Source organism: Streptomyces sioyaensis, assembly GCF_004122735.1.
Classification (GTDB): Bacteria; Actinomycetota; Actinomycetes; order Streptomycetales; family Streptomycetaceae; genus Streptomyces; species Streptomyces sioyaensis.
In genome coordinates, this window is sequence record NZ_SDIF01000026.1 from 1 (window position 1) to 55588 (window position 55588).

The 55588-nt window shown below is 68.9% G+C and carries 64 protein-coding genes (1 of these 64 cut by a window edge); 4 read left to right on the plus strand and 60 right to left on the minus strand.

From position 1 onward, the window contains the following. The first annotated feature begins 410 nt into the window (after positions 1–410). Positions 411–1685, plus strand: a complete 1275-nt coding sequence (locus tag EST54_RS12075; protein WP_129247620.1) for a class I SAM-dependent methyltransferase — start codon at positions 411–413, stop codon at positions 1683–1685. Here EST54_RS12075 and EST54_RS12080 read toward each other — a convergent pair. From EST54_RS12080 to tsaB, 4 genes are all read right to left on the minus strand, one after another. Further along, positions 1669–2034, minus strand: coding sequence for a hypothetical protein (locus tag EST54_RS12080; protein ID WP_129247621.1), 366 nt, complete (start codon positions 2032–2034; stop codon positions 1669–1671). The two genes, EST54_RS12075 and EST54_RS12080, sit on opposite strands and share 17 nt — an antisense overlap. Positions 2035–2159: 125 nt before the next feature. Then, entirely contained in the window at positions 2160–3290 is a 1131-nt protein-coding gene (tsaD, locus tag EST54_RS12085; protein WP_129247622.1) for a tRNA (adenosine(37)-N6)-threonylcarbamoyltransferase complex transferase subunit TsaD, read from the minus strand. Positions 3291–3295: 5 nt separating this feature from the next. Continuing rightward, on the minus strand, positions 3296–3910 hold the full coding sequence (locus EST54_RS12090; RefSeq protein ID WP_244942501.1) for a GNAT family N-acetyltransferase: 615 nt from the start codon (positions 3908–3910) through the stop codon (positions 3296–3298). Next, positions 3907–4581, minus strand: a complete 675-nt coding sequence (gene tsaB, locus EST54_RS12095) for a tRNA (adenosine(37)-N6)-threonylcarbamoyltransferase complex dimerization subunit type 1 TsaB (protein ID WP_129247623.1) — start codon at positions 4579–4581, stop codon at positions 3907–3909. The genes EST54_RS12090 and tsaB overlap by 4 nt, the downstream gene beginning before the upstream one ends. A gap of 136 nt (positions 4582–4717) precedes the next feature. Here tsaB and EST54_RS12100 point away from each other — a divergent pair, with 136 nt between their 5' ends. Continuing rightward, positions 4718–5284: a hypothetical protein gene (locus EST54_RS12100; RefSeq protein WP_129247624.1), complete on the plus strand. Its 567-nt coding sequence runs from the start codon at positions 4718–4720 to the stop codon at positions 5282–5284. A 70-nt stretch (positions 5285–5354) separates the two neighbouring features. Here EST54_RS12100 and EST54_RS12105 read toward each other — a convergent pair whose 3' ends face one another. The 9 genes from EST54_RS12105 to EST54_RS12145 all read right to left on the minus strand — a co-directional run bounded on the left by EST54_RS12105 (position 5355) and on the right by EST54_RS12145 (position 14213). Continuing rightward, positions 5355–5627, minus strand: a complete 273-nt coding sequence (locus EST54_RS12105) for a hypothetical protein (RefSeq protein WP_129247625.1) — start codon at positions 5625–5627, stop codon at positions 5355–5357. 216 nt (positions 5628–5843) lie between these two features. Further along, the gene (gene tsaE, locus EST54_RS12110) at positions 5844–6371 is read right to left on the minus strand and encodes a tRNA (adenosine(37)-N6)-threonylcarbamoyltransferase complex ATPase subunit type 1 TsaE (RefSeq protein ID WP_129247626.1); all 528 of its coding nucleotides are present in this window, start codon (positions 6369–6371) and stop codon (positions 5844–5846) included. A 224-nt stretch (positions 6372–6595) separates the two neighbouring features. Next, positions 6596–7933 (minus strand): alpha/beta fold hydrolase, encoded by a 1338-nt coding sequence (locus EST54_RS12115; protein WP_129247627.1) that lies wholly within the window; start codon positions 7931–7933, stop codon positions 6596–6598. Then, entirely contained in the window at positions 7930–9117 is a 1188-nt protein-coding gene (gene alr / locus EST54_RS12120; RefSeq protein ID WP_129247628.1) for an alanine racemase, read from the minus strand. The genes EST54_RS12115 and alr overlap by 4 nt, the downstream gene beginning before the upstream one ends. A gap of 59 nt (positions 9118–9176) precedes the next feature. After that, complete coding sequence (locus tag EST54_RS12125) at positions 9177–9992, minus strand: L,D-transpeptidase family protein (protein ID WP_239013215.1); 816 nt, start codon at positions 9990–9992, stop codon at positions 9177–9179. Positions 9993–10099: 107 nt separating this feature from the next. Next, positions 10100–11524: an NAD(P)H-hydrate dehydratase gene (locus EST54_RS12130; RefSeq protein WP_129247630.1), complete on the minus strand. Its 1425-nt coding sequence runs from the start codon at positions 11522–11524 to the stop codon at positions 10100–10102. Positions 11525–11640: 116 nt separating this feature from the next. Continuing rightward, positions 11641–12009 (minus strand): holo-ACP synthase, encoded by a 369-nt coding sequence (locus EST54_RS12135; RefSeq protein WP_129247631.1) that lies wholly within the window; start codon positions 12007–12009, stop codon positions 11641–11643. Further along, a complete protein-coding gene (gene glmS, locus EST54_RS12140; RefSeq protein ID WP_129247632.1) occupies positions 12006–13853 on the minus strand; it encodes a glutamine--fructose-6-phosphate transaminase (isomerizing) in 1848 nt (615 codons plus the stop codon). The genes EST54_RS12135 and glmS overlap by 4 nt, the downstream gene beginning before the upstream one ends. Before the next feature lie 81 nt (positions 13854–13934). Continuing rightward, the gene (locus EST54_RS12145) at positions 13935–14213 is read right to left on the minus strand and encodes a hypothetical protein (protein WP_244942502.1); all 279 of its coding nucleotides are present in this window, start codon (positions 14211–14213) and stop codon (positions 13935–13937) included. A 195-nt stretch (positions 14214–14408) separates the two neighbouring features. On the opposite strand from EST54_RS12145, the gene coaA reads away from it, so the two are divergent. Next, a complete protein-coding gene (coaA, locus tag EST54_RS12150) occupies positions 14409–15392 on the plus strand; it encodes a type I pantothenate kinase (protein ID WP_129247633.1) in 984 nt (327 codons plus the stop codon). A gap of 97 nt (positions 15393–15489) precedes the next feature. Here coaA and glmM read toward each other — a convergent pair whose 3' ends face one another. From glmM to EST54_RS12170, 4 genes are all read right to left on the minus strand, one after another. Then, positions 15490–16848: a phosphoglucosamine mutase gene (glmM, locus tag EST54_RS12155; protein WP_129247634.1), complete on the minus strand. Its 1359-nt coding sequence runs from the start codon at positions 16846–16848 to the stop codon at positions 15490–15492. Between the two features lie 138 nt (positions 16849–16986). Further along, a complete protein-coding gene (gene rpsI, locus EST54_RS12160; protein WP_129247635.1) occupies positions 16987–17490 on the minus strand; it encodes a 30S ribosomal protein S9 in 504 nt (167 codons plus the stop codon). Positions 17491–17534: 44 nt separating this feature from the next. Next, on the minus strand, positions 17535–17978 hold the full coding sequence (gene rplM / locus EST54_RS12165; protein ID WP_129247636.1) for a 50S ribosomal protein L13: 444 nt from the start codon (positions 17976–17978) through the stop codon (positions 17535–17537). 319 nt (positions 17979–18297) lie between these two features. After that, complete coding sequence (locus EST54_RS12170; RefSeq protein ID WP_129247637.1) at positions 18298–19932, minus strand: ABC-F family ATP-binding cassette domain-containing protein; 1635 nt, start codon at positions 19930–19932, stop codon at positions 18298–18300. A gap of 56 nt (positions 19933–19988) precedes the next feature. Between EST54_RS12170 and EST54_RS12175 the strand changes: the two genes are divergently transcribed. Further along, a complete protein-coding gene (locus tag EST54_RS12175) occupies positions 19989–20861 on the plus strand; it encodes a hypothetical protein (protein WP_129247638.1) in 873 nt (290 codons plus the stop codon). A 52-nt stretch (positions 20862–20913) separates the two neighbouring features. Here the strand turns inward: EST54_RS12175 and truA are convergent, their stop codons facing one another. From truA to rplA, 43 genes are all read right to left on the minus strand, one after another. Continuing rightward, entirely contained in the window at positions 20914–21768 is an 855-nt protein-coding gene (gene truA / locus EST54_RS12180; protein WP_129247639.1) for a tRNA pseudouridine(38-40) synthase TruA, read from the minus strand. 149 nt (positions 21769–21917) lie between these two features. Then, entirely contained in the window at positions 21918–22391 is a 474-nt protein-coding gene (rplQ, locus tag EST54_RS12185; protein ID WP_129247640.1) for a 50S ribosomal protein L17, read from the minus strand. A 190-nt stretch (positions 22392–22581) separates the two neighbouring features. Next, entirely contained in the window at positions 22582–23604 is a 1023-nt protein-coding gene (locus EST54_RS12190; protein ID WP_003956430.1) for a DNA-directed RNA polymerase subunit alpha, read from the minus strand. A 109-nt stretch (positions 23605–23713) separates the two neighbouring features. Beyond that, positions 23714–24340: a 30S ribosomal protein S4 gene (gene rpsD, locus EST54_RS12195; protein WP_006604895.1), complete on the minus strand. Its 627-nt coding sequence runs from the start codon at positions 24338–24340 to the stop codon at positions 23714–23716. 27 nt (positions 24341–24367) lie between these two features. After that, positions 24368–24772, minus strand: a complete 405-nt coding sequence (gene rpsK / locus EST54_RS12200; protein ID WP_004571845.1) for a 30S ribosomal protein S11 — start codon at positions 24770–24772, stop codon at positions 24368–24370. Between the two features lie 64 nt (positions 24773–24836). After that, complete coding sequence (gene rpsM / locus EST54_RS12205) at positions 24837–25217, minus strand: 30S ribosomal protein S13 (RefSeq protein ID WP_006604894.1); 381 nt, start codon at positions 25215–25217, stop codon at positions 24837–24839. Between the two features lie 195 nt (positions 25218–25412). Next, on the minus strand, positions 25413–25526 hold the full coding sequence (gene rpmJ / locus EST54_RS12210) for a 50S ribosomal protein L36 (protein WP_003956441.1): 114 nt from the start codon (positions 25524–25526) through the stop codon (positions 25413–25415). A 60-nt stretch (positions 25527–25586) separates the two neighbouring features. Further along, entirely contained in the window at positions 25587–25808 is a 222-nt protein-coding gene (gene infA, locus EST54_RS12215) for a translation initiation factor IF-1 (RefSeq protein ID WP_003956442.1), read from the minus strand. 215 nt (positions 25809–26023) lie between these two features. After that, entirely contained in the window at positions 26024–26866 is an 843-nt protein-coding gene (gene map / locus EST54_RS12220; protein WP_129247641.1) for a type I methionyl aminopeptidase, read from the minus strand. A gap of 175 nt (positions 26867–27041) precedes the next feature. After that, complete coding sequence (locus EST54_RS12225; protein ID WP_129247642.1) at positions 27042–27695, minus strand: adenylate kinase; 654 nt, start codon at positions 27693–27695, stop codon at positions 27042–27044. Continuing rightward, a complete protein-coding gene (gene secY, locus EST54_RS12230; protein WP_006604891.1) occupies positions 27695–29008 on the minus strand; it encodes a preprotein translocase subunit SecY in 1314 nt (437 codons plus the stop codon). The genes EST54_RS12225 and secY overlap by 1 nt, the downstream gene beginning before the upstream one ends. A 225-nt stretch (positions 29009–29233) precedes the next feature. Continuing rightward, positions 29234–29689 (minus strand): 50S ribosomal protein L15, encoded by a 456-nt coding sequence (gene rplO, locus EST54_RS12235; RefSeq protein WP_006604890.1) that lies wholly within the window; start codon positions 29687–29689, stop codon positions 29234–29236. 1 nt (position 29690) lies between these two features. Then, entirely contained in the window at positions 29691–29873 is a 183-nt protein-coding gene (gene rpmD, locus EST54_RS12240; protein WP_006604889.1) for a 50S ribosomal protein L30, read from the minus strand. Beyond that, positions 29873–30475, minus strand: coding sequence for a 30S ribosomal protein S5 (rpsE, locus tag EST54_RS12245; protein WP_006604888.1), 603 nt, complete (start codon positions 30473–30475; stop codon positions 29873–29875). The genes rpmD and rpsE overlap by 1 nt, the downstream gene beginning before the upstream one ends. A 46-nt stretch (positions 30476–30521) precedes the next feature. Then, positions 30522–30905, minus strand: a complete 384-nt coding sequence (gene rplR, locus EST54_RS12250) for a 50S ribosomal protein L18 (RefSeq protein WP_129247643.1) — start codon at positions 30903–30905, stop codon at positions 30522–30524. A 3-nt stretch (positions 30906–30908) separates the two neighbouring features. Continuing rightward, positions 30909–31448 (minus strand): 50S ribosomal protein L6, encoded by a 540-nt coding sequence (gene rplF, locus EST54_RS12255; protein ID WP_129247644.1) that lies wholly within the window; start codon positions 31446–31448, stop codon positions 30909–30911. A gap of 22 nt (positions 31449–31470) precedes the next feature. Next, a complete protein-coding gene (gene rpsH / locus EST54_RS12260) occupies positions 31471–31869 on the minus strand; it encodes a 30S ribosomal protein S8 (RefSeq protein ID WP_006604885.1) in 399 nt (132 codons plus the stop codon). Positions 31870–32109: 240 nt separating this feature from the next. Then, positions 32110–32295 (minus strand): type Z 30S ribosomal protein S14, encoded by a 186-nt coding sequence (locus tag EST54_RS12270; protein WP_003956452.1) that lies wholly within the window; start codon positions 32293–32295, stop codon positions 32110–32112. A gap of 5 nt (positions 32296–32300) precedes the next feature. Continuing rightward, positions 32301–32861 (minus strand): 50S ribosomal protein L5, encoded by a 561-nt coding sequence (rplE, locus tag EST54_RS12275; protein ID WP_006604884.1) that lies wholly within the window; start codon positions 32859–32861, stop codon positions 32301–32303. Next, complete coding sequence (gene rplX / locus EST54_RS12280; protein WP_006604883.1) at positions 32861–33184, minus strand: 50S ribosomal protein L24; 324 nt, start codon at positions 33182–33184, stop codon at positions 32861–32863. The genes rplE and rplX overlap by 1 nt, the downstream gene beginning before the upstream one ends. Positions 33185–33187: 3 nt before the next feature. After that, on the minus strand, positions 33188–33556 hold the full coding sequence (gene rplN / locus EST54_RS12285; RefSeq protein WP_003998823.1) for a 50S ribosomal protein L14: 369 nt from the start codon (positions 33554–33556) through the stop codon (positions 33188–33190). A 104-nt stretch (positions 33557–33660) separates the two neighbouring features. Next, the gene (gene rpsQ, locus EST54_RS12290) at positions 33661–33942 is read right to left on the minus strand and encodes a 30S ribosomal protein S17 (protein ID WP_006604882.1); all 282 of its coding nucleotides are present in this window, start codon (positions 33940–33942) and stop codon (positions 33661–33663) included. Further along, positions 33942–34166 (minus strand): 50S ribosomal protein L29, encoded by a 225-nt coding sequence (gene rpmC, locus EST54_RS12295; protein WP_004950453.1) that lies wholly within the window; start codon positions 34164–34166, stop codon positions 33942–33944. Before rpmC ends, rpsQ begins: the two co-directional genes overlap by 1 nt. Continuing rightward, entirely contained in the window at positions 34166–34585 is a 420-nt protein-coding gene (rplP, locus tag EST54_RS12300; protein ID WP_006604880.1) for a 50S ribosomal protein L16, read from the minus strand. Before rplP ends, rpmC begins: the two co-directional genes overlap by 1 nt. 5 nt (positions 34586–34590) lie before the next feature. Next, on the minus strand, positions 34591–35391 hold the full coding sequence (gene rpsC, locus EST54_RS12305; protein ID WP_129247645.1) for a 30S ribosomal protein S3: 801 nt from the start codon (positions 35389–35391) through the stop codon (positions 34591–34593). Beyond that, positions 35391–35738 carry a 50S ribosomal protein L22 gene (gene rplV, locus EST54_RS12310; RefSeq protein WP_037839423.1) on the minus strand — a complete coding sequence of 116 codons (348 nt, stop codon included), beginning with the start codon at positions 35736–35738 and terminating at the stop codon, positions 35391–35393. The genes rpsC and rplV overlap by 1 nt, the downstream gene beginning before the upstream one ends. Before the next feature lie 44 nt (positions 35739–35782). Beyond that, positions 35783–36064 (minus strand): 30S ribosomal protein S19, encoded by a 282-nt coding sequence (gene rpsS, locus EST54_RS12315; protein ID WP_018090899.1) that lies wholly within the window; start codon positions 36062–36064, stop codon positions 35783–35785. A 12-nt stretch (positions 36065–36076) separates the two neighbouring features. Continuing rightward, positions 36077–36913 (minus strand): 50S ribosomal protein L2, encoded by an 837-nt coding sequence (gene rplB, locus EST54_RS12320; RefSeq protein ID WP_006604876.1) that lies wholly within the window; start codon positions 36911–36913, stop codon positions 36077–36079. Positions 36914–36952: 39 nt separating this feature from the next. Then, complete coding sequence (rplW, locus tag EST54_RS12325) at positions 36953–37276, minus strand: 50S ribosomal protein L23 (RefSeq protein WP_006604875.1); 324 nt, start codon at positions 37274–37276, stop codon at positions 36953–36955. Continuing rightward, the gene (gene rplD / locus EST54_RS12330) at positions 37276–37926 is read right to left on the minus strand and encodes a 50S ribosomal protein L4 (protein WP_129247646.1); all 651 of its coding nucleotides are present in this window, start codon (positions 37924–37926) and stop codon (positions 37276–37278) included. Before rplD ends, rplW begins: the two co-directional genes overlap by 1 nt. A gap of 8 nt (positions 37927–37934) precedes the next feature. Continuing rightward, positions 37935–38579: a 50S ribosomal protein L3 gene (rplC, locus tag EST54_RS12335; RefSeq protein WP_006604873.1), complete on the minus strand. Its 645-nt coding sequence runs from the start codon at positions 38577–38579 to the stop codon at positions 37935–37937. A gap of 14 nt (positions 38580–38593) precedes the next feature. Beyond that, positions 38594–38902 (minus strand): 30S ribosomal protein S10, encoded by a 309-nt coding sequence (gene rpsJ / locus EST54_RS12340; RefSeq protein ID WP_003948644.1) that lies wholly within the window; start codon positions 38900–38902, stop codon positions 38594–38596. Positions 38903–39331: 429 nt separating this feature from the next. Beyond that, positions 39332–40525: an elongation factor Tu gene (tuf, locus tag EST54_RS12345; protein ID WP_129247647.1), complete on the minus strand. Its 1194-nt coding sequence runs from the start codon at positions 40523–40525 to the stop codon at positions 39332–39334. Between the two features lie 158 nt (positions 40526–40683). After that, a complete protein-coding gene (gene fusA, locus EST54_RS12350) occupies positions 40684–42804 on the minus strand; it encodes an elongation factor G (protein WP_129247648.1) in 2121 nt (706 codons plus the stop codon). Positions 42805–42843: 39 nt separating this feature from the next. Continuing rightward, a complete protein-coding gene (gene rpsG / locus EST54_RS12355) occupies positions 42844–43314 on the minus strand; it encodes a 30S ribosomal protein S7 (RefSeq protein WP_004571813.1) in 471 nt (156 codons plus the stop codon). Positions 43315–43316: 2 nt separating this feature from the next. Then, positions 43317–43688 carry a 30S ribosomal protein S12 gene (gene rpsL / locus EST54_RS12360; protein WP_003948652.1) on the minus strand — a complete coding sequence of 124 codons (372 nt, stop codon included), beginning with the start codon at positions 43686–43688 and terminating at the stop codon, positions 43317–43319. Between the two features lie 390 nt (positions 43689–44078). Then, complete coding sequence (locus EST54_RS12365; RefSeq protein ID WP_129247649.1) at positions 44079–44558, minus strand: DUF1707 and DUF4190 domain-containing protein; 480 nt, start codon at positions 44556–44558, stop codon at positions 44079–44081. Between the two features lie 236 nt (positions 44559–44794). Beyond that, positions 44795–48694, minus strand: a complete 3900-nt coding sequence (locus tag EST54_RS12370; protein ID WP_129247650.1) for a DNA-directed RNA polymerase subunit beta' — start codon at positions 48692–48694, stop codon at positions 44795–44797. Between the two features lie 100 nt (positions 48695–48794). Next, on the minus strand, positions 48795–52277 hold the full coding sequence (rpoB, locus tag EST54_RS12375) for a DNA-directed RNA polymerase subunit beta (RefSeq protein ID WP_129247651.1): 3483 nt from the start codon (positions 52275–52277) through the stop codon (positions 48795–48797). A gap of 620 nt (positions 52278–52897) precedes the next feature. Beyond that, a complete protein-coding gene (rplL, locus tag EST54_RS12385) occupies positions 52898–53284 on the minus strand; it encodes a 50S ribosomal protein L7/L12 (protein WP_129247652.1) in 387 nt (128 codons plus the stop codon). Between the two features lie 84 nt (positions 53285–53368). Then, positions 53369–53920: a 50S ribosomal protein L10 gene (gene rplJ, locus EST54_RS12390; protein ID WP_129247653.1), complete on the minus strand. Its 552-nt coding sequence runs from the start codon at positions 53918–53920 to the stop codon at positions 53369–53371. Between the two features lie 320 nt (positions 53921–54240). Further along, a complete protein-coding gene (locus tag EST54_RS12395; protein WP_244942503.1) occupies positions 54241–55104 on the minus strand; it encodes a LolA-like protein in 864 nt (287 codons plus the stop codon). A 148-nt stretch (positions 55105–55252) separates the two neighbouring features. Continuing rightward, positions 55253–55588: the 3' end of a 50S ribosomal protein L1 gene (gene rplA / locus EST54_RS12400; RefSeq protein ID WP_129247654.1), read on the minus strand. It continues 381 nt past the right edge of the window; the window shows 336 of its 717 coding nt (coding positions 382–717); the start codon falls outside the window, past its right edge — the gene reads right to left on this strand; the stop codon is at positions 55253–55255.

A 55588-nucleotide genomic window follows, 5' to 3' on the forward strand; every position in this document is an offset into this window, starting at 1 on the left:
TCCGCGGGTGGGTGTCCGGACTGCTTCGCTTTACGTCCGGACACCCACCCGCTCCGGCCCGCCCCCTCCCGTAGGGGAGGGTGGGAAAAGGCCGGTGGGGGTGAACGTGGCTGGTCAAACGCGCCTCACGGGTCGTACAGAACGGCCACGGTGGCCCGCCCCCACCCACCTTCACTCACTCCACTCACGGGAGCCGGAGGGGCCTGTTGTGTGGACGTAAAGCGAAGCAGTCCACACAACAGGCCCCGGAGGTCCGTCACCGCACCCAACACCCACCCAGCCCGCCGCAGGCGCAACGGCGACAAACCACCACGGCGGGAAAGCCGACAACGTACGGCGCGCCGCAAAGCGCAACGGCGAGCAACACCCACGGCGGGAAAGACAAAAACGTGGGGGAGACAATAAAGCGCATGAACGACCTCGACGCTTTCGTCGGCCTGCTCGCCCCGGAGGGGCAGGCCCTGCTTGCCGAGTTGCGGGACCACGACCCCGCGGACGAGCTCGCGGCAGCCACCCGGCTGCGCCGCGACCACCCCGCGCCGCTGGTCTCTGCCGCCCTCGGCCAGGCCCGGCTGCGTCAGCGCGCGGCGGCGAAGTTCGGGGCGGACGCGCAGCTGATGTACTTCACGCCGAACGGCGTCGAGCAGTCCACCCGCACCACCGTCGCCGCCCACCGCGCGGCCCGGTTCGCCGCGCTCGGCGTCCGTACGCTGGCCGATCTGTGCTGCGGCATCGGCGGTGACGCGCTGGCGCTGGCGCGGGCCGGGATCCGGGTGCTGGCCGTCGACCGCGACCCGCTGGCCTGTGCGGCGGCCCGGGCCAATGCCGAGGTGCTGGGGCTCGCGGAGCTGATCGAGGTGCGCTGCGCGGATGTGACGGAGGTGGACACCGCCGGATACGACGCGGTGTTCGTCGATCCGGCGCGGCGCAGCAAGGCCCGCGGCGGCCGCATCTTCGACCCGGAGGCGTACTCACCGCCGCTGTCGTGGGCCGTCGAGGCGGCCCGTACGGCGCCGTGCGCGGCGCTGAAGATCGCGCCCGGGGTACCGCACGACGCCCTGCCCGAGGACGCCGAGACGGAGTGGATCTCGGACGGCGGCGACGTCAAGGAGGCCGTGGTGTGGTTCGGGTCGGCGGCGGAGGGCCGGGGCCCGGTCCCGGGCGGCCGCCGTGCCACTCTGCTGCCGGCCGGTGAGACCCTGCTCGGCGCGGGGTTGCCGGAACCGGCCGCCGCGCGCCCGAACACCGCCCCGGCCGGAGGCGCTTCGGAAGACCACGCCCCGGTGGGGCCCGTTGGGGACTGGCTGTACGAACCGGACGGCGCGGTGATCCGGGCCCATCTGGTGGCGGACGTCGCCCGGCAGATCGACGGCCGGCTGATCGATCCGACCATCGCGTACATCACCGCGGACCGGCTGACGGCGACGCCGTACGCGACCGCCTACGCGCTCACCGACGTGCTGCCGTTCAACGTCAAGAAGCTCAAGGCCCTGCTGCGGGAGCGCGAGGTCGGGGTCGCGGTGATCAAGAAGCGGGGTTCCGCGGTGGAGCCCGAGGAGCTGCGCAGGAAGCTGAAGCTGGGCGGTGGCCGCAACTCCTGCACGATCTTCCTCACCCGGGTCGCCGGCGCCCCCACGATGCTGCTGGGGCACCCGGCCACGGACCCGGTCACGCCAGGTCGGTGAGGTCCTCGGCGTAGATCTGGGAGAGCGGCTGCGGGCCGATGTACTGCTGGCAGGTGCACTGCCCGGCCTCGTACTGCACCGGCCGGTGGTCCTCGTCCCAGACCACGGCCACCTCGACCCGCTCATGGCATTTGCCCCGTTTGTCATGCTTGGCGAGGTGGTGGGTGCAGCCGCACACCGGCTCCGGCGGTTTGTGGGCGGCGGCCAGCTCCTGCCGCTCCTGGCGCGCGGACTCCAGCCGCTCCATCTTGCGTTCATGGCGGGTGCGCAGCGCCGTACGGGCGGCGTCCACGACCTTCGCGAATCCGCCCGCCATGAAGAAGATGAAGACCCACCAGAACCAGTCCACGGCCTGCCGCCTCCCCACGTGCGCGCCCAGTGCTGGTTGCCAGGGTAAGACCTCGGGCCACGCGCCGGGCGGGGGGAGGCGACAGCGCGCGAAGAACGACAAACGCCCTCCGCCCGCGGCCGTCGTCAGGAGTAGAGGTTGTGCTTGCTCATCTCGTGGACGTGGTCGTGGCCGTGGTGGTGCCCGGCCGGGGCCGCGGGCGCCTCGCCGGGCACGTGCGGCTCGGTGACCGGCAGCGACGAGTCCGCGGACAGGTCCCAGTCGGAGGCCGCACGGCCGCGGGCCACCATCTCCGCGCCCAGGGCGGCGACCATCGCGCCGTTGTCGGTGCACAGCTTGGGCCGCGGCACCCGCAGCGTGATGCCGGCGTCCTCGCAGCGGCGCTCGGCCATCGCCCGCAGCCGCGAGTTGGCCGCCACCCCGCCGCCGATCATCAGATGCTCCACGCCGTTGTCCTTGCAGGCCCGGACGGCCTTACGGGTCAGCACGTCCACCACGGCCTCCTGGAAGGACGCCGAGACGTCCGCCACCGGCACCTCCTCGCCGGCCGCCCGCTTGGCCTCGATCCAGCGGGCGACGGCCGTCTTGAGCCCGGAGAAGGAGAAGTCGTAGACCGGGTCGCGGGGGCCGGTCAGCCCGCGCGGGAAGCGGATCGCGTCGGGGTTGCCCTCGCGGGCGTAGCGGTCGATGACCGGGCCGCCCGGGAAGCCGAGGTGGAGCACCCGGGCGATCTTGTCGAAGGCCTCGCCGGCCGCGTCGTCGATCGTCGAGCCGAGCGGCCGTACGTCGGAGGTGATGTCGGGGGCGAGCAGGAGGGAGGAGTGGCCGCCGGAGACCAGGAGGGCCATCGTCGGCTCGGGCAGCGGGCCGTGCTCCAGCTGGTCGACGCAGATGTGCGAGGCGAGGTGGTTGACGCCGTAGAGCGGCTTGCCGAGGGCGTAGGCGTACGCCTTGGCGGCCGAGACGCCGACCAGCAGCGCACCGGCCAGGCCCGGTCCCGCGGTGACCGCGATCCCGTCCAGGTCGGAGGCGGCGACCCCGGCGTCCTTCAGGGCCCGCTGGATGGTGGGGACCATCGCCTCCAGGTGGGCGCGCGAGGCCACCTCCGGCACCACCCCTCCGAAGCGGGCGTGCTCGTCGACGCTGGAGGCGACCGCGTCCGCGAGGAGGGTGTGACCGCGGACGATGCCGACACCGGTCTCGTCGCAGGAGGTCTCGATGCCGAGGACGAGCGGTCCGCCGCGTGAGTCAGCCATGAGTGTCAAGTTCCTTGTACGGGGGGTGCTTCGGAGGAGGTCTGGGTGGTGCGGCGCATCACCAGGGCGTCGACGTTGCCGGGCTGGTAGTAGCCGCGGCGGAAGCCGATCGGCTCGAAGCCGAACCGCTCGTAGAGGCGCTGGGCGCGGAGGTTGTCGACCCGTACCTCCAGCAGCACCTCACGGCACTCGAAGTCCGTCGCGGCACCGAGGAGTTCGGTCAGCAGCCGGGAGCCGAGGCCGGAGCCCCACTGGTCGCGGGCGGTGGCGATGGTCTGGATGTCGCCGGTGCCGTCGATGGCGGCCAGTCCGCCGTAGCCGACCAGCCGGCCTTCCCGCCCGTCATCGGCGCCTCCCCCAGTCGCTGTCCGGGGGGACCCCCAGCACGGCGGCATCAGTTCGGCGACGAGATAGCGGCGGGTGGCGTGCGGGCCGCGCGCATGGGCCAGCTCGGACCAGAACATGCCCGGCGACCAGGCGTCCTCGGGGAACAGCTCCCGTTCCAGCGCCAGCACCGGCGCAAGATCCCACCAGCGCATCTCGCGCAGCACCAGGTCGCGGTCGCCGGGACTGTCCGGCGGCGCCGGGGGCCGGGGGTCGGGCGACGGGCGGACGCTCACCGGGGAGTGACCACCTTGTAGTTGGCCGGGACCTGGGCGTCCGGGCGGCGCAGGTACAGCGGCTGCGGCGGCAGCATCTCCTCGCCCGCCGCCAGCTTCTGTGCGGCCAGCGCGGCCAGCGCGGCGGCGGACTGGTGCTCGGGCCCGTCGCGCCGTACGCCGGTGAAGACGGTGTCGTAGAGCAGCGCGCCCGCGCCCACGGCGGGGACCCCGGCCACCTCGTCGGCGATGTCCGCGGGGCGGTCGACGGCGGGCTCGGTCAGCCGGGTCGCCGGGCGGGGCGTCGCGCCGGGCTCGTAGCGCGCCCAGTAGACCTCCTTGCGGCGGGCGTCGGTGGCCACGACGAAGGGCTCGGTCAGCCCGGAGGCGTGGGCGAGGCCGTCGAGCGTGCACAGGCCGTGGACGGGCACGCCGAGCACCGCGCCGAAGGTGGCGGCGGTCACCAGGCCGACCCGCAGGCCGGTGTACGGCCCGGGGCCCACGCCGACCACGATGTCGCTGACCGCGTCGAGCTTCCGGCCGGCCTCGGCCAGAACCCGGTCGACGGCGGGCAGCAGCAGTTCGCCGTGCCGGCGGGCGTCCACCTGACGGGACTCGGCGAGGACGCCGGATCCGTCGTGGAGCGCGACGGTGACGGCAGGGGTGGCGGTGTCAAGAGCTAGCAGCAGCACGCCTCAAGACTACGGCGCGGCGGGCGGTCTCCGTTCCGGTGCTACCGTCGCCCCCGTAGCCAGCAGCAAGCAGCCCGGCGTCAAGGCCCGGGACTCCCCGTCGGCGGCGGGGAGAGGGAGGAAAGGTGGCACAGCGGTGCCCGCTAAGAGCAGCACGATCGTCACCGCGCTGACAGTGGCGGCCCTGGTCGCGGTCGGGGTGCTCGGGTACCAGGCCTCGGCGTCCGCCCCGGACAGCCTCAACGAGGCCCGCAAGGACAGCCACCACGCCCCCAAGGACCACCGGGACCACAACGACAAGAAGGCCAAGGCCCCGGCGCCCGCCCCGGTCCCCGCGGCCTCCGGCACCGGTCGGCGGATCGTCTACTCGCTCGGCGCCAAGCGGGTCTGGCTGGTCGACGCGAAGGGCACGGCACTGCGTACGTTCGCGGTCACGCCCAGTACGGTCAGCCCCCCGACGGGCAGCTACGCGGTCGGCTCGCGGTCGGTGAGCGTGACGGGCTCGGACGGCATCGCGATCGAGCACGTCGTGCGGTTCGCGGCCGTCAACGGCGTCACGGTCGGCTTCAGCGCCGCCGTGAACGGTTCGCGGCCCGCACCGGACGCGGGCAAGAAGACCGGCGGCATCCGGGAGTCGCGCGAGGACGGCAAGGCGATGTGGGACTTCGCGCTGCACGGCACCAAGGTCGTCGTGGTCTCCTGACCACACCGGTCCCGACCCGCAGGACCCGAACCGGGCAGGATCCTGACCGCCGCGCTGTCGCCCCTACGGGCTACGCCGCGTCCCGGCCGCCGGTGGACGCCGGCCTCGTTCCGGCCCCGGCTTCCTCTTCCCGGTCCTGCTGATCTTCCTGCGCGCGCTGCTCTTCCGGAGCGCCGGGCACCGCGGTCCGGCGGGCCTCCTCGGCGGCGTCGGGGGGCGTGGAGACGGCGCTGGCCGCGGCGCACGCCGCCAGCAGCTCGTTCATGGTCGGCGTCTCGCGCGCCTCGCGCCCGGCCGCCTCGACGGGCCCTTCAGGCGTAGGGAAGGGCTGGTGGGCCGACATGGATGCCTCCCGGGGCTCCTGGGGCAACGCGACAGAAGCTAGGCTGGCTACTTAGGCTGATACTTAGGCTGACCTAACTAGGGGTCTCTCCCCATGTCACCACGCCCGGCACCAGGTACGCAACATCTTACCGACGGCTTGTCGGAAACTACGGGCGTGCGACCGGTCGCGACGCCGCTCCACAACGGCGCGACAGCCGGGGGCTCCGCCCCGCGGTCAGCAGGTCTCCAGGGCGGGCAGCCCGGCGTCCGCCCAGCGCGCGCCGAAGCCGGTCACCGTCACCTCACGGACGTCGTCCACGTCGTCCTCCGGCGCCCCGGCCGGGCCGTCGCTCCCCACGGCCCGCCCGATGACCACATGCAGCCGGTTCTCGGACAGCTCCTCGACCTTGCCCTCGCCCCACTCCACGACCACCACCGACTCCGGCAGCGAGACATCGAGGTCGAGGTCCTCCATCTCCTCCAGGCCGCCGCCGAGCCGGTAGGCGTCGGCATGCACCAGCGCGGGACCGCCGGTCAGCGAGGGGTGGACCCGGGCGATGACGAAGGTGGGGGAGGTGACCGCGCCGCGCACGCCCAGGCCCTCGCCCAGGCCGCGGGTCAGCGTGGTCTTGCCGGCGCCCAGCTCACCGGTGAGCAGCACCAGGTCGCCGGGGCGCAGCAGCGGGGCCAGCCGACGGCCCAACTCCTGCATCTGGTCAGGGGACTTGACGGTGAGGTGCGCGATCGCGCCGGTGGTGCTCATGCCGCAAATGGTACGGCCCGGACGCGGTGGCGGTCCCGGACCGGGTGACCGGCCGGGCCGCCGGGCGAGTGGATCATGCCTGGTGGGGGCTCGAAGGCCGTGCGGGGCCGGTCCCGGCGAGGGACCGGCGGCCTTGCGGGGGCCGGCCTCCGGGCCACGTCGGACCGGCCTCCGGCCCACGCCACGCCGGCCCGGGCCACGCCGGAGGCCGGCCGGCCCGCCGCTCAGGCGCGGGCGGTCCGGGAGCTGCGGGCCGTCGCGCTCGCCCGTTCCACCAGCGACACCAGATGGTCGTTGACCAGCTCGGGCCGCTCCAGCATCACCAGATGTCCGGCGTCCGGGACACACACCAGCTCCGCGTCGGGCAGCACCTCGGCGATCGTCCGGCTGTGGTCGGCGGGCGTGATCAGATCGCTCTCCCCGGCGAGCACCAGCGCGGGCACCGCGTCGTACGCCACCAGCGCCTCGGTCTTGTCGTGCACCGCGAACGCCGGGAAGAACTCGGCGACCACATCGATCGGGGTCGCCTCGATCAGCCGCTCGCCGAACCGCGCGATGCCCGGGTCCACCTTCTCCGGCGTCCCGAACGAATACCGCTTGATCAGCCCCGCGAAGAGATCGGCGGTGGCCCGCCGCCCGCGCTCGACGATCTCGTGCTGCCAGCCCAGCGCCTTGAGCACGCCCGGCGCGAGCCAGTGGAAGGCCTTCATGCCCATCGACGGCAGCCCGTAGGTGACCTCGCTGAGCCGCCCCGCGGACGTGCCGATCAGGGCCACCCCGACCACCCGCTCCGCGACGAACTCCGGGAACTGGTCTGCCAGCGCCATCACCGTCATCCCGCCCATGGAGTGCCCGACCAGCACGATCGGCCCCTCGGGGACCGCGGCGTCCAGCACCGCCTTCAGGTCCCGGCCCAGCAGATCGATGGTGACCTCTTCGGTGCCGTCGATCTGGCCGTGGCCGCGCGAGGAGCGGCCGTGGCTGCGCTGGTCCCAGTGGACGGTGCGCACCGTGCCGCGCAGCGCGGAGCGCTGGAAGTGCCAGGAGTCCTGGCTGAGGCAGTAGCCGTGGCTGAAGACGACCGTGGGGGCCGCGGAGCGCCGGCCGAGCGCCGCCGTCAGCCGCTTGCGCAGACCGCCCTGGGCCTCCTGCGCGGCCCGGGCCTCCTTGCCGCGGACGGGCTTGGCCGACCGGTCGCCCTTGCCGTTCCGGCCGTTCTTGGCCGCCCGGCCCGCCCGGTCGTCCTTCTCCGGCCGGCCCGGCTCCGGGCCCACCTCGTCGACCTCGTAGTACAGCTCGGTGCCGTCCTCGGCGATCGCCGCGCCCGGTGTGCCGCGCAGCGTGCCGTACGGGCCGGCGGCGTCCAGCGCGAGCCGGGCCCGGCGGCGCATCCCGCGGCCGACCGTCATCCGCTCTATCGCCACCCCGGCCGCGGCACCCGCCGCGACCACGCCGATCGCGGCGCCGGCGATACCGGCGTGCCGGCCCGCCCGCGCCCAGTTGCCGGCGGCCTCGGCCGCCGCCTCGACCGCCTGCGCGGCGGCCTCCTGTCCCTCGGTCATGCCGTACCCCCCGTGAGCGTGCGGTCTCCTTCGGTTGCGCTGCGCGTGTCGCTGTCCACATAGACGCGCGGCACCCGCGTTCCGATCCGGGTGACGATCTCGTAGCCGATGGTTCCGGCCACCCGGGCCCAGTCCTCCGCGGTCGGCTCACCGCGGTCGCCGGGGCCGAACAGCACCGCCGGATCGCCCGGCTCGGCGCTGTCGCCGCCCAGGTCGACCACGAACTGGTCCATCGCGATCCGCCCGGCGACCGTGCGCCACTTGCCGGCGACCAGCACCGGGCCGCCGTTGGAGGCGTGCCGCGGGACGCCGTCGGCATAGCCGAGCGGGACCAGCGCCAGGGTCGTCTCGCCGGGTGTCGTGTAGTGATGCCCGTACGACACGCCGTGGCCGCCCGGGACGCGCTTGACCGAAGCCAGCGCGGCCTCCAGTGTCATCGCCGGCCGCAGCCCCAGCTCCTGCGAGGTGCCGACCTCGGGGCTGGGCGAGATGCCGTAGATGCCGATACCGGTACGGACCAGGTCGAAGTGCGCCTCGGGGAGGGTCAGCAGCGCCGGGGTGTTGGCGAGGTGCCGCACCTCGGGGCGCAGCCCGGCCCGCTCGGCGATCGCCAACCCCTCGTGGAAGGCGGTCAGCTGGGCGGCGATGGAGGGGTGGCCGGGCTCGTCGGCGCAGGCGAAGTGCGACCAGACGCCGGTGATCCGCAGCACGCCCTCGGCCTCGGCGGCGCGGGCCGCGGCGGTCAGTTCCGACCAGTCGGCGGGCATACAGCCGTTGCGGCCGAGACCGGTGTCGATCTTGAGCTGGACGCGGGCGGTCCGGCCGCAGGCCCGCGCCGCCGCGGTCACCTCGCGCAGCGCCCACATGCCGCTCACCGAGACGTCGATGTCCTGCTCGACGGCCGTGCGCCAGGGGCCGCCCGGCGTCCACAGCCAGCACATCAGCCGCCCGGTGTCACCGGCCGCGCGCAGCGCGAACGCCTCCTCGGGCAGCGCCGTGCCCAGCCAGTCCGCACCGGCCTCACGGGCGGCGCGCGCGCAGCGCACCGCCCCGTGTCCGTAGCCGTCGGACTTGACCACGGCCATCAGCTCTGCCCGGGGTGCACGGTCCCGCAGGGCACGCACATTCGACCGCACGGCGGCGAGGTCGATGGTGGCGCGGGCGCGCTTTGCTGTCTCGTTCATCCCCCTCAGTGTTGCAGGCGACGCCGTGGCGCCCGGGGGGACGGGCGGGGAAACCGTGCTCACACCCCGGGTTTCCGCCCCCAGACGTACACAATGTCGCCCTTCTTCAGTACCTCCCAGACCCTCCGCGCGTCCGTCATGGTGAGGTTGACGCAGCCGTGCGAGCCGGGCCCGGAGAAGATGTCCTCGTAGACGCCGTGCAGCGCCTCCCCGCGGTCGAAGAACTGCGCGTAGGGCATCGCCGTGTGGTACAGGTTCGAGATGTGGTGCCGGTGGCGCAGATAGATCCGGTACATCCCGGTACGGGTCTCCATCGACGGCGCACCGGAGCGGATCGTGACCGGGTCGAAGATCACCCGCCCGTTCTGCTGCACCCACATCAGCTGCCGGTTCAGATCGACGCAGGCCGTGCGCTCGGCCCGGTCGGGGCAGTGCCCGGCTCGGTTGGGGTCCTTCTTGGCCCGCATCAGCCGCACCATGGCCCCGGTGACCGGCCCGGCGAAGCCGGTCGCCGGCGCGATCCGGTGCGCCTGCTGGAAGCGCCGGATCGCCCGGCAGTCCCCCTGACTCTGCCGCCCGTCCACGTCCCGCCGCAGATAGCGCTCGGCCTGCCGCTGGTAGGGCCCGGTGGACTGGCTGCACGCCGCCGCCCGGAGGCCGTGGGGCACTTCGGACCGCGGTACGTACTCGGTGTGCGACCGTGGCGCCCCGTAGGGGGCGGGCGCCGGTGCCCGGCCGGTGCGGGCCGGCTCCCGCGGGAGGCCGGGTACCAGGTCGGACGCCTCCGCGGACGACGGGACGACGGCCACCGCGGGCGGCCCGACGGCAACGAGCAGCGAGGCGCAGACCAGCAGCGCCGAAAAGGTGCGTTTCATGCCCTCACGCATGCCGTGGCCGGGCGGTCATACCGCCCGCCGCGCACCAGGTTCGCCCTGGTGCCCGCCCCTTTCCCCCGCGGGGCGTAACGCCGTCGCGGCAGCTGTCAGTCCGTCACATCCCGCCAGGCCGCGTCCAGATGGGCGGCCACGTCGGAGGCCAGGATCGGGGCGCCCGCCGGCCCGGCCGCCCGGCGCGCGGCCAGCCCGTGCAGATACGCGCCGACGGATCCCGCGTCCCGGGCCGGCAGCCCCGCGGCGAGCAGCGAGCCCGTCACCCCCGACAGCACGTCCCCGCTCCCGGCCGTCGCCAGCCAGGCGGTCCCGGTGGGGTTGACCCGGACCGGTCCGTCGGCCGCCGCGACCAGCGTCGTCGAGCCCTTGAGCAGCACCGTGGCGCCGAATCGCCGCGCCAACTCCCGTACGGTCGCCAGCCGTGCCGCCTCGACCTGGCCGCGCCCGCTCCCGAGCAGCGCCGCGGCCTCCCCGGCGTGCGGCGTCAACAGCGTCTCGGCGCGGCGTTCCCGCACCCGCTGCGGCGTCAGGAACCGCAGCCCGTCCGCGTCCACCAGCACCGGCACGTCCGACGCCAGCACGTCGTCCAGCGCGTCCGACTCGTCCCCGATCCCGGGCCCGATCACCCACGACTGCACCCGCCCGGCCTTGTCCGGCGGCCCGGCATGCACCAGCGTCTCCGGGAAGTGGGCGAGTACGGCGTCCGCGGCCGGCCCGACGTAGCGCACCGCCCCCGCGCCGCCCCGCAGCGCCCCGGCCACCGCGAGCACCGCCGCCCCCGGATAGCGCGCGGACCCGGCGACCACCCCCACCACGCCCCGCCGGTACTTGTCGCTCTCGGCCACCGGGCGCGGCAGCAGCTCCGCCACGTCCGCGTGCTGCAACGCCTCCATGGCGGCGTCCGCCGGCAGCGTCAGCCCGATGTCCACCAGCCGCAGCGCCCCCGCCCGCTCCCGCGCCGGGTCGGTCAGCAGCCCCGGCTTGTACGCACCGAAGGTCACCGTCGCGTCGGCCCGCACCGCCTCCCCGCTCACCTCGCCGCTGTCCGCGTCCACCCCGCTCGGCAGATCGACGGCCACCACCGGCGCCGACTCCCATGCCGCCCGCGCCAGTTGCGCCGCCTCGGGCCGCAGCCCGCCGCGCCCCCCGATCCCGACGATCCCGTCCACCACCAGATCGGCCCGGGCGATGTCCCGCAGCGCCGCGTCCGACACCCGGCCCCCGGCCGACCGCAGCGCGGCGAGCCCGCCCCGGTGTGCCCGTTCGGGCGACAGCAGCACCGCCACCACCCCGGCCCCCCGCCGCGCCAGCCGGGCACCGGCGTACAGCGCGTCCCCGCCGTTGTCGCCGCTGCCCACCAGCAGCACCACACGGGCGCCGTACACCCGCCCCAGCAACTCCGCGCAGGCCACGGCCAGTCCGGCCGCGGCCCGCTGCATCAGGGCCCCTTCGGGCAGCCGGGCCATGAGCTCCTGCTCGGCGGCCCGCACGGTCTCCACGCTGTAGGCAGTCCTCATGCCGACAAGTCTCGCCCCTGGCAGGCGGGGTACGGCGCATTTCCTCTCTGCACGAGAGCGGCGCCCGCCCACCGACGAACGGGGGCGGGCGCCACAGCAGGCTCCAGGAGGACGTCCTACGCCTCGGCGACCACCACGGCGGAGGCGACCCCGGCGTCATGGCTCAGCGACACATGCCAGGACCGGACGCCGAGTTCCGCGGCGCGCGACTCGACCGTCCCGCACACCCGCAGCCGCGGCTGCCCGCTGTCCTCGACACACACCTCGACATCGGTCCAGCGCAGCCCGCCCGGTGCCCCGAGCGCCTTGGCCACCGCCTCCTTGGCGGCGAACCGGGCCGCCAGCGACGCGGTACCGCGGCGTTCCCCGCTCGGCAGCGTCAGTTCCGCGGGGAGGAACAACCGCCGTGCCAGCTCCGGCGTACGGTCCAGCGCCGCCCCGAAGCGGTCGATCTCGGCGACGTCGATCCCGACCCCGACGATCATTCGACGGTCACCGACTTGGCGAGGTTGCGCGGCTGGTCGACCTCGTTGCCGCGGGCGGTGGCCAGCTCACAGGCGAAGACCTGCAACGGCACCGTCGACACCAGCGGCTGCAGCAGCACCGGCGTCCGCGGAATCCGCACGAGGTGATCGGCGTACGGCACGACCGTCTCGTCGCCCTCCTCCGCGATCACGATCGTCCGCGCCCCCCGGGCCCGGATCTCCTGGATGTTCGACACGATCTTGTCGTGCAGCACGGACCGCCCACGCGGCGACGGCACGACCACCACCACCGGCAGGTCCTCCTCGATCAACGCGATCGGCCCGTGCTTGAGCTCACCGGCCGCGAAGCCCTCCGCGTGCATGTACGCGAGTTCCTTGAGCTTCAGCGCGCCCTCCAGCGCCACCGGATAGCCCACGTGCCGGCCGAGGAACAGCACCGTATTCTTGCCGGCGAGGCTGCGCGCCAGCTCCCGTACCGGCTCCATCGTGCCGAGCACCTGCTCGACCTGGGTGCCGATGGCCGCGAGTTCGCGCACCACGGCCCGGATCTCGTCGCCCCACTTCGTGCCCCGTACCTGCGCGAGGTAGAGCGCCACCAGATAGCAGGCCACCAGCTGCGTCAGAAACGCCTTCGTCGACGCCACCGCCACCTCCGGCCCGGCGTGCGTGTACAGCACCGCGTCCGACTCCCGCGGGATGGTCGACCCGTTGGTGTTGCAGATGGCGAGCACCTTCGCGCCCTGCTCGCGCGCGTGCCGCAGCGCCATCAGGGTGTCCATCGTCTCGCCGGACTGGCTGATGGCGATGACCAGCGTGTGCCGGTCCAGGATCGGGTCCCGGTAGCGGAACTCGCTGGCCAGCTCGGTCTCGCAGGGGATCCGCGTCCAGTGCTCGATCGCGTACTTGGCGATCATCCCCGCGTGGTACGCCGTCCCGCACGCCACGATGACGACCTTGTCGACCTCGCGCAGCACCTCCGGCGGGATCCGCACCTCGTCCAGCGACAGCACGCCCGACGCGTCGATCCGCCCCAACAGCGTGTCCGCGACGGCCTTCGGCTGCTCCGCGATCTCCTTCAGCATGAAGTAGTCGTAGCCGCCCTTCTCGGCGGCCGAGGCGTCCCAGTCGACGTGGTACTCCCGCACCTGCGCGGGCACCCCGTCGAAGTCGGTGACCGTCACCGCCTCCCGGCGCAGCTCCACGACCTGGTCCTGGCCCAGCTCGATCGCCTCGCGGGTGTGCGCGATGAACGCCGCCACGTCCGAGGCGAGGAACGCCTCGCCGTCCCCGACCCCCACCACCAGCGGCGAGTTCCGGCGTGCCCCGACCACCACATCCGGCTCGTCGGCATGCACCGCGACCAGCGTGAAGGCGCCCTCCAGCCGCCGGCACACCTGCCGCATCGCCTCGGCCAGCTCCCCGCAGGACGAGTAGGCCTCGGCGAGCAGATGCGCGACGACCTCGGTGTCCGTCTCGGACGCCAACTCGTGCCCGCGGTCGGTGAGTTCGGCGCGCAGCCCGGCGAAGTTCTCGATGATGCCGTTGTGCACGACGGAGACCCGGCCGGCGTTGTCCAGATGCGGGTGGGCGTTGGCGTCGGTGGGCCCGCCGTGGGTCGCCCACCGGGTGTGCCCGATGCCCGTCGACCCCGTCGGCAGCGGACGGTCGGCCAGCTCCTTCTCCAGATTGGCGAGTTTGCCGGCCTTCTTGGCCGCCGCCAGCCCGCCGTCGGCCAGCACGGCGACACCCGCCGAGTCGTAGCCGCGGTACTCCAGCCGCTTCAGCCCGGCCAGGACGACGTCAAGGGCGCTCTGCCCGCCCACATATCCCACGATTCCGCACATGGAGGCAGCGTACGCTGCGGGCCCGCACGGCCCGCAGCGGCACGTTGCGGCGGGTCACAGCCGAAGGATCGGACCCGCCCCTCAATACCCCAGCGCTATCCGATCGTGCGCCTCACGCACCGTCTCCAGGAACTCCTCGTCCGCCTCCGCGTCCACGCCGATCCCGCCGGCCGGCTCGTAGCGCTCCAGGAAATCGGCGAGGTCCTCGCCCAGATCCTCGTCCGGCAGGTCCTCCGCCAGCTCGGCGTAGACCCGCGCGGCGAAGCAGTCCGACGCGGCCTTCCTGCCCCTGACACGGACCGCACCCGCGGCCCTCCCCCACGGCCGCTGTCCCAACAGACCGGCCTTACGCGCTCCCACACGTGCCCCCTTGCATCGTCCACGGCCCTGGGCGGGCGTGTCCCCGCCACCGACCGTACCGGGCAATATCCATTCGGGTACAGACAGCCAGGTGGAGAAGCACCCAAGCCGACCCTGACAGGTACAACCCCACCCGCAGACGCCAGCGTGGCACCCGGAGGTGAACGGCACATGACGGCTGCGCACAATGGGCGCGTGCCCTCGACGACCGATCCGCAGCAACGACGCCGCGCCGACAACTCCCCGTACGTCGATCTGACGCGCGCGCAGTGGAGCGCCCTGCGGGAGAAGACCCCGCTGCCCCTGACGGCCGACGAGGTCGAACGGCTGCGGGGGCTCGGCGATGTCATCGACCTCGACGAGGTCCGCGACGTCTATCTCCCGCTGTCCCGGCTCCTCAACCTCTATGTCGGCGCCACCAGCAATCTGCGCGGCGCGCTGAACACCTTCCTCGGCGACGCGGGCGGCGGCCCCCAGACCGGCACCCCCTTCGTCATCGGGGTCGCGGGCAGCGTGGCGGTCGGGAAGTCCACCACCGCCCGGCTGCTGCGGGCGCTGCTGGCCCGCTGGCCCGAGCATCCGCGGGTGGAGCTGGTCACCACCGACGGCTTCCTCTTCCCCAACGCCGAGTTGCACCGCCGCGGTCTGATGTCCCGCAAGGGCTTCCCGGAGTCCTACGACCGGCGGGCGCTGACCCGCTTCGTCGCGGATGTGAAGTCCGGCCGGGCCGAGGTCTCCGCGCCCGTCTACTCCCACCTGATCTACGACATCGTGCCCGGCGAGCGGCTGACCGTCCGCCGCCCGGACATCCTCATCGTCGAGGGGCTGAACGTCCTGCAGCCGGCGCTGCCCGGCAAGGACGGCCGCACCCGCCTCGGCCTCGCCGACTTCTTCGACTTCTCCGTCTACGTCGACGCCCGCACCGAGGACATCGAGAAGTGGTACCTCGGCCGCTTCCGCAAGCTGCGCGAGACCGCCTTCCAGAACCCGTTCTCGTACTTCCGCAAATACACCCAGGTCTCCGAGGACGAGGCCCTCGACTACGCCCGGAAGATGTGGCGGACCATCAACAAGCCCAATCTGCAGCAGAATGTGGCCCCGACCCGCGGCCGCGCGAACCTGGTGCTCCGCAAGGGCCCGGACCACAAGGTGCAGCGGCTGTCGCTGCGCAAGCTCTGAACGGTCCCGTCCACGGGCTCCCGCGGGCCCGCCCATGCGAACGGGCGGGCCCCGACCACCGTCAGGAACCCGCCCGCCGAAGCGTCCCGCCCCGTGCTCAGCCCAATGCGGACTTGACCGCGTCGGCCAGCCGTCCGGCCACCGCCCGGGCCTGCTCGATGTCGGCCGCCTCCACCATGACGCGGACCAGCGGCTCCGTGCCGGACGGCCGCAGCAGCACCCGCCCGGTCGCGCCCAGTTCCCGCTCCGCCTCGGTGACCGCCGCGGTCAGCTCGGGGGAGGTGGCCACCCGCGCCTTGTCGACGTCGGGGACGTTGATCAGGATCTGCGGCAGCCGCTCCATGACGCCCGCCAGCTCGGCCAGCGGCCGGCCGGTCGCGGCGACCCGGGCGGCCAGCATCAGCCCGGTCAGCGTGCCGTCGCCGGTGGTGGCGTGGTCCAGCACGATGACGTGCCCGGACTGCTCACCGCCCAGCGCGAAGCCGTGCGCCTTCATCTCCTCCAGGACGTACCGGTCGCCGACCGCGGTCTGCACGAGCTCGATGCCCGCGCGCTCCATGGCCAGCTTGAAGCCCAGGTTGGACATGACGGTGGCGACCACGGTGTTCTTGCGCAGCGTCCCGGCCTCGCGCATCCCGAGCGCCAGCACCGCCAGGATCTGGTCCCCGTCGACCTCGTTGCCCTCGCGGTCCACCGCCAGGCAGCGGTCCGCGTCGCCGTCGTGGGCGACACCCAGGTCGGCGCCGTGCTCGACGACGGCCGCGCGCAGCAGCGCGAGGTGGGTGGAGCCACAGCCGTCGTTGATGTTCAGCCCGTCGGGCTCGGTGCCGATCGTGATGACCTCGGCGCCGGCCCGGGCGAAGGCCTCGGGCGAGACCCGCGCCGCCGCGCCGTGCGCACCGTCGATGACGACCTTCAGCCCGTCCAGGCGGTTGGGCAGGACGCCGACGAGATGCGCGACGTAGTTGTCGAAGCCCTCGTCGTAGACGGTGACCCGGCCCACGCCGGCACCGGTCGGCCGCTCCCAGGGCTCACCGGAACTGTGCGCACGGTAGGTCTGCTCGATGCGGTCCTCCAGCTCGTCGGCGAGCTTGTGGCCGCCGCGGGCGAAGAACTTGATGCCGTTGTCGGGCATCGGGTTGTGGCTGGCGGAGAGCATCACGCCGAGGTCCGCGCCGAGCGAACCGGTCAGATACGCGACCGCCGGGGTCGGGAGCACCCCCACCCGCAGCACGTCCACGCCGGCACTGGCCAGGCCCGCGACGACCGCGGCCTCCAGGAACTCCCCGGACGCACGTGGATCACGTCCGACCACCGCCACCGGCCGGTGACCTTCGAAGGTGCCCACTTCGGCGAGCACATGCGCCGCAGCGACCGACAGACCGAGCGCCAGCTCCGCCGTCAGGTCCGCATTGGCGACACCGCGCACACCGTCCGTGCCGAAGAGTCGTCCCACTGGTGTCCTCCGAGTAGATGAGCTTGGACCAGAGATTTACGTCCAGGTATACGCGTCCGGTCCCGGATAGCCGAACGCCCCGGCAGCACGGAGGTGCCACCGGGGCGTACGCCAAGGGCTGCATGGAGCAGCGCGCGGTTAGCGCTTGCTGTACTGCGGCGCCTTGCGGGCCTTCTTCAGACCGGCCTTCTTGCGCTCGACCGCACGGTCGTCACGCTTGAGGAATCCGGCCTTCTTCAGCGCGGGGCGGTTGTTGTCGGCGTCCGCCTCGTTCAGCGCACGAGCCACGCCCAGGCGCAGCGCACCGGCCTGGCCGGAGATGCCGCCGCCGGCGATGCGGGCGATGACGTCGTAGCGGTTGTCGAGTTCGAGCACCTTGAAGGGCTCGTTGACTTCCTGCTGGTGCACCTTGTTGGGGAAGTAGCCCTCAAGGGTGCGGCCGTTGATCTTCCACTGGCCGGTGCCCGGGACGATCCGGACGCGGGCGATGGCGTTCTTGCGACGGCCCAGGCCGGCCGCCGGCTGCGGGTCGCCGAAGCGGGACGCGAGGGACTCGGAGGTGTACTCCGACTCCACGACCTCGGTCTCGGTGGTGTACTCCTCGACCTCGTCCAGCGGGGTCTCGGGGGTGGTCTCAGCCACGATGCTCCTCAGATTCTCTCTGTCGTCTTAGGGGGTGGCCGGACTTACTGCGCGACCTGGGTGATCTCGAACGGGACCGGCTGCTGCGCAGCGTGCGGGTGCTCGGCGCCCGCGTAGACCTTCAGCTTCGAGAGCATCTGACGGCCGAGGGTGTTCTTGGGGAGCATGCCCTTGATGGCCTTCTCGACGGCCTTCTCGGGGTTCTTGTCGAGCAGCTCGTCGTAGCGGACGGAGCGCAGACCACCCGGGAAGCCGGAGTGCCGGTAGGCCATCTTCTGGGTCCGCTTGTTGCCGGACAGGTGCACCTTGTCGGCGTTGACGATGATGACGAAGTCACCCGTGTCAACGTGGGGCGCGTAGACCGGCTTGTGCTTACCCCGCAGGAGGGACGCGGCCTGGGTGGCCAGGCGGCCCAGGACAACGTCCTGCGCGTCAATGATGTGCCACTGGCGCTGGACATCGCCGGGCTTGGGGCTGAACGTACGCACGTCTTAGCCTTCGCTTCTGAGTGAATGGGTCCTGTACTGGTCGCCCCGGCTGATCACACAGCAGGGCGGCTCTACGGGTGACGCAACCCGATCGTCCGCCGCTGGCCATCGGCCGACGGGACCGGCGTAAGGGCCCCTCACGTGAGATAGAGCAAGCCAATACGCATAACGAACTGGCAGAATACCGGGCCGTCCCCAGCGGGGTCAAAACACGCCCCGAACCGGCGTACGGTTCCGACCCCGCACGGGGCACGGTCACCGTCGGTATCGCCCATCCTACGGCGGGCACCCGCCGCCCGGTGCCCGCCGACCGCCCCCGCTACCGCTTCCGCTCCACCCGGCGCTCGTCCCACACGGGCTCGGCGGTCTCCCGCACCAGCCCGTCCGACCCGAACACCAGGAACCGGTCGAAGGCCTTCGCGAACCACCGGTCGTGCGTCACCGCCACCACCGTGCCCTCGTAGGCCTCCAGCCCCTCCTGCAGCGCCTCCGCCGACTCCAGGTCCAGGTTGTCCGTCGGCTCGTCGAGCAGGAGGGCGGTGGTGCCGGCCAGCTCCAGCAGCAGGATCTGGAAGCGGGCCTGCTGGCCGCCGGAGAGCCGCTCGAAGCGCTGCTCGGCCTGCTTCTCCAGCTCGTAGCGGCGCAGCGCCGACATGGCCTGGCCCTTGTCCCGGGCGTGCTCGGTCCACAGGATGTCGAGGAGGGTGCGGCCCAGCAGCTCGGGGTGAGCATGCGTCTGCGCGAAGTGACCGGGCACCACGCGGGCGCCCAGTTTCCAGCTGCCCGTATGGGCCACCGGGCTCTCCGTGTCCCCGGCCAGCAGCCGCAGGAAGTGCGATTTGCCGGAGCCGTTGGAGCCGAGGACCGCGACCCGCTCGCCGTAGAAGATCTCCAGGGAGAACGGCTTCATCAGGCCGGTGAGCTCCAGGTCCGCGCAGGTCACCGCCCGTACACCGGTCCGCCCGCCGCGCAGCCGCATCGTGATGTCCTGCTCCCGCGGCGGCTCCGGCGGCGGCCCGGCCTCCTCGAACTTCCGCAGCCGGGTCTGTGCCGCCGCATAGCGCGAGGCCAGCTCGTGGCTGATCGAGGCCGCCTGCCGCAGCGAGACCACCAGCTTCTTCAGCTGCGCATGCTTCTCGTCCCAGCGCCGCCGCAGCTCCTCGAAGCGCGCGAAGCGCTCCTTGCGCGCCTCGTGGTACGTGGCGAAGCCCCCGCCGTGCACCCAGACGTCGGAGCCCGCCGGCCCCGGCTCGACGCTGACGATCTTCTCCGCGGCGCGGGCCAGCAGCTCCCGGTCGTGGGAGACGAACAGCACCGTCTTCCGGGTCGCCCGCAGCTGCTCCTCCAGCCACCGCTTGCCGGGGACGTCCAGATAGTTGTCCGGCTCGTCCAGCAGCAGCACCTCGTCGGTGCCGCGCAGCAGCGACTCCAGCACCAGCCGCTTCTGCTCACCTCCGGACAGCGTGCGCACCTGCCGCCACTGCGCCTTCTCGTACGGCATCCCCAGGGCCGCCATGGTGCACATGTCCCAGACCGTCTCGGCCTCGTAGCCGCGCGCCTCGGCCCAGTCGCTGAGCGCCTGGGCATAGGCCATCTGCGCGGCCTCGTCGTCGCCCTCGGCGCTCATCATCGCCAGCTCGGCGGCGTCCACCGCCGCGGCCGCCTGCCTGATCCGCGGCTGCGCCACCGAAACCAGCAGGTCACGCACCGTACGGTCATCGCGTACGGAGCCCACGAACTGCGGCATCACGCCCAGCCCGCCGCTGACCGTGACCGCCCCGCCGTGCGGCTGCAGCTCCCCCGCGATCAGTCGCAGCAGCGTCGTCTTTCCCGCGCCGTTGGCCCCCACCAGTGCGACCGACGCGCCCTCCCCCACGCGGAAGGACACATCTCCCAGCAGGACCCTCCCGTCCGGCAGGTAGTACTCCAGATGCCCGGCCTCAAGATGTCCCATGAGCGGGATTGTCACCGGTCGTTCCGCGTTCCACCAACCCCATTAGGATGCGCGGCATGAGCTTTGGGCAAGGGGGGCCGTTCGACGGCCCCGGGGGTTCTTCGTCGTCCACTCCGGACTGGGGTGCACTCGCCGAGGAGAGCGAGGCACAGGCCCGCCGCAAACGCCGGCTGTGGATCGTCGGCGGTGCACTGGCGACCCTCGCGGTGGCCGGCATCGTCACCGTGGCCGTCATGGCCGGCAGCGGCGGTTCCCCGGGCGGCGGCGCGACGGCGTCGCCCACCGCGTCCGACCAGGCCGCGGCGCCGGACGACAAGCCGTCCTTCCCCGACGTGTCGGTGCCGCCCCCGCCGAACCCGCAGGACTACATCTCCGACCCCAAGAAGGACACCGCGCCGCTCACCCCGGCCACCCTCTTCCCGCAGAAGAGCATGGTCGTCGGCGAGCACACCTACCCGCGCACCAGCACCGCCAGCACCAAGGACTGCACCGCCGCCGCCCAGGGCGCGCTGGTCTCCTCGCTGTCCCACAACGGCTGCAAGCAGCTGCTGCGCGCCACGTACTCCAAGGGCGGCGTCGCGGTCACCCTCGGCGTCGCGGTCTTCGACTCGCCCGCCAGGGCCGCCAAGGTCATGAACGAGGGCAAGCCCAACCTGATGCCGCTGCCCGGCAACGGCGTCCCCTCGGACTTCTGCCAGGGCACCAAGTGCCGGATGGCGACCAATGCCACCGGCCGGTACGCCTACTTCACCATCGCCGGCTACCTCAACGGCAAGGACGTCACCGGCACCGAGACCAAGGCCCAGCAGATCGCCCGGGACGGCGGGGCCTACGCGTTCACGCAGATCACCCAGCGCGGCAAGGACCAGGCCGCGAAGGCCGCCGAGCGGCAGCTGAAGGAAGCCCAGCGGAAGGCCGGCCGGTCCTGACCCCGGCCACCGGGCCCGGCGGCGCCACCGCCGGGCCCGGCCACCCGCCGCCTCAGCAGCAGCCGGCCCCCGGCAGCGTCCGCTTGTTCCGCGCCTCCTGGTTGCGCGCCATCAGCAGCTCATCGGCCGGATAGCCGACCTCCTCCAGCGTCAGCCCGTGCGGCCGTACGACATGCACCGCGGAGTCCCGTACGCCCGCCGCGAGCACCTTCCCCGGCCAGTCCGGCGACCGGTGCCCGTCCCCGACGAACAGCATCGCCCCCACCAGCGACCGCACCATGTTGTGGCAGAAGGCGTCCGCCCGCACGGTCGCCGTGATGATCCCGTCCGCGCCCCGCTCCCAGCTGAGCTCCTGGAGGGTGCGGATCGTCGTCGCGCCCTCCCGCCGCTTGCAGTACGCCGCGAAGTCGTGCTCCCCCAGCAGCGGCCGCGACGCCTCGTTCATGGCGTCGACGTCCAGCTCCCAGTCGTGCCACAGCACATGGCTGCGCAGCAGCGGATCCACTCCCCCGTGGTGATCGGTCACCCGGTAGGCATAGCGCCGCCAGATCGCCGAGAACCGCGCGTTGAAGCCGTACGGCGCCTCGCCGACCCGCCACACCCGCACGTCCTTCGGCAGCCGCCCGGCCAGCCGCCGCAGCAGCTTGTCCGCATGCTCGGCCCACACCTCCGCCGGCAGGTCCACGTGCGCCACCTGGCCCCGCGCATGCACCCCCGCGTCCGTCCGCCCGGCGACGGTGAGCTCATAGGTCTCCTTGGACCGCGTCACCGTCCGCAGCGCGTCCTCGATCTCCGCCTGCACCGTCCGCCGGCCGCCGGCCTGCTTGGCCCACCCGGAAAACTCCGCTCCGTCGTACGACAGATCCAGCCGCACCCGTACGAACCCGGGCTCCACTTCGTCACTCACGACAGCAATCCTCCCTCACCCCCCGGGCGGGCCGTTCCCCCCGGGCACGCCGGCCGGGCACCCGCACCCCGCGGCACCGGCCGCACGCCCCGGGCACACGAAAGCGGGCCCGCCCCGAAGGGCGGACCCGCTCACCGCGAGACGGAGCCTCAGGCGTCCTTGGACTCCTCGGCCGGAGCCTCGGTGGCCTCCGCGGCAGCCTCGGCGTCCTTGGCCGCACGCTTGGTCGCGGCCTCGGCCTCACCGGTGGCCTGCTGGGCCACGGTCAGCGCCTCCACCAGCTCGATGACGGCCATGGGCGCGTTGTCGCCACGGCGGTTACCGATCTTGGTGATACGGGTGTAGCCACCCGGGCGGTTCTCGAACCGCGGGGCGATCTCGGTGAACAGCGTGTGGACGACGCTCTTGTCCGAGATCAGCTGCATGACCTGGCGGCGGTTGTGCAGGTCCGCCTTCTTCGCCTTGGTCACCAGGCGCTCCGCGTACGGACGCAGACGGCGGGCCTTGGCCTCGGTCGTCGTGATGCGGCCGTGCTCGAAGAGAGCGGTGGCCAGGTTGCGCAGCATCAGACGCTCGTGCGCGGCGCTGCCGCCCAGACGGGCACCCTTGGTGGGCTTCGGCATTTCCTTCTCCTTGGTATCTGCCCCGGCCGTATCAGGTACCGAGGTCAGGACCCGGTGAGCGGTTGCTCACCGGCAACAACCAGCGCCCCGTGAGGGGCGCGGGGCTGCGAAGACCTTGCTGCTCCGCAGCATGGGCGCGACCCGCCACAGCGGGCCGCGCAGTCACAATCCGGCTGTCTCGACCGAGCTCTCAGTACTGCTCGGTCTCGACGAAGCCCGCATCCGCGTCGTCGTCCGCGCCGAAGGCGTCCGCCGCGGCGGTCGGGTCGAATCCGGGCGGGCTGTCCTTGAGCGCCAGGCCCATGCCGGCCAGCTTCGCCTTGACCTCGTCGATCGACTTCGCACCGAAGTTGCGGATGTCGAGCAGGTCGGCCTCGGAGCGCGCCACGAGCTCACCCACGGAGTGGATGCCCTCACGCTTGAGGCAGTTGTACGAGCGGACCGTGAGCTCCAGCTCCTCGATCGGCAGCGCCAGGTCGGCAGCGAGGGCGGCGTCCGTGGGGGACGGGCCCATGTCGATGCCCTCGGCGTCGATGTTGAGCTCGCGCGCCAGACCGAACAGCTCGACCAGGGTCTTACCGGCCGACGCCATGGCGTCACGCGGGCGCATGGCCTGCTTGGTCTCGACGTCGACGATCAGCTTGTCGAAGTCGGTGCGCTGCTCGACACGGGTCGCCTCGACCTTGTAGGTGACCTTGAGCACCGGCGAGTAGATGGAGTCGACCGGGATACGGCCGATCTCCTGGCCCACCTGCTTGTTCTGGACGGCGGAGACGTAGCCGCGACCGCGCTCGACGGTCAGCTCCATCTCCAGCTTGCCCTTGCCGTTGAGGGTGGCGAGGACCAGGTCGGGGTTGTGCACCTCGACACCGGCCGGCGGCGCGATGTCCGCGGCGGTGACCAGACCCGGGCCCTGCTTGCGCAGGTACATCACGACGGGCTCGTCGTGCTCCGAGGAGACGACCAGCTGCTTGATGTTCAGGATGAGGTCGGTGACGTCCTCCTTGACGCCCGGCACGGTGGTGAACTCGTGCAGGACACCGTCGATCCGGATGCTGGTCACCGCAGCACCGGGGATCGAGGAGAGGAGGGTACGACGCAGGGAGTTACCGAGGGTGTAGCCGAAGCCCGGCTCCAGCGGCTCGATCACGAACCGGGAGCGGTATTCGTCGACGACCTCTTCGGTCAACGAGGGACGCTGAGCAATCAGCATGGTGTTCGATCCTTCAGTCGTGGACGCCCGCTATTTGACGCCCGCTGTACTGACAAGGGTACGGGCGGCACGGCGCAAAACGCTCCGTACCGCCCCCACCGGTCAGCTCTTACTTGGAGTAGAGCTCAACGATCAGCTGCTCCTGCACCTGGGTGTCGATCACCTGGCGCTCGGGCATGCTGTGCACGAGGATCCGCAGGTTCGACGGAATCGCTTCCAGCCAGGCCGGAACCGTCTTCTCGCCGGCCTCGGCCTTGGCCACCTCGAAGGGGGTCAGGTTCCGAGAGCCCTCGCGGACCTCGACGATGTCGTTCACGGACACACGAGCCGACGGGATGTCGGTCTTGCGGCCGTTCACGTTGATGTGTCCGTGACGGACCAGCTGACGGGCGTGGTCGCGGGACTTGGCAAAGCCGGCCCGGTAGACCACGTTGTCGAGGCGGGTCTCAAGGATGCGCAGAAGGTTCTCACCGGTCTTGCCGGTCTTCTGGTTCGCTTCCTTGTAGTAGTTCACGAACTGCTTCTCAAGGACACCGTAGATACGGCTGCACTTCTGCTTCTCACGAAGCTGGAGCAGGTACTCGCTGTCCTTGGTGCGCCCGCGACCGTGCTCACCCGGGGGGTAAGGACGGATCTCGATCGGGCACTTCGCGCTCTCGCACTTGCTCCCCTTGAGGAAGAGCTTCTGCTTCTCCCGACGGCAACGCTTGCAGTCGGCCCCGGTGTAACGCGCCATTGTCTAGTTGTCTCCTACTTCAGGTGGTCAGACGCGGCGACGCTTGGGCGGGCGGCATCCGTTGTGCGGGGTGGGGGTGACGTCCTGGATCGAACCGACCTCAAGGCCGGTGGCCTGGAGGGAGCGGATCGCGGTCTCACGGCCGGAGCCGGGACCCTTGACGAAGACGTCGACCTTGCGCATGCCGTGCTCCTGCGCGCGGCGGGCGGCCGACTCGGCGGCCATCTGCGCGGCGAAGGGGGTGGACTTGCGCGAGCCCTTGAAGCCGACGTGGCCGGCCGAGGCCCAAGAGATCACGTTGCCCGTGGGGTCCGTGATCGAGACGATCGTGTTGTTGAACGTGCTCTTGATGTGAGCGTGCCCGTGGGCGACGTTCTTCTTCTCCTTGCGGCGCACCTTCTTGGCGCCGGCCGTACGGCCCTTCGGAGGCATTCATTACTCCCGTGGAGGTGGTCGGTCCTACAGCGAAGACCGCTGGTGAGCGTCCTGCTGAGGACTACTTCTTGCCCGGCTTCTTCTTGCCGGCGATCGCGCGACGCGGGCCCTTGCGGGTACGGGCGTTCGTGCTGGTGCGCTGACCGTGCACCGGCAGACCGCGGCGGTGACGCAGACCCTGGTAGCAGCCGATCTCGACCTTGCGGCGGATGTCGGCCTGGATCTCGCGACGGAGGTCACCCTCGGTCTTGAGGTTGTTGTCCACGTACTCGCGGATCTTGACGAGGTCTTCCTCGGCCAGGTCGCGAACACGGGTGTCCGGGTTCACGCCGGTGGCGGCGAGAGTCTGCTGCGACAGCGTCCGCCCGATACCGAAGACGTAGGTGAGGGCGACCTCCACGCGCTTTTCGCGCGGGAGATCAACGCCTGCGAGGCGTGCCATTGATGTGGCTCCTGATGGCTATTCGGAGGTCTTCCGCAGCACCGTTCCCGTAAGACTCTGCAGAATTACGAGCCGGGTCCCCGGCCTCCGAGCCGGGGGTGTCGTCCCACGCGAGAAGTGCGGGGGTCGGGTGACTGCGTATGTACGTGTGTGCTTGCGTCGCGCGAACTGCGAAATGCAGGTGGTCGGCGTGCGTCAGCCCTGGCGCTGCTTGTGGCGCAGGTTGTCGCAGATGACCATGACCCGGCCGTGGCGGCGGATCACCTTGCACTTGTCGCAGATCTTCTTGACGCTCGGCTTGACCTTCATGGGATGTGAGGTTCTCCGGGTCAGTGCCGTCACCCCACGGGAGCGGGGCGCCGACAAGATCTACTTGTAGCGGTAGACGATCCGGCCACGCGTCAGGTCGTAGGGAGAGAGCTCCACGACGACCCGGTCATCCGGGAGGATACGGATGTAGTGCATCCGCATCTTGCCGCTGATGTGCGCGAGGACCTTGTGACCGTTCTGGAGCTCCACCTTGAACATGGCGTTCGGGAGGGACTCGATCACGGTGCCCTCGATTTCGATGGCACCTTGCTTCTTGGCCACGCTTCGCCCTTCGAATCGGCTACCTTGATCGACTCCCTTTCAACCGTGACCTCTGTAGACAGGCATACGGATGCACGAGAGCCGACGCGTCAGTCTACGTCAGCGCCTACGAAAAGACGAATCCAGAAGTATTGCCCACGGCACGTGATCCTTACGCGCCAAGGGCGCGGCGCGCTCCGGGCCGCGGCGCACACGAGGGGGCCGCGCCCGCTTCCTTAGGCCCCTGCGGCGGGGTCGGGCGCCGCCGTGATCCCCAGCTCGGCCAGCTTGGCCTTGCCGCCGTCCGGCGCGGTGAGCACCAGCGGGCCGTCCTCGGTCAGCGCGACCGAGTGCTCCCAGTGCGAGGACCAGCTGCCGTCGTTCGACTTGACCGTCCAGTCGTCGTCGAGGACGTGGGTCTTGGCCGTGCCGAGATTGACCATCGGCTCGATCGCGATGCAGAAGCCGGGCACCAGCTTGGGGCCGCGGCCGCGCTTGCGGTCGACGTAATTCAGCAGATGCGGGTCCATGTGCATCTGCGAGCCGATGCCGTGGCCGCCGTAGTCCTCGACGATGCCGTACTTGCCGCTGGCGGGACGGGGCTGGCGGCGGATGTAGCCCTCGATGGCCTTGGAGATGTCGACCAGCCGGTTACCCTTCGCGACCGCGGCGATACCGGCCCACATGGACTCCTCGGTGACCCGGCTCAGCTCGACCAGCTCCGCCGAGTGACCGGAGCCGACGAAGGCGGTGTACGCGGCGTCGCCGTGCCAGCCGTCGATGATCGCGCCGCAGTCGATGGAGATGATGTCGCCGTCCCGCAGCACCGTCTCGGCGTCGGGGATGCCGTGGACCACGACGTCGTTCACCGAGGTGCAGATCGTCGCGGGGAAGCCGCCGTAACCGAGGAAGTTCGACTTCGCTCCGTGCTCGGCGAGCACCTTGCGGGCCGCGTCGTCCAGGTCCTTGGTCGTGGCGCCCGGCACCGCGACCTCCCGGGTCGCCGCGTGGATGGCGGCGACCACCAGCCCCGCCTCGCGCATCTTCGCGATCTGCTCGGGGGTCTTGATCTCCACCATTACGGCCTTCCTTTGCGGCTGGGCCGCCGCCGCTCCCGCGGAGGTGGCCGACCGCCGCTGTGTCTCACTCGATGGTCGCTGCCTACGGTAACCGGTCCGGAGCCGGGCGGCCCCACCCCGGATACGCCGCGGCCGCGGTACCCCGTAAGGGCACCGCGGCCGTGCGGCCTGCTGCTTATGCGCCGCGCTGGAGGGCGTCCATCGAGCGCTTGGTGACCTCTTCGACCTTGCCGAGGGCCGGGATCGTGACGACCAGATCCTGGTCCTTGTAGTAGTCGATGATCGGCTCGGTCTCCGTGTGGTAGACCTCCAGCCGCTTGCGGACGGTCTCCTCACGGTCGTCGTCCCGCTGGTACAGCTCGCCACCGCAGACGTCACAGACGCCCTCGGCCTTGGGCTTGTTGTACTCGGCGTGGAAGACGTGGCTGGAGTCGTTGCGGCAGATGCGCCGACCGGCGATCCGCTTGACGACCTCCTCCTCGGGGACCTCCAGGTCCAAAACGGCGTCCAGCGTGAGGCCGTTGTTCTTGAGGTACTCGTCCAGCGCCTCGGCCTGGCCGAGGTTCCGCGGGAAGCCGTCCAGGAGGAAACCCCCGGCGGCGTCGGCCTGTTCCATACGGGCTTCGGCCATCCCGATGGTCACCGAGTCGGGGACCAGATTGCCGGCGTCCATGTACGACTTCGCCTCGACACCCAGGGGCGTGCCCTGACTGATGTTGGCACGGAACAGGTCCCCCGTGGAGATGTGCGGGATCGCGAGGTTCTTGGCAAGGTACGCAGCCTGCGTACCCTTGCCGGCCCCCGGGGGTCCGACGAGGACGATTCGCATCAGCGGAGGAACCCTTCGTAGTTGCGCTGCTGAAGCTGGCTCTCGATCTGCTTCACGGTCTCCAGGCCCACACCCACGATGATGAGGATGCTCGTCCCGCCGAACGGGAAGTTCTGGTTCGCGTTGAAAAGCACCAACGCCACTGTTGGTACGAGCGCGATCAGCCCCAGGTACAGCGAGCCCGGCCACGTGATCCGGTTGAGCACGTAGCTGAGGTACTCGGCCGTCGGGCGACCAGCCCGGATACCCGGGATGAAGCCACCATACTTCTTCATGTTGTCGGCAACTTCTTCGGGGTTGAAGCTGATGGCGACGTAGAAGAACGCGAAGAACACGATCAGCAGGAAGTACGTAACGATGTAAACGGGGTGATTTCCCTTGGTGAAGTTGGTGGCGATCCACGTCGCCCATGCCGCCTTCGACCCGCTGAACTGTGCAACGAGGGCTGGAATGTAGAGCAGCGATGACGCGAAGATGACGGGAATCACACCCGCCTGGTTCACCTTGAGCGGGATGTACGTGGACGTGCCGCCATAGGACCGGCGGCCGATCATCCGCTTCGCGTACTGCACGGGAATACGCCGCTGAGCCTGCTCGACGAAGACCACCAGGGCGACCATCGCCAGACCGACCGCGATCACCGCGAAGAACTCGATCCAGCCGTCGGCCAGCTTGCCGGTGAGCTTGATCTGCCACAGGGCGCCCGGGAAGCCGGCGGCGATCGAGATGAACATCAGGATCGACATGCCGTTGCCGATACCGCGGTCGGTGACGAGCTCACCGAGCCACATGATCAGGCCGGTGCCGGCGGTCATCGTGATGACCATGGTGATGGTGGTGAAGATCGAGTCGCTGGGCACGATCTCACTGGCGACGGGGCAGCTCTGGAAGAGCGCACCGCTGCGGGCGGTGGCCACCAGGCCGGTGCCCTGCAGGATGGCGAGCGCCACGGTCAGATAGCGGGTGTACTGGGTGATCTTCGCCTGGCCGGACTGCCCCTCTTTCTTGAGGGCTTCCAGCCGCGGAATCACCACGGTCAGCAGCTGGAGGATGATGCTCGCCGTGATGTACGGCATGATCCCCAGCGCGAAGATCGTGATCTGCAGCAGCGCACCACCGCTGAACATGTTCACCAGGGCGAACAATCCGCTGTTGCCGCCGGCCTGCTTCATGCAGGTCTCGACGTTCGCGTAGTTCACCCCGGGGACCGGGACATGGGCGCCGATCCGGTAGAGCACGATGATGCCCAACGTGAACAGCAGCTTCTTGCGCAGGTCGGGCGTCTTGAACGCTCGGGCGAACGCGGTGAGCACGGTGCCTCCTGCGCCTCCCGCCTTGAATGCGGGAGGTGACGGTCTTGAGGATCGACGAATAGTGAGCGGCCGAGCCACGCGGACACGGCCCACGCGGCGGGGACCGGGGCCCGGGGCCCCGGAAAAAACGGTCCATGCCACCTTACCGGCGACGGAACCCCCGTGGAACGACCAACCGGGGATGCCCCATTCGCTGGGCATCCCCGGTCAGTTGAAGCAACGAACTCAGATGAGCTCGGTGACGGTGCCGCCGGCAGCGGCGATCTTCTCCTTGGCGGAGCCGGAAACGGCGTCAACCGAAACCTGCAGCGCCACGGAGACCTCGCCCTGGCCCAGGACCTTGACGAGCTCGTTCTTGCGCACCGCGCCCTTGGCGACCAGGTCGGCCACCGTGACCTCGCCACCCTGCGGGTAGAGCTCGGCCAGCTTGGCCAGGTTCACGACCTGGAACTGCTTGTGGGCGGGGTTCTTGAAGCCCTTCAGCTTCGGGAGGCGCATGTGGAGGGGCATCTGCCCACCCTCGAAGCGCTCCGGAACCTGGTAACGGGCCTTCGTGCCCTTGGTACCACGACCAGCGGTCTTACCCTTGGACGCCTCACCACGACCGACACGGGTCTTGGCGGTCTTGGCGCCCGGGGCGGGCCGGAGGTTGTGGACCTTCAGCGGGTTGTTCTCCGCCATGTCAGTCGACCTCCTCAACCGTCACGAGGTGGCGGACGGTGTGCACCATGCCGCGGAACTCGGGGCGGTCCTCCTTGACAACCACGTCGTTGAGCCGCTTGAGGCCCAGCGAACGGAGGGTGTCGCGGTGGTTCTGCTTGCTACCGATGTAGGACTTCGTCTGCGTGATCTTGAGGTGCGCCATTACGCGGTCACCCCAGCACGCGCCCGCAGCAGAGCGGCGGGAGCAACGTCCTCCAGCGGCAGGCCACGACGGGCCGCGATCTCCTCGGGGCGCTGCAGGCCCTGAAGCGCGGTCACCGTGGCGTGCACGATGTTGATCGGGTTCGACGAGCCGAGCGACTTGCTCAGCACGTCGTGGATGCCCGCGCACTCCAGAACGGCACGCACGGGGCCACCGGCGATCACACCGGTACCGGGGGAAGCCGGCTTGAGCAGGACGACGCCCGCAGCCTTCTCACCCTGGATGGGGTGCGGGATGGTGCCCTGGATACGGGGGACCTTGAAGAAGTTCTTCTTGGCCTCTTCCACGCCCTTGGCGATGGCAGCCGGAACTTCCTTGGCCTTGCCGTAACCGACACCTACGGTGCCGTCACCGTCGCCCACCACGACCAGCGCGGTGAAGCTGAAGCGACGACCACCCTTGACAACCTTGGCGACGCGGTTGATCGCGACAACGCGCTCAACGTACGCGGTCTTCTCGGCGGCAGCGCCACCGTCGCGACCCTTCCGGTCCCGCCGCTCGCCGCCACCGGCACCGCTCCCGCGGCGCTGGGGTCCAGCCATTGGATTTACCTCTCTCTGTTACGTCCGCTAGCTCCGGAACCGGGGCTTAGAACTTCAGCCCGGCTTCGCGGGCGGCGTCGGCCAGAGCGGCAATCCGCCCGGCGTACTGCTTGCCACCACGGTCGAACACGACGGCCTCGACACCGGCGGCCTTGGCACGCTCAGCGACCAGGGAGCCGACCTTCTGGGCCTGGGCGCTCTTGTCGCCCTCGCCACCACGGATCGACGCGTCCAGGCTCGACGCCGAGGCCAGCGTGTGGCCCTTGATGTCGTCGATGACCTGCGCGGTGATGCCACGGTTGGTCCGCGTCACCACCAGACGCGGACGCTCCGGGGTACCCGAAATCCGCTTGCGGATGCGGATGTGGCGACGCTTGGCGGCGGCGCGCTTGTAGGCGTCACCCTTCGCGATCTTCACACCGTATGCCATGGCTTACTTACCAGCCTTTCCGACCTTGCGGCGGATGACCTCGCCGGCGTACTTGACGCCCTTGGCCTTGTACGGGTCAGGCTTGCGCAGCTTGCGGATGTTCGCCGCCACCTCGCCGACCTTCTGCTTGTCGATCCCCTCGACGGTGAGCTTGGTCGGGGACTCGACCTTGAAGGAGATGCCCTCGGGCGCCTCGACGACGATGGGGTGGCTGTAGCCCAGCGCGAACTCCAGGTTGGAGCCCTTCGCCTGGACGCGGTAGCCGACACCGCTGATCTCGAGCGCCTTGCTGTGCCCCTGGGTCACGCCGGTGATCATGTTCGCCACCAGCGTGCGGGACAGGCCGTGCAGGGCCTTGTTCTGACGCTCGTCGTTCGGGCGGGAGACGTTGATCACGCCTTCCTCACCCTTGGCGACCTCGATGGGCGCCGAGACGGTGAGCGAGAGGGAACCCTTGGGGCCCTTCACCGCGACCGTGCGGCCCTCGATGGTGACGTCCACACCAGCAGGAACCTGGATGGGCAGCTTGCCAATACGCGACATTAGCTATTCCTCCGTTCCCTGGTTACCAGACGTAGGCGAGGACTTCCCCACCCACGCCCTTCTTGCTGGCCTGCTGGCCGGTCAGGAGACCGTGGGACGTGGAGATGATCGCCACGCCCAGGCCGCCGAGGACCTTCGGCAGGTTGGTGGACTTTGCGTAGACCCGGAGGCCCGGCTTCGAGATCCGCTTGATGCCGGCGATCGAGCGCTCGCGGTTCGGGCCGAACTTCAGCTCGAGGACGAGGTTCTTGCCAACCTCTGCGTCCTCGACACGCCAGCCGGTGATGTAACCCTCCTGCTGGAGGATCTCCGCGATGTGCGACTTGATCTTGCTGTGCGGCATCACGACGGTGTCGTGGTACGCCGAGTTCGCGTTCCGCAGACGGGTCAGCATGTCTGCGATGGGATCAGTCATGGTCATGAATTGGCCTTCGGCCTCTCTCGCCGGGGTTTCCTATGTGCGCCATCCCTCTCCCCGATCAGAGTCGGGACGGGTGCGGCGCGGGGACCTACGGCGTAGTAAGCGACGTTATGCGGGCTCGGCCCGCGGTCGGTCTCGGGCGGCGAGGCGCCCAAACCCTTCCAGCCTACGGGACAGAAGGGGCGGGGCGCCCGCCGACCGAATGCTTACCGAGAGCTTCCAGTCATCCCAACTAAGGGATTACCAGGAGCTCTTGGTCACGCCCGGCAGCTCGCCACGGTGAGCCATCTCACGAAGGCACACGCGGCACAGGCCGAACTTGCGGTAGACGGAGTGCGGACGGCCGCAGCGCTGGCAGCGCGTGTACGCACGCACACCGAACTTCGGCTTGCGAGCAGCCTTGGCAATCAGAGCCTTCTTCGCCATCTCGCTCACGCCTCCTTGAACGGGAAGCCGAGGTGACGAAGGAGGGCGCGGCCCTCGTCGTCGTTGGTCGCCGTGGTGACCACGGTGATGTCCATACCCCGGGTGCGGTCGATCTTGTCCTGGTCGATCTCGTGGAACATGACCTGCTCCGTGAGACCGAAGGTGTAGTTGCCCCGGCCGTCGAACTGCTTCGGGGACAGACCACGGAAGTCGCGGATGCGCGGGAGCGCGAGCGACAGCAGACGGTCCAGGAACTCCCACATGCGGTCACCGCGGAGGGTGACGTGGGCACCGATCGGCTGGCCCTCACGCAGCTTGAACTGCGCGATGGACTTACGGGCCTTGGTGACGGCCGGCTTCTGGCCGGTGATCGTGGTGAGGTCGCGGATGGCGCCCTCGATCAGCTTGGAGTCGCGGGCGGCGTCGCCCACACCCATGTTGACCACGATCTTGGTCAGACCGGGGATCTGCATGACGTTCTCGAGCGAGAACTCGTCCTTCAGCTTCCCGGCGATCTCTTCGCGGTAGCGCGTCTTGAGACGCGGCGCGTTGGTGGTGGCAGTCATCAGATGTCCTCACCGGTCCGCTTGGCAACGCGGATCTTGTTGCCCTCGTCGTCGAAGCGGTATCCGACGCGGGTGACGACCTTGTTCCCGTCCTTCTCCACGACCAGCTGAACGTTGCTGACGTGGACAGGGGCCTCGGTCGTCACGATGCCGCCGGTCTTCGACCCACGAGCGGTCTGTCCGGCCTTGGTGTGCTTCTTGACCCGGTTGACACCCTCGACCAGGACGCGGTCCTCGCGGGGGAAGGCCTGGATGACCTTGCCCTGCTTGCCCTTGTCCTTACCGGTGATGACCTGGACCAGGTCGCCCTTCTTGATCTTCATCGGTTACAGCACCTCCGGCGCGAGCGAGATGATCTTCATGAACTTCTTCTCGCGCAGCTCCCGGCCCACGGGGCCGAAGATGCGGGTGCCGCGGGGGTCGCCATCGTTCTTGAGGATGACGGCCGCGTTCTCGTCGAAGCGGATGTACGAGCCGTCCGGACGGCGGCGCTCCTTGACGGTGCGAACGATGACCGCCTTGACGACGTCACCCTTCTTCACGTTGCCACCGGGGATCGCATCCTTGACGGTGGCGACGATGACGTCACCGATGCCCGCGTAGCGGCGACCGGAACCACCGAGAACACGGATGCAAAGGATCTCCTTCGCACCAGTGTTGTCGGCGACACGCAGTCGCGACTCCTGCTGGATCACGTCTATCTCCTGAATGTCTGCCGGTTCCCGGCGAGAAGCGCGCGTGCTGCGCGCCTCTCGCCGAGCCTGGCGGAACTGTTCCTAGGGGGTCCCCCTAGGAGGGATTACTTGGCCTTCTCGAGGATCTCGACGATGCGCCAGCGCTTGGTGGCGGACAGCGGCCGGGTCTCCATCAGGAGGACGCGGTCGCCGACGCCGGCAGCGTTCTGCTCGTCGTGCGCCTTGAGCTTGTTGGTACGGCGGATGACCTTGCCGTACAGCGCGTGCTTGACGCGGTCCTCGACAGCGACGACGACGGTCTTGTCCATCTTGTCGCTGACGACGAGACCCTCACGGGTCTTGCGGAAACCGCGCTCGTTCGTCTCAGTCACATTCTTCTCGCTCATCAGGCGCTCTCCACCGTCTCGATGCCCAGCTCGCGCTCACGCATCAGGGTGTAGATCCGGGCGATGTCCTTGCGGACGGCCTTCAGCCGGCCGTGGTTCTCGAGCTGTCCGGTCGCCGCCTGGAAGCGGAGGTTGAACAGCTCCTCCTTGGCCTCACGCAGCTTGGCAACGAGGTCCTCGTTGTTCAGCTCGCGCAGCTCGGTCGCCTTGGTACCGGCCGCCATCACGACTCACCTGCCTCGCGCCGCACGATGCGGCACTTCATCGGAAGCTTGTGGGCGGCGCGGGTCAGCGCCTCCTTGGCAACCTTTTCGTTCGGGAAGGACAGCTCGAACATCACCCGACCGGGCTTGACGTTCGCGACCCACCACTCCGGAGAACCCTTACCGGAACCCATGCGGGTTTCGGCCGGCTTCTTCGTCAGCGGACGGTCGGGGTAGATGTTGATCCACACCTTGCCGCCACGCTTGATGTGACGGGTCATGGCGATACGAGCGGACTCGATCTGCCGGTTCGTCACGTAGGCCGGGGTGACGGCCTGGATTCCGTACTCACCGAAGGCCAGCTCGGTGCCACCCTTGGCCATGCCACTGCGCTTCGGGTGGTGCTGCTTGCGGTGCTTGACCCTGCGAGGGATCAGCATGTCGGTCAGGCCTCCGTTCCGGGGGTCTCCGCCGGAGCAGCGGCTGCGGCCTCGGCCTTGGGGGCCTCGGCAGCGGCGCTCTGCTGCTGCGGCTTGCGGCCACCACGGCCGCCACGCTCGCCACCGCGGGCCGGGCGGTTACCCGCACGGGCGGCAGCGTTCTCGGCACGCACCTCGGCGATGTTCTTGACGTCGCCCTTGTAGATCCAGACCTTCACACCGATGCGGCCGAAGGTGGTCTTGGCCTCGAAGAAGCCGTAGTCGACGTTCGCGCGGAGGGTGTGCAGGGGCACACGGCCCTCGCGGTAGAACTCCGAGCGGGACATCTCGGCGCCGCCGAGACGGCCACCGCACTGGATCTTGATGCCCTTGGCGCCGGCCTTCATCGTCGACTGCATGCTCTTACGCATGGCGCGACGGAAGGAGACGCGGGAGGACAGCTGCTCGGCGACGGCCTGGGCCACCAGCTGAGCGTCGGTCTCGGGGTTCTTGACCTCGAGGATGTTCAGCTGGACCTGCTTGCCGGTCAGCTTCTCCAGCTCGCCGCGGATGCGGTCGGCCTCGGCGCCGCGGCGGCCGATGACGATGCCCGGACGAGCGGTGTGGATGTCAACGCGGACGCGCTCACGGGTGCGCTCGATCTCCACCTTGGAGATACCGGCGCGCTCCATGCCCTTCGTCATCATGCGACGAATGGCGACGTCTTCCTTGACGTAGTCCTTGTACAGCTTGTCGGCGTACCAGCGGGACTTGAAGTCCGTCGTCACGCCGAGGCGGAACCCGTGCGGGTTTACCTTCTGGCCCATTACCGGGTTCCTTCCTTGCTGCTGACGACCACGGTGATGTGGCTGGTCCGCTTGCGGATCCGGTAGGCACGGCCCTGGGCACGCGGACGGAACCGCTTCAGGGTCGGGCCCTCGTCGACATAGGCCTCGGAGATGACGAGGCTGCCGGCGTCGGTGTGGTCGTAGTTGTGCGCGGCGTTGGCAATGGCGCTGTCCAGCACCTTGCCCACCGGCACGCTCGCGGCCTGCGGGGCGAAACGCAGGACCGCCTGAGCCTCCGTGGCATTCATGCCACGGATAAGGTCCACCACGCGGCGGGCCTTCATGGGCGTGACGCGGATGTACCGCGCCTGGGCCCTGGCTTCCATGGTTGTCCCTTCGGTGTCAGTCATAGTCTTCGCACTCCGGTCGATCAGCGACGACGCGACTTGCGGTCGTCCTTCTCGTGGCCACGGAAGGTGCGGGTCGGCGCAAACTCGCCGAGCTTGTGGCCGACCATCGACTCGGTGACGAACACCGGGACGTGCTTGCGGCCGTCGTGCACCGCGATCGTGTGGCCGAGCATGGCCGGGACGATCATGGAGCGGCGGGACCAGGTCTTGATGACGTTCTTGGTGCCGGCATCGTTCTGAACATCCACCTTCTTGGAAAGGTGGTCGTCGACGAAGGGCCCCTTCTTGAGACTGCGCGGCATCTAAACCCGCTCCTAGCGCTTCTTGTTCGTCTTGCGGCGGCGGACGATGTACTTGTTGCTCGCCTTCTTCGGCGAACGAGTACGACCCTCCTTCTGACCCCACGGCGAGACCGGGTGGCGACCACCGGAGGTCTTGCCCTCACCACCACCGTGCGGGTGGTCGACGGGGTTCATCACGACACCACGCACGGTCGGGCGGACGCCCTTCCAGCGCATGCGGCCGGCCTTACCCCAGTTGATGTTCGACTGCTCGGCGTTGCCGACCTCGCCGACGGTGGCGCGGCAGCGCACGTCGACCAGGCGGATCTCACCGGACGGCATACGAAGGTGGGCCATCGCGCCCTCCTTCGCCAGCAGCTGCACGGAGGCGCCGGCCGAGCGGGCGAACTTCGCACCGCCGCCCGGACGCAGCTCGATCGCGTGGATCGTCGTACCCACGGGGATGTGACGCAGCGGCAGGTTGTTGCCCGGCTTGATGTCGGCGCCAGGGCCGTTCTCAATCCGAGCACCCTGGGCCAGGCCACGGGGCGCGATGATGTAGCGCTTCTCGCCGTCTGCGTAGTGCAGGAGCGCGATGCGCGCGGTGCGGTTCGGGTCGTACTCGATGTGCGCGACCTTGGCCGGCACGCCGTCCTTGTCGTGACGACGGAAGTCGATCACTCGGTAGGCGCGCTTGTGGCCACCGCCCTGGTGGCGAACGGTCACACGACCGGCGTTGTTACGGCCGCCCTTGCTGTGCAGCGGGCGGACCAGCGACTTCTCCGGCGTGGACCGCGTGATCTCGACAAAGTCGGCGACGCTGGAGCCACGACGGCCCGGGGTCGTCGGCTTGTACTTGCGGATACCCATTTCTCAGTCCTCGTCCGATTCCGGACGACTCGGACTCCGTTAGGAGACCGGGCCGCCGAAGATGTCGATACGGTCGCCCTCGGCGAGGGTCACGATGGCGCGCTTGGTGTTCGCGCGCTTGCCGTAACCGGTGCGGGTGCGCTTGCGCTTGCCCTGCCGGTTGATCGTGTTGACCCCGGTGACCTTGACCGAGAAGACCGCCTCGACGGCCTGCTTGATCTGGGTCTTGTTGCTGCCGGGCGCGACGATGAACGTGTACTTGTTCTCGTCCAGCAGCGCGTAGCTCTTCTCCGAGACAACCGGCTTGACGAGCACGTCACGCGGGTCCGAGAAGGTCTTGCTGGTGACGACGGCCTCAGTCATCAGGCGTCGCTCCCTTCGGTCTCAGCGGCCTTGGGGCCAGACACGAAGGACTCGAAGGCGGCCTTGGTGAAGACCACGTCGTCGGAGACGAGCACGTCGTACGTGTTCAGCTGGCCCGGCTCCAGGATGTGAACCTGGGGCAGGTTGCGGGCGGACAGCCACGCGGCCTCGTCGCTGCGCTCGGCGACCAGGAGCACGTTCTTGCGCTCGCTGACCTTGCCGAGGAGAGCCTTGGCGGCCTTGGTGGAGATGTCGCCCTCGACCACGCCGGAAACGACGTGGATACGGCTGTTGCGGGCCCGGTCGGTGAGGGCACCGCGCAGGGCGGCGGCCTTCATCTTCTTCGGGGTCCGCTGGCTGTAGTCACGCGGCACGGGGCCGTGGACGATGCCACCGCCGGCGAACTGCGGCGCACGGGTCGAACCCTGACGCGCCCGGCCGGTGCCCTTCTGGCGGTACGGCTTCTTGCCACCGCCGCGGACCTCGCCGCGAGTCTTGGTCTTGTGCGTGCCCTGACGGGCCGCGGCCAGCTGTGCGACAACGACCTGGTGGATCAGCGGAACGCTGACCTTGGCGTCGAAGATCTCCGCGGGGAGCTCGACGGACCCGGCCTTGTCGCCTGCCGGCGAAAGGATGTCAATGGTGCTCATCGGTTACCTCAGGCCCCCTTGGCCGCGGTACGGACCAGGACGAGGCCGCCGTTCGGACCAGGAACTGCGCCCTTGATGAGCAGCAGCCCCTTCTCCGCGTCAACGGCGTGGACGGTCAGGTTCTGGGTGGTGACCCGCTCATTGCCCATACGGCCGGCCATCCGCATGCCCTTGAACACGCGGCCCGGGGTGGCGCAGCCACCGATGGAGCCCGGCTTACGGTGCACACGGTGGGCACCGTGGGACGCCTTGCCGCCGTGGAAGCCGTGACGCTTCATGACGCCGGCGAAGCCCTTGCCCTTGCTCTTGCCGGTCACGTCCACCTTGACGCCGGACTCGAAGGTCTCAGCGGTCAGCTCCTGGCCGAGGGTGTACTCACCGGCGTCGGGAGTACGGACCTCGACGAGGTGACGACGGGGGGTGACGTCGGCCTTCGCGAAGTGGCCCTTGAGGGGCTTGTTCACCTTGCGCGGGTCGATCTCGCCGAAGGCGATCTGGACGGAGTCGTAACCGTCCTGGTCATTGGTGCGCACCTGGGTAACGACACAGGGGCCGGCCTTGACCACAGTGACCGGGACGACACGGTTGTTCTCGTCCCAGACCTGGGTCATGCCGAGCTTCTCGCCCAGGATGCCCTTGATCTGCTTAGCCATCTCTTCCGCGCCTCTCAGAGCTTGATCTCGATGTCAACGCCGGCCGGAAGGTCCAGGCGCATCAGCGAGTCAACGGTCTTGGGCGTCGGGTCGAGGATGTCGATCAGGCGCTTGTGCGTGCGCATCTCGAAGTGCTCGCGCGAGTCCTTGTACTTGTGCGGCGACTTGATGACGCAGTACACGTTCTTTTCAGTGGGCAGCGGCACCGGGCCCGCGACCGACGCACCAGTGCGGGTCACCGTCTCGACGATCTTCTTCGCCGAGGAGTCGATGACCTCGTGGTCGTAGGCCTTGAGCCGGATGCGGATCTTCTGTCCCGCCATGGCTACTTCGTAGTCCTGTCTCTCGTAACGCTCTGGGACCCGGGAGGTTCGCGTTCTTCTCCGACCCACGCGGTCGGGCGTGTCGCGCCCCTTCTCGTAAATCTCCGCAGGGGAGATCCTTCAAGAAGGAGAGGCAGGGGAAGAACACCCACCGGGCGCCTGGCCGAGGCACCCCGCTGACGCTTCCCGGAAGATTCCCGTATTTCCGACCCTGAGAAGGGACGACGAATACCTGGGACTCGCTTCCGGTCCTCCCGGCGGGAGGCGCGCAGCATCGGCACTCAACCGAGCAACCTGGACAGTGTGCCATACCCGGCATGCCCAAGGCCAATCGGACCCCAACTGTCAAGGAGCCCCGCCCACCTGATGGTGGACGGGGCTCCTTGTGAGCTCCGGGGAGCTACAACCGGATCAACCGGATCAGCGAAATTACTTCGTGATCTTGGTGACCTGGCCGGCGCCGACGGTCCGGCCACCCTCACGGATGGCGAACTTCAGGCCCTCCTCCATGGCGACCGGCTGGATCAGCTCGACCGACATCTCGGTGTTGTCGCCCGGCATGACCATCTCGGTGCCCTCGGGGAGGGTCACGACGCCGGTCACGTCCGTGGTACGGAAGTAGAACTGCGGGCGGTAGTTGTTGAAGAACGGGGTGTGACGGCCACCCTCGTCCTTCGACAGGATGTACGCCTGGGCCTCGAAGGAGGTGTGCGGCGTGACCGAACCCGGCTTGATGATGACCTGGCCGCGCTCGACGTCCTCGCGCTTGATGCCGCGGAGGAGCAGACCGACGTTCTCACCGGCCTGGCCCTCGTCGAGGAGCTTCCGGAACATCTCGATGCCGGTGACCGTGGTGGTGGTCTTCTCGGTCTTGATGCCGATGATGTCGACGGTCTCGTTGACCTTGAGGACACCACGCTCGATACGACCGGTGACAACGGTGCCACGGCCGGTGATCGTGAAGACGTCCTCGATCGGCATCAGGAACGGCTTGTCGACGTCGCGCTCGGGCTGCGGGATCGACTCGTCGACGGCGGCCATGAGCTTGAGGACGGAGTCGCCCCACTCCTTGTCGCCCTCGAGCGCCTTGAGCGCCGAGACCTTGACGACCGGAACGTCGTCGCCGGGGAACTCGTACTCGGAGAGGAGCTCACGGACCTCGAGCTCGACGAGCTCCAGGATCTCCTCGTCGTCCACCATGTCGGCCTTGTTCAGGGCGACAACGATGTACGGAACGCCGACCTGGCGGGCCAGGAGCACGTGCTCCTTGGTCTGCGGCATCGGGCCGTCGGTCGCGGCGACCACGAGGATGGCGCCGTCCATCTGCGCCGCACCCGTGATCATGTTCTTGATGTAGTCCGCGTGACCGGGGCAGTCGACGTGGGCGTAGTGACGGTTCTCCGTCTGGTACTCGACGTGCGCGATGGAGATGGTGATACCGCGCTGGCGCTCCTCAGGAGCCTTGTCGATCTGGTCGAAGGCCGAGGCCTCGTTCAGGTCCGGGTACGCGTCGTGCAGCACCTTGGTAATGGCGGCCGTGAGGGTCGTCTTACCGTGGTCAATGTGACCGATGGTGCCGATGTTGACGTGCGGCTTAGTCCGCTCGAACTTCGCCTTCGCCACTGGGGTCCTCCTGTGGAGTGGTTCTGTACGCCTTACTCATCGGCGCCAGGTGATCTTTGCTGGGGTGCCGGCTGACGGGGCAAACCTCACGGTTGCGGGGATTACCCCGTCAGACGGTGTCAAGCCTAAAGCGTGTTCCGACTCTCGGGAGACGGGACTTACTCGCCCTTGGCCTTCGCGATGATCTCCTCGGCGACGTTCCGGGGAACCTCGGCGTAGGAGTCGAACTGCATCGAGTAGCTTGCGCGACCCGACGTCTTGCTGCGGAGGTCTCCGACGTAGCCGAACATCTCCGAGAGCGGAACCAGGCCCACGACGAGCTTGGCGCCACTGCGGTCCTCCATGGACTGGATCAGACCACGGCGGGAGTTGATGTCGCCGATCACGTCGCCCATGTAGTCCTCGGGCGTGGTGACCTCGACCTTCATCATCGGCTCGAGCAGGGCCGGGGAGGCCTTGCGGGCGGCCTCCTTGAAGGCCATCGAACCGGCGATCTTGAAGGCCATCTCGGACGAGTCGACCTCGTGGAACGCACCGTCGAGGAGCGTGACCTTGACACCGGTCAGCGGGTAGCCGGCGAGAACACCGAACTCCATGGCCTCCTGGCAGCCCGCGTCCACGGACGGGATGTACTCCCGCGGGATGCGGCCACCGGTGACCTTGTTCTCGAACTCGTACCCGTCGCCCTCGAGCGGCGCGATCGCGATCTGCACCTTCGCGAACTGGCCGGAACCACCAGTCTGCTTCTTGTGCGTGTAGTCGAGACGCTCGACCGGCTTGCGCAGGGTCTCGCGGTAGGCGACCTGCGGCTTGCCGACGTTGGCCTCAACCCGGAACTCGCGCTTCATACGGTCGACCAGCACGTCGAGGTGCAGCTCGCCCATACCCGCGATGATGGTCTGGCCGGTCTCCTCGTCGGTGTGCACCTGGAACGAGGGGTCCTCTTCGGCGAGACGCTGGATCGCGACGCCCAGCTTCTCCTGGTCGCCCTTGGACTTGGGCTCAATGGCGACCTGGATGACCGGGGCCGGGAACTCCATCGACTCCAGGATGACCTGGTTGGCGGAGTCACAGAGGGTCTCACCGGTGGTGGTCTGCTTCAGACCCATGACGGCGACGATGTCACCGGCACCCACCGACTCGATCTCCTCACGCTTGTTCGCGTGCATCCGGTAGATCTTGCCGATGCGCTCCTTCTTGCCCTTCACCGAGTTCTGCACCTGCGAGCCGGCCTCAAGGCGGCCCGAGTACACCCGGATGAAGGTGAGCTTGCCCAGGTGGGGGTCGCTCGCAATCTTGAACGCCAGGGCGGAAAGCGGCTCGTCCTCGGACGGCTTGCGCTTGATGACCTCTTCCGGGTCGTTGACCGCGTGGCCCTCAATGGCCTCGACGTCCAACGGGGAGGGGAGGTAGCGCACGACCGCGTCGAGCAGCGGCTGCACACCCTTGTTCTTGAACGCGGTACCGCAGAACACCGGGGTGACGGTGGTGTTCTCGGCCTTGCCCGAAGCGATGGTGATCCGGCGGATCGCCGCGTAGAGCTGCTCCTCGGTGGGCTCCTGGCCCTCCAGGTACAGCTCCATGACCTCTTCATCGTTCTCGGCAACGGCCTCGAGCAGCTTGCCGCGCCACTCGTCGGCCGCCTCGATGTGGGTGTCCGGGATGTCGACGGTGTCGTACATCTCGCCCTTGGCGGCCTCGGCCGACCAGACCAGGGCCTTCATCGTCACGAGGTCGACGACGCCCTTGAAGTCCATCTCGGTGCCGATCGGCAGCTGCATCACGATCGGGGTCGCACCCAGGCGGTCCGTGATCATGTCGACGCAGCGGTGGAACTCGGCACCCGTACGGTCGAGCTTGTTGACGAAGCAGATACGCGGCACGCCGTAGCGGTCCGCCTGGCGCCAGACGGTCTCGGACTGCGGCTCGACACCGGCGACGCCGTCGAACACCGTCACCGCACCGTCCAGGACGCGCAGCGAGCGCTCCACCTCGACCGTGAAGTCGACGTGGCCCGGGGTGTCGATGATGTTGATGGTGTTGTCGACGTCTTCCAGCGGCCAGTGGCAGGTCGTCGCGGCAGACGTGATGGTGATGCCGCGCTCCTGCTCCTGCTCCATCCAGTCCATCGTGGCAGCGCCGTCGTGGACCTCACCGATCTTGTACGAAACACCGGTGTAGAACAGGATCCGCTCGGTGGTGGTCGTCTTGCCCGCGTCGATGTGGGCCATGATCCCGATATTGCGGACCTTGGCCAGGTCAAGCGAAGTGGTGGCCATAGTGGCTCAATCTTCTCTCGGTCTCGATGTGGGTTGCGACTACCAGCGGTAGTGCGCGAAGGCCTTGTTGGACTCGGCCATCTTGTGCGTGTCCTCACGCTTCTTGACCGAAGCGCCGAGGCCGTTGGAGGCGTCGAGCAGTTCGTTCATGAGGCGCTCGGTCATGGTCTTCTCGCGGCGGGCGCGGGAGTAGCCCACGAGCCAGCGGAGCGAGAGGGTGGCGGCACGGCCGGGCTTGACCTCGACCGGGACCTGGTAGGTCGCGCCACCGACGCGGCGGGACTTGACCTCAAGGGTCGGCTTGATGTTCTCGAGCGCGCGCTTGAGCGTGATGACCGGGTCGTTACCGGTCTTCTCGCGCAGACCCTCCATGGCGCCGTAGACGATGCGCTCAGCGGTGGAGCGCTTGCCGTTCAGCAGCACCTTGTTGATGAGGGAGGTCACCAGAGGAGAACCGTAGACCGGGTCGATGATGACCGGGCGCTTCGGGGCGGGGCCCTTACGAGGCATTCTTACTTCTCCTTCTTGGCGCCGTAGCGGCTGCGAGCCTGCTTGCGGTTCTTGACGCCCTGCGTGTCGAGGGAGCCGCGGATGATCTTGTACCGAACACCCGGCAGGTCCTTCACACGACCACCACGCACGAGCACGATCGAGTGCTCCTGCAGGTTGTGGCCCTCACCCGGAATGTAAGCGGTGACCTCGATCCCGCTGGTCAGACGCACACGCGCGACCTTACGCAGGGCCGAGTTCGGCTTCTTCGGGGTGGTCGTGAAAACACGCGTGCAGACGCCACGGCGCTGGGGGGAACCCTCGAGCGCGGGCGTCTTGTTCTTCTCGACCTTGTCCTGCCGGCCCTTGCGGACCAGCTGCTGGATCGTAGGCACCGTTTCTCCGGTTTCTGTGTGCCAGTCTCGGTAAAGCTAACCTGGAACTTCCCCGACCCACGCGGTCGGGTGTGTCGAATACTGCAGTCCGATCCCTCGCTGGAACGAGCGTGGCGGCAGATTGCGGTGTCAAAACCTGGCTTCCGTACTGAGGGCACTCCCGGCCGAAAGCTCGGGAGATTGCGCGCACGGCAGCCCAGGGACACCCCAGGCACAAGGTCAGAGCGTACCTACCGCATTGGCTGCGGTCAAAACAAATGCACACGCGAAGGACACGCCGGACTCCACACGGCGTTGCGGCCACCGTAGTGCGATCTACGGCCGTACGGAAGAAGGCGCCGCGCCCCCGCTGCCGCCCCCGCGCGGCCCGCCCGAGCCCCCGGACAGGTCCTAGAGACCGGACACGGCCAGGAGGATCGACAGCAGGAAGAACAGCGACCAGCCACCGATGCCCAGCCAGCCGAGCACCAGCCCCGCGAGGGCCTGTCCGTCCCCGCGCTCGCCGGTGCGGCGGATCTCGGCGCGCGCCTTGTGCCCCAGGATCACGGCCGGGATCGCCGTCAGCCCCCACGTCACCGGCGTCATGATCCCGCAGACCAGCGCGCCGGTCGCCGAGCTGTTCGTCGACACCGGGGCCGGCATCTGCATCGGCATGAACGTCGCCGGCACCGGCCGCTGCGGCAGGAACTGCGCCTGCGGCACCGGTCCCTGCGGCAGATCCGCGACCAGCATCTGCAGTTCGGCATGGGTCTGTGCGTGGTAGGCCCGCGCGATCCGCTGCTCGTACTCCGGCTGTTGCAGCCGCCCCTCGGCGAATCCTGCCTTGAGCACATCGACCGCCCGCTCACGATCGGCGTGCGAGGCACGCATGACAGGCACCTGATTCGACGGCTGAGCGGGCTGCCCACCCTGCCACGGCTGGAATGCCACTTCGCGAACCTCCCCCCGCTCGACAGTTCTCCCCATCTTCTCATCAGAGACGCAGAGATGGGCGGACAAGTTCCCCGCGCGGCCCACGACCGCGGGGACCACACTCCGGCCCCGCACGCCGCAGGGCGGCCACCCCGTAAGGGATGGCCGCCCTGTTGCTGTCGTACGGACCAGGCTTACTGGTTGTACGGACCGTAGTCGTAGTCCTCCAGCGGGACCGCCTGGCCGGAGCCGGTGCCGAAGGGCGAGTAGTCGATGTCGTCGTAACCGACGGCCGAGTACATCGCGGCCTTGGCCTCCTCGGTGGGCTCGACCCGGATGTTGCGGTAGCGGGACAGGCCCGTACCGGCCGGGATGAGCTTACCGATGATGACGTTCTCCTTGAGGCCGATGAGCGAGTCGGACTTGGCGTTGATCGCCGCGTCCGTCAGGACTCGGGTCGTCTCCTGGAAGGAGGCGGCCGACAGCCAGGATTCCGTCGCCAGCGAAGCCTTGGTGATACCCATCAGCTGCGGACGGCCGGAGGCCGGGTGGCCGCCTTCCGCCACGACCCGACGGTTCTCGCCCTCGAACTTCGTGCGCTCCACCAGCTCGCCCGGCAGCAGCTCCGCGTCGCCGGACTCGATGATCGTCACACGGCGCAGCATCTGCCGGATGATGATCTCGATGTGCTTGTCGTGGATCGCCACGCCCTGGCTGTTGTAGACCTTCTGGACCTCGCCGACCAGGTGGACCTGGACGGCACGCTGGCCGAGGATCCGCAGCACGTCGTGCGGGTTGACGGCACCCACGGTCAGCGGCTGGCCGACCGTGACGTGGTCGCCCTCGCCCACCAGGAGACGGGCACGCTTGGAGACGCCGTAGGCGGTCTCGTCGCTGCCGTCGTCCGGGGTGACGATGACCTTCTTGGTCTTCTCGGTCTCCTCGATCCGGACGCGGCCGGCCGCCTCCGAGATCGGGGCGACACCCTTGGGCGTACGGGCCTCGAAGAGCTCGACGACACGCGGCAGACCCAGGGTGATGTCGTCACCGGCCACACCACCGGTGTGGAAGGTACGCATCGTCAGCTGGGTGCCGGGCTCACCGATGGACTGGGCGGCGATGATGCCGACCGCCTCACCGATGTCGACCAGCTTGCCGGTGGCCAGCGAACGGCCGTAGCAGAAGGCACAGGTGCCGACCGCGGACTCACAGGTCAGGACCGAACGGGTCTTGACCTCCTCGACGCCCGCGTTGACCAGCGCGTCGATGAGCACGTCACCGAGGTCCACGTTGGCCGGCGCGACGACCTTGCCGTCGACGACGACGTCCTCGGCCAGCATCCGTGCATAGACGCTGGACTCGACGTCGTCCGCCTTGCGCAGGACGCCGTCCGCACCCTTCGAGGCGATCCGCAGCTTGAGCCCACGCTCGGTGCCGCAGTCCTCCTCGCGAATGATGACGTCCTGGGAGACGTCGACCAGACGACGGGTCAGGTAACCGGAGTCGGCGGTACGAAGGGCGGTGTCCGCCAGACCCTTACGGGCACCGTGGGTGGAGATGAAGTACTCCAGCACGGACAGACCCTCGCGGAACGATGCCTTAATCGGACGCGGGATGGTCTCGTTCTTCGCGTTCGACACCAGACCACGCATACCGGCGATCTGCCGCATCTGCATCATGTTTCCTCGGGCACCCGAGTCAACCATCATGAAGATGGGGTTCGTCTTGGGGAAGTTCTCGTTCATCGCCTCGGCGACCTCGTTGGTCGCCTTGGTCCAGATGTTGATCAGTTCCTGAGTGCGCTCGTCCTTGGTGATCAGACCGCGCTCGTACTGCTTCTGGACCTTCTCGTCCTGGGCCTCGTAGCCCGCGACGATGGCCTTCTTGGCCTCCGGGACGACGATGTCCGAGACGGCGACGGTGACGCCGGAACGGGTCGCCCAGTGGAAGCCGGCCGCCTTCAGGTTGTCGAGCGTCGCCGCCACGATGACCTTGGGGTAGCGCTCGGCCAGGTCGTTGACGATCGCGGAGAGCTGCTTCTTGCCCACCGAGTAGTCGACGAACGGGTAGTCCTCGGGCAGCAGCTCGTTGAAGAGCGCGCGGCCCAGGGTCGTCCGCAGCCGGAAGCTGTCACCGGGCTGCCACTCGGGCTCGCCCTCCTCCGGAACCGGCGGGGTCCAGCCGCGGGGCGGGACGGTGCCGATCGGGAAGCGGATGTCGACCTTCGCCTGGAGCGAGAGCTCCTTGGCGTCGAACGCCATGATCGCCTCGGCGGTCGAGCCGAACGCCCGGCCCTCGCCGATGACCTTGCGCTCCTCTTCATCCGTGGTGAGGAAGAAGAGGCCGAGCACCATGTCCTGGGTCGGCATGGTGACCGGACGGCCGTCGGCCGGCTTGAGGATGTTGTTCGAGGACAGCATCAGGATGCGGGCCTCGGCCTGGGCCTCCGCGGACAGCGGGAGGTGGACGGCCATCTGGTCACCGTCGAAGTCCGCGTTGAACGCGGTGCAGACGAGCGGGTGAATCTGAATGGCCTTGCCCTCGACCAGCTGCGGCTCGAAGGCCTGGATGCCCAGACGGTGCAGGGTGGGTGCACGGTTCAGCAGCACCGGGTGCTCGGCGATGACCTCTTCGAGGACGTCGTACACCACGGTGCGGCCGCGCTCGACCATGCGCTTCGCGCTCTTGATGTTCTGCGCGTGGTTGAGGTCCACCAGGCGCTTCATCACGAACGGCTTGAAGAGCTCCAGCGCCATGGCCTTGGGCAGACCGCACTGGTGCAGCTTGAGCTGCGGGCCGACGACGATGACGGAACGCGCCGAGTAGTCGACTCGCTTACCGAGCAGGTTCTGACGGAAGCGGCCCTGCTTACCCTTCAGCATGTCGCTGAGGGACTTCAGCGGGCGGTTACCGGGACCGGTGACCGGGCGACCGCGGCGGCCGTTGTCGAACAGCGCGTCGACGGCCTCCTGCAGCATCCGCTTCTCGTTGTTCACGATGATCTCGGGCGCGCCGAGGTCGAGAAGCCGCTTGAGGCGGTTGTTGCGGTTGATCACACGGCGGTACAGGTCGTTCAGGTCGGAGGTCGCGAAGCGGCCACCGTCCAGCTGCACCATCGGACGCAGGTCCGGCGGGATCACCGGGATGCAGTCCAGCACCATGCCCTTGGGGCTGTTGCGGGTCTGCAGGAAGGCGGAGACGACCTTGAGGCGCTTGAGCGCACGGGTCTTCTTCTGGCCCTTGCCGGTACGGATGATCTCGCGGAGGCGCTCGGCCTCCTCGTCGAGGTCGAAGGTCTCCAGGCGCTTCTGCAGGGCAGCGGCACCCATCGAGCCGTCGAAGTACGTGCCGAAGCGGTCCCGCAGCTCGCGGTAGAGCAGCTCGTCGCCCTCCAGGTCCTGGACCTTGAGGTTCTTGAAGCGGTTCCAGACCTCGTCGAGACGGTCGATCTCGCGCTGCGCACGGTCGCGCAGCTGCTTCATCTCACGCTCGGCGCCCTCGCGCACCTTGCGGCGGACGTCCGCCTTGGCGCCCTCGGCCTCCAGCTCGGCCAGGTCGGTCTCGAGCTTCTTGGCGCGGGCCTCCAGGTCGGAGTCGCGGCGCTGCTCGATCTGCTGGCGCTCGACGGAGACGTGCGCCTCCAGCGAGGGCAGGTCGCGCGTACGACGCTCCTCGTCCACCCACGTGATCATGTAGGCGGCGAAGTAGATGACCTTCTCGAGGTCCTTGGGCGCGAGGTCCAGCAGGTAGCCCAGCCGGCTCGGCACGCCCTTGAAGTACCAGATGTGGGTGACGGGAGCGGCCAGCTCGATGTGGCCCATCCGCTCACGCCGCACCTTGGCGCGAGTGACCTCGACGCCGCAGCGCTCGCAGATGATGCCCTTGAAGCGGACGCGCTTGTACTTACCGCAGTAGCACTCCCAGTCCCGGGTCGGACCGAAGATCTTCTCGCAGAAGAGTCCGTCCTTTTCGGGCTTGAGCGTGCGGTAGTTGATGGTCTCGGGCTTCTTGACCTCGCCGTGGCTCCACTGACGGATGTCGTCAGCGGTAGCCAGACCGATCCGGAGCTCATCGAAGAAGTTGACGTCGAGCACTATGCGTCAATCCCTCTCAGGGTTGTAAGTCTTGGGGTCTGAAACGGGGGTCCTGGGGCCGGCCGGGGGAGCCATCGCTGGCTCCCCGGCCGAACTCCCGTCAGACCTCTTCGACGCTGCTCGGCTCGCGCCGGGACAGGTCGATGCCGAGCTCCTCCGCAGCGCGGAAGACGTCCTCGTCGGTGTCGCGCATCTCGATGGACATGCCGTCCGAGGACAGCACCTCCACGTTGAGGCACAGGGACTGCATTTCCTTGATGAGCACCTTGAAGGACTCGGGAATGCCGGGCTCGGGGATGTTCTCGCCCTTGACGATGGCCTCGTAGACCTTCACGCGGCCGGTCACGTCGTCGGACTTGATCGTCAGCAGCTCCTGGAGGGCGTATGCGGCGCCGTATGCCTCCAGCGCCCACACCTCCATCTCACCGAACCGCTGGCCACCGAACTGAGCCTTACCACCCAGCGGCTGCTGGGTGATCATCGAGTACGGACCGGTCGAACGCGCGTGGAGCTTGTCGTCGACCAGGTGGTGCAGCTTGAGGATGTACATGTACCCGACCGAGATCGGGTCCGGGAACGGCTCACCGGAGCGGCCGTCGAACAGCTGGGCCTTGCCGGAGGACTTGACCATCCGCTCGCCGTCGCGGTTGGGGAGCGTCGAGTCGAACAGACCCGCCAGCTCGTCCTCGCGCGCACCGTCGAAGACCGGGGTCGCGACGTTGGTGCGCGGCGCGACGTCGTCGGCGCCGATCGCCTGCAGACGCTGCTGCCACTCGTCGGAGCCCTCGACCTTCCAGCCCTGGCTGGCGAGCCAGCCGAGGTGGATCTCCAGGACCTGACCCGGGTTCATTCGGGACGGGACACCCAGCGGGTTGAGGATGATGTCGACCGGGGTGCCGTCCTCCAGGAACGGCATGTCCTCGACCGGCAGGATCTTCGAGATGACGCCCTTGTTGCCGTGGCGGCCGGCGAGCTTGTCGCCGTCGGTGATCTTGCGCTTCTGCGCGACGTAGACGCGGACCAGCTGGTTCACGCCCGGGGGCAGCTCGTCGCCCTCTTCGCGGTCGAAGACGCGGACGCCGATGACCTTGCCGATCTCACCGTGCGGCACCTTCAGCGAGGTGTCGCGCACCTCGCGCGCCTTCTCACCGAAGATCGCGCGGAGCAGGCGCTCCTCGGGGGTCAGCTCGGTCTCACCCTTGGGCGTGACCTTGCCGACGAGGATGTCGCCGGCGACGACCTCGGCACCGATCCGGATGATGCCGCGCTCGTCGAGGTCGGAGAGGACCTCCTCGGAGACGTTCGGGATGTCCCGGGTGATCTCCTCGGGGCCGAGCTTGGTGTCACGGGCGTCGACCTCGTGCTCCTCGATGTGGATCGAGGAGAGGACGTCGTCCTGCACGAGGCGCTGCGACAGGATGATCGCGTCCTCGTAGTTGTGGCCCTCCCACGGCATGAACGCGACGAGCAGGTTCTTGCCGAGCGCCATCTCGCCTTCGTCCGTGGACGGACCGTCGGCGAGGACCTGGCCCTCGATGACCCGCGCGCCCTCGTCCACGACGACCTTCTGGTTGAAGGAGGTGCCCTGGTTGGAGCGGGTGAACTTGGCGACGCGGTACGTGGTGTACGTGCCGTCGTCGTTGGCGACGGTGATGTAGTCCGCGGAGACCTCCTGGACCACACCGTCCTTCTCCGCCTTGATGACGTCACCGGCGTCGACCGCACAGCGGTACTCCATGCCGGTGCCGACCAGCGGCGACTCCGCCTTGATCAGCGGAACGGCCTGGCGCATCATGTTCGATCCCATGAGCGCGCGGTTGGCGTCGTCGTGCTCGAGGAACGGGATCATGGCGGTCGCGGCCGACACCATCTGGCGCGGCGAGACGTCCATGAAGTCGACCTCGTCGGCGGGGACCAGGTCGACCTCGCCGCCACGCCGGCGGACCAGGACACGCTGCTCGGCGAAGCGCATGTCGTCGGTCAGCTTCGCGTTGGCCTGGGCGATCAGGAAGCGGTCCTCCTCGTCAGCGGTGAGGTAGTCCACCTCCTCCGTGACCTGGCCGTCGACGACCTTGCGGTACGGCGTCTCGATGAAGCCGAAGACGTTGACCCGGCCGTACGACGCGAGCGAACCGATCAGACCGATGTTGGGACCTTCAGGGGTCTCGATCGGGCACATACGGCCGTAGTGCGAGGGGTGCACGTCACGGACGTCCAGACCGGCCCGCTCACGGGAGAGACCACCCGGGCCCAGCGCCGACAGACGGCGCTTGTGGGTCAGACCCGACAGCGGGTTGGTCTGGTCCATGAACTGGGACAGCTGGCTGGTGCCGAAGAACTCCTTGATGGAGGCGACGACCGGCCGGATGTTGATCAGGGTCTGCGGCGTGATCGCCTCGACGTCCTGGGTCGTCATGCGCTCACGCACGACGCGCTCCATACGCGCCAGACCCGTACGGACCTGGTTCTGGATGAGCTCGCCGACGTTGCGCAGACGACGGTTGCCGAAGTGGTCGATGTCGTCGGTCTCGACAACGATGGAGTTGCCGTTCTCGCCGATCGTCTCGGTCTCGCCGGCGTGCAGCTTGACCAGGTACTTGATCGTGGCGATGACGTCATCGGTGGTCAGCACACCGGCGTCGAGCGGCTCGTCGCCACCGAGCTTCTTGTTCACCTTGTAGCGGCCGACCTTCGCGAGGTCGTAGCGCTTGGGGTTGAAGTAGAGGTTCTCGAGCAGCGTCTGCGCGGCCTCACGGGTCGGCGGCTCGCCCGGGCGCAGCTTGCGGTAGATGTCGAGCAGCGCGTCGTCCTGACCCTGGGTGTGGTCCTTCTCCAGGGTGGCGCGCATGGACTCGTACTCGCCGAACTCCTCGAGGATCTGCTCGGTGGTCCACCCGAGCGCCTTGAGCAGGACGGTCACGGACTGCTTACGCTTGCGGTCGATGCGCACACCGACCATGTCGCGCTTGTCGATCTCCATCTCCAGCCAGGCACCCCGGGACGGGATGATCTTGGCGGAGAAGATGTCCTTGTCGGACGTCTTGTCGATGGAGCTGTCGAAGTACACGCCCGGCGAGCGGACCAGCTGCGAGACGACGACACGCTCGGTGCCGTTGATGCAGAAGGTTCCCTTGTTGGTCATGAGCGGGAAGTCGCCCATGAAGACCGTCTGGGACTTGATCTCGCCGGTCTCGTTGTTCGTGAACTCCGCGGTGACGAAGAGCGGAGCGGCGTACGTGAAGTCGCGCTCCTTGCACTCGTCGATGGAGTTCTTCGGGGGCTCGAAGCGGTGGTCGCGGAACGTCAGCGACATCGACCCGGAGAAGTCCTCGATCGGGGAGATCTCTTCGAAGATCTCTTCCAGACCGGACTTGGTGGGGACTTCCTGCCCACTCTCCAGCGCAGCCTCGACGCGACCCTTCCATGCGGCATTGCCGAGCAGCCAGTCGAAGCTTTCGGTCTGCAGCGCAAGGAGGTTCGGAACCCCGAGGGGCTCCTTGATCTTCGCAAAAGAGATGCGCAGCGGGGCGGTGCTGTCGCCGTTGTTCGTATTGGCAGTCGAGGCGTTGCGCGAGGCGGCCAAGAGGGGGTCCTTCCGAGGGCTCGGACTCACTACGCGCGTACCGGTCCCGAACCGAACAGACTGAGGGAGAGCCCAGGTCAGGGCGGTTCTTCAGCTTTGCTCGGGCTCGGGTATGCCCCTGGTGACGGGCAGGGAGCAGCTAACAGGCAGCGCAAAGGGTCAGTGTAGCCACTCGGCCCACTGATGTCCAGAGCGAGTTTCCGGAGACCGGTTCAGCACCGTGATACCGATCTTCTCCCTCCGGGAGGTCATGTCCTCCGCACCGGAGGAAGCCCTCGTTTGTTCTTCTCAATGCCCTGCGCCTGCCGAAAGCCCTGCGCCAGTGGCGCACACCGATGCTTCCCTCTTCGTCGGCGATCCATGCCTCGAACCCTGGATCGCTTCTGCGTCGCGTCCCGAGAATTGCGCGCCGCGTCCGGTTCGTCAAGGCCCCCCACCTCTGGGAGATCGTCACATGGGGGCAGGTCCGGGCAACGAAGATCACCATACTCGCACGCAGGCGCGAGGCAATGCAGCCGTGACGAGCACGCCGAAGGGCGACCACCCGCATGGGTGATCGCCCTTGGCTGGTGCCCCTGACGCCTCAGGCGCTCAGGACGTGAGTCGGAGACTCAGTGAAGTCACTTGACCTCGACGGAGGCGCCGGCGCCCTTGAGGGACTCGGCAGCCTTCTCGGCGGCGTCCTTGGCGACCTTCTCGAGGACCGGCTTCGGGGTGCCGTCGACGAGGTCCTTGGCCTCCTTCAGGCCCAGGGAGGTCAGCTCACGCACGACCTTGATGACCTGGATCTTCTTGTCGCCCGCACCGGTGAGGATGACGTCGAACTCGTCCTTCTCCTCCTCGGCGGCGGCGGCCGGGGCGGCCGGGCCACCGGCGGCGGCAACGGCGACCGGGGCGGCGGCCTCGACGTCGAACTTGTCCTCGAACGCCTTCACGAACTCGGAGAGCTCGATGAGGGTCATCTCCTCGAACTGCGCGAGCAGGTCTTCCTGGCTGAGCTTCGCCATGGTGGCGGTCCTTCCACTAATTCGGCTGGTGCCGGATGTACATGTCTGGCGGGCGTACTTCGGGCCCGCTGGGCGTCCGAGTGATTACTCGGCAGCCTCGGCGGGAGCCGGCGTACCGGCACCGCCCTGCTCGACCTTGCTGCGAAGCGCGTCCGCGGTGCGGGCGAACTTCGTGAGCGGGGCCTGGAGGGTCGCCGCGGCCTTGGCCGTGGACGCCTTCAGCGCACCCGCCAGCTTGGCGAGCAGAACCTCACGGGACTCAAGGTCCGCAAGCTTCTTGATCTCGTCGGCAGACAGCGCCTTGCCGTCAAGGACACCGCCCTTGATGACGAGAGAGGGGTTCTCCTTGGCGAAGTCACGAAGACCCTTCGCCGCCGTGACCGGGTCACCGGTCACGAAGGCGACAGCGGTCGAGCCCTTGAGGTGCTCGTCCAGCTGAATCCCGGCCTCCTTGGCCGCGATCTTGGTCAGCGTGTTCTTCACCACACGGTACTGAGCGTTCTCGCCGAGAGAACGACGCAGCTCCTTGAGCTGCGCCACAGTCAGTCCGGTGTAAGAAGTCACAACAGCTGCGTGCGAGTCGCGGAGCTTCTCCGTGATCTCCGCAACGGCTGCGTTCTTGTCAGACGTCGCCATGAGCCTCGGCCTCCTTCCGGGTGATGAGGACCGCGCAGAAGGGGCTGGGCAAAACAAACGCCCCGGCGCAGGCGCACGGGGCGTACTCAACCGAAACGGAATTCCGTCCGGGAGTTCATCCATACACGCCTGCGCAGGCCGTCCGCAGCTAGCGGATCCTTCGGCCACCACACGCCCGGAGTTCGGACGCGCAGAGACAACCAGCGGTCTTTGGCTTCCGGGAAAAGATACGGGAGCGGACTGCGGTCAGGCAAATCCGCCTGAGCGGGGGCATCCGTGCGCCCCCGCTCAGGCCGTCACACGCGCTTCTGCGGTGCCGGTCAGGCGCCGGGCGCGGTCGTCGTCTGGCTCGCCGGCGGCGGGGCCACGTCGACCTTGGTGCCGTAGTCCGAGAAGAGCGCCGTGGAACTGCTGGGCTGCTTGCCGCCGAGCTTCTCCACCTTCTTGACCAGCAGGTTGTCGGCGTCGATCCAGACGTCGAGCTGCTCGCTCTTCGCGCCGCCCTTTGCGAGCTGCTTCTGGACCAGGTCACGGACCGACTTGCTGACCTTGCCGCTCAGCTGGTCCATCGTGACGGTGCCGGTGTAGTGCGTCGCCTGGACGCCGTTCACGGCCTCCTTGCCGACGGCCTTGGCCGTGCCGGAGGCGATCAGCAGCTCGATCGGCTGGCTCGGGTTCGCGTTCTGCAGGACGTCCTGGAACAGCGTGCCGGAGCCGCCCAGCTGCTTCGAGAGCGTCGCGTACGAGTACTTCATCCAGGGCTTGCTGCTCGCACCGGGCATGGCCGCGCCCATGTTCATGTACACGGCGTCCTTGGTGTAGATCGCCTTGATCGGCTTACCGGGGCTCCCCCCGCCGGTCATGGTGTTCTCCACGTTCATCTGCATGCCCTGCGTCCAGTCCAGCCCGCCCTTGGTGGACTGCTTCACCTGGCCGTTGGTGGTGGTCGTGGTCGTCGAGCCGTCGATCTTCGCGGTCTTCTTGCCCGAGGTCGCCTCCTGGGCGGCCTTCAGCGCGTCCACCGGGTTCTGCGCCGGGTCCTGCTTGCCGCCCGCCGTGTCGCTGCTCCCGCCGCTGCTGCTGCCGCCGCCGGAGGCCTTGCCGCCGTCGTCGTTACAGGCGCTCAGGCTGCCCACCAACATCACTGCACCCGCCACGGCGGCGGCTATACGCGTGCTACGCACGTGAGGCTCCCCCTTAGATCATCTTTATGGACCTCGGGGCGACTGTAATGCAGGGCACCGACAGCACACGCGTCAGGCCCCGTCCCTCCCGGAGGAGAGACGGGGCCTGACGCGATGCAGACGCGCTACGAGGCGCTGATCAAGGAGATCAGACGGCCTCGTCCTCGACGAGGAGGTTGCGGGTGCGGTTGGCGTCCAGCGGGATGCCGGGGCCCATCGTGGTGGTGATGGTGGCCTTCTTGATGTAGCGGCCCTTGGCGGCGGACGGCTTGAGGCGGGTGATCTCCTCAAGGGCCGCGGCGTAGTTCTCCACCAGCTTGGTCTCGTCGAAGGAGACCTTGCCGATGATGAAGTGGAGGTTCGCGTGCTTGTCCACGCGGAACTCGATCTTGCCGCCCTTGATGTCGGTGACAGCCTTGGCGACATCCGGGGTGACGGTGCCGGTCTTCGGGTTCGGCATCAGACCACGCGGACCGAGCACGCG

Coding starts and splice junctions, on each gene's coding strand:
- rplB (WP_006604876.1), bottom strand. CDS start 36,913: ATGGGTATCCGCAAGTACAAGCCGACGACCCCGGGCCGTCGTGGCTCC.
- alr (WP_129247628.1), bottom strand. CDS start 9,117: ATGAACGAGACAGCAAAGCGCGCCCGCGCCACCATCGACCTCGCCGCC.
- rplX (WP_006604883.1), bottom strand. CDS start 33,184: ATGAAGATCAAGAAGGGCGACCTGGTCCAGGTCATCACCGGTAAGGAC.
- rplF (WP_129247644.1), bottom strand. CDS start 31,448: ATGTCGCGTATTGGCAAGCTGCCCATCCAGGTTCCTGCTGGTGTGGAC.
- tsaD (WP_129247622.1), bottom strand. CDS start 3,290: ATGGCTGACTCACGCGGCGGACCGCTCGTCCTCGGCATCGAGACCTCC.
- rplO (WP_006604890.1), bottom strand. CDS start 29,689: ATGGCGGAGAACAACCCGCTGAAGGTCCACAACCTCCGGCCCGCCCCG.
- fusA (WP_129247648.1), bottom strand. CDS start 42,804: ATGGCCACCACTTCGCTTGACCTGGCCAAGGTCCGCAATATCGGGATC.
- rpsK (WP_004571845.1), bottom strand. CDS start 24,772: ATGCCTCCGAAGGGCCGTACGGCCGGCGCCAAGAAGGTGCGCCGCAAG.
- rpsM (WP_006604894.1), bottom strand. CDS start 25,217: ATGGCACGCCTCGCAGGCGTTGATCTCCCGCGCGAAAAGCGCGTGGAG.
- map (WP_129247641.1), bottom strand. CDS start 26,866: ATGGTGGAGATCAAGACCCCCGAGCAGATCGCGAAGATGCGCGAGGCG.
- rpsE (WP_006604888.1), bottom strand. CDS start 30,475: ATGGCTGGACCCCAGCGCCGCGGGAGCGGTGCCGGTGGCGGCGAGCGG.
- rpsQ (WP_006604882.1), bottom strand. CDS start 33,942: ATGAGCGAGAAGAATGTGACTGAGACGAACGAGCGCGGTTTCCGCAAG.
- rpsS (WP_018090899.1), bottom strand. CDS start 36,064: ATGCCGCGCAGTCTCAAGAAGGGGCCCTTCGTCGACGACCACCTTTCC.
- rplC (WP_006604873.1), bottom strand. CDS start 38,579: ATGGCTAAGCAGATCAAGGGCATCCTGGGCGAGAAGCTCGGCATGACC.
- rpsH (WP_006604885.1), bottom strand. CDS start 31,869: ATGACCATGACTGATCCCATCGCAGACATGCTGACCCGTCTGCGGAAC.
- EST54_RS12225 (WP_129247642.1), bottom strand. CDS start 27,695: ATGCGAATCGTCCTCGTCGGACCCCCGGGGGCCGGCAAGGGTACGCAG.
- EST54_RS12075 (WP_129247620.1), top strand. CDS start 411: ATGAACGACCTCGACGCTTTCGTCGGCCTGCTCGCCCCGGAGGGGCAG.
- rplD (WP_129247646.1), bottom strand. CDS start 37,926: ATGAGCACCATTGACATCCTTTCGCCGGCAGGCGACAAGGCCGGGTCC.
- rpmD (WP_006604889.1), bottom strand. CDS start 29,873: ATGGCGCACCTCAAGATCACGCAGACGAAGTCCTACATCGGTAGCAAG.
- EST54_RS12365 (WP_129247649.1), bottom strand. CDS start 44,558: ATGCGTGCCTCGCACGCCGATCGTGAGCGGGCGGTCGATGTGCTCAAG.
- rplW (WP_006604875.1), bottom strand. CDS start 37,276: ATGACTGAGGCCGTCGTCACCAGCAAGACCTTCTCGGACCCGCGTGAC.
- rplV (WP_037839423.1), bottom strand. CDS start 35,738: ATGGAAGCCAGGGCCCAGGCGCGGTACATCCGCGTCACGCCCATGAAG.
- EST54_RS12170 (WP_129247637.1), bottom strand. CDS start 19,932: ATGGGACATCTTGAGGCCGGGCATCTGGAGTACTACCTGCCGGACGGG.
- rpsG (WP_004571813.1), bottom strand. CDS start 43,314: ATGCCTCGTAAGGGCCCCGCCCCGAAGCGCCCGGTCATCATCGACCCG.
- EST54_RS12270 (WP_003956452.1), bottom strand. CDS start 32,295: ATGGCGAAGAAGGCTCTGATTGCCAAGGCTGCTCGCAAGCCGAAGTTC.
- EST54_RS12175 (WP_129247638.1), top strand. CDS start 19,989: ATGAGCTTTGGGCAAGGGGGGCCGTTCGACGGCCCCGGGGGTTCTTCG.
- rplP (WP_006604880.1), bottom strand. CDS start 34,585: ATGCTGATCCCTCGCAGGGTCAAGCACCGCAAGCAGCACCACCCGAAG.
- rpsC (WP_129247645.1), bottom strand. CDS start 35,391: ATGGGCCAGAAGGTAAACCCGCACGGGTTCCGCCTCGGCGTGACGACG.
- rpmC (WP_004950453.1), bottom strand. CDS start 34,166: ATGGCGGCCGGTACCAAGGCGACCGAGCTGCGCGAGCTGAACAACGAG.
- rpsD (WP_006604895.1), bottom strand. CDS start 24,340: ATGGCGCGTTACACCGGGGCCGACTGCAAGCGTTGCCGTCGGGAGAAG.
- rplL (WP_129247652.1), bottom strand. CDS start 53,284: ATGGCGAAGCTCAGCCAGGAAGACCTGCTCGCGCAGTTCGAGGAGATG.
- rpmJ (WP_003956441.1), bottom strand. CDS start 25,526: ATGAAGGTCAAGCCGAGCGTCAAGAAGATCTGCGACAAGTGCAAGGTG.
- tsaE (WP_129247626.1), bottom strand. CDS start 6,371: ATGAGCACCACCGGCGCGATCGCGCACCTCACCGTCAAGTCCCCTGAC.
- rpsJ (WP_003948644.1), bottom strand. CDS start 38,902: ATGGCGGGACAGAAGATCCGCATCCGGCTCAAGGCCTACGACCACGAG.
- glmS (WP_129247632.1), bottom strand. CDS start 13,853: ATGTGCGGAATCGTGGGATATGTGGGCGGGCAGAGCGCCCTTGACGTC.
- EST54_RS12115 (WP_129247627.1), bottom strand. CDS start 7,933: ATGACCGAGGGACAGGAGGCCGCCGCGCAGGCGGTCGAGGCGGCGGCC.
- rplQ (WP_129247640.1), bottom strand. CDS start 22,391: ATGCCGAAGCCCACCAAGGGTGCCCGTCTGGGCGGCAGCGCCGCGCAC.
- EST54_RS12105 (WP_129247625.1), bottom strand. CDS start 5,627: ATGTCGGCCCACCAGCCCTTCCCTACGCCTGAAGGGCCCGTCGAGGCG.
- rplR (WP_129247643.1), bottom strand. CDS start 30,905: ATGGCATACGGTGTGAAGATCGCGAAGGGTGACGCCTACAAGCGCGCC.
- EST54_RS12125 (WP_239013215.1), bottom strand. CDS start 9,992: ATGAAACGCACCTTTTCGGCGCTGCTGGTCTGCGCCTCGCTGCTCGTT.
- rplE (WP_006604884.1), bottom strand. CDS start 32,861: ATGACTGCCACCACCAACGCGCCGCGTCTCAAGACGCGCTACCGCGAA.
- EST54_RS12135 (WP_129247631.1), bottom strand. CDS start 12,009: ATGATCGTCGGGGTCGGGATCGACGTCGCCGAGATCGACCGCTTCGGG.
- EST54_RS12190 (WP_003956430.1), bottom strand. CDS start 23,604: ATGCTGATTGCTCAGCGTCCCTCGTTGACCGAAGAGGTCGTCGACGAA.
- rplJ (WP_129247653.1), bottom strand. CDS start 53,920: ATGGCGACGTCTGACAAGAACGCAGCCGTTGCGGAGATCACGGAGAAG.
- EST54_RS12130 (WP_129247630.1), bottom strand. CDS start 11,524: ATGAGGACTGCCTACAGCGTGGAGACCGTGCGGGCCGCCGAGCAGGAG.